Genomic DNA, 57671 nt, shown 5'->3' with positions numbered 1-57671 from the left:
TCTGCAAATAATTCTAAACAACAAATATAAATTGGTGATGGAAGTAATTTATATGTAAATAAATAATATACAATGTCTACATATTTAGTAGAATATTTTTAAGTTTACAGCGTTTAAATTTTAAAACACTGACAATATATGACTATCAACTATCTGGCTTTTGCAATTCCTGCTTTCTTTATATTTGTATACATAGAATTCAAAATAGCCAAATATAAAAATAGGAGTGGGATTTTTAAATATGAAAGTTCCATTGCAAATTTTAGCGTTGGTATTGCAGAACGGTTGCTTAATCTCTTTATAGCAGCGAGTTTTTACCAGGTGTATCGCTGGGTATATAACGAATATGCATTGTTAGATATCAGCAATAAGTGGTATGTGTGGATTTTGCTTTTACTGACCACAGATTTTGTATGGTACTGGTATCACAGATTAGGGCACGAAATCAATTTTTTATGGGCGGCACATATCGTACACCATCAAAGTGAAGAGTTCAACCTGACTGCCGCTGCAAGAATTACCACTATTCAAGCCATTTTCAGGAACGTTTTCTGGTGTGTGCTGCCGTTGATTGGGTTTCATCCCAATATGATTATTACCATTTTGCTGGTACACGGAGCTTATTCTTTTTTTACGCATACTCAGTTGATTGGTAAGCTGGGCTGGCTCGAAAATATATTTATTACGCCATCATTGCACGGGGTGCATCACGCATCGAACGAGCAGTACCTTGATAAGAACTATGGTGATGTTTTTGTATTTTGGGACAAATTATTCGGGACATTTCAACAGGAAGAAGAAAAACCAAGTTACGGATTGACGCATCCGATTAAGAGTTACAGTTTTTTATGGCAGCATTTTCACTATTACCTTGAAATTGCTGAAGCATATCGCAGAGGGAAAGGATTTAAAGAAAAATGGAATGCAGTTTTCGGCAGTCCTGCATTAATGGATCAGAATATTCGGCCGATATTAGAGCGTCGTTTTGCTCAAAACAAACAAAACAAGTCTGGCAAAATCAGATTCAAGATTTATTTAAATGTACAGCTTATCGGGGTGGTGGCTTTGCTTACCCTACTAACCGCGTCATTTGGTTCGATAGGGCCGGCAGATCGGATTGCGGCACTTCTGTTTGCCTTACTTACCCTGATAAATATTGGTGCGTTGCTGGAGCAACGAAAATGGATTTACTACCTTGAATTTATCCGTATCGTACTAATATCTGCCTATGTATTCAATTTATATCATGCTATTTCGCTGACGATTTTTCCCGTAGCTATGCTTATTTTATTAGAACGCTGGTATTCAATCAGTAAAATGTACACGCGGTACGTATTTCAAACCTAACAAAATTAATACTTCCATAACCTAAACGCCAAATAGATTTAACATTGGCATAATATTACGGGGTTACATTTGCGTACAAATGAGGGAGTATATTCAAAAGAGTGATGAAGACCTGATGTCTTTATTAAAATGCGATGATGCGGGTGCTCTGGAGACGCTTTTTGAGCGGTACTATAGTCAGCTATGCAAGTTTACTTCTATTTATTTAAATGATTACAGTAAGGCCGAAGAGCTTATTGCGGATTTGTTTATCAAACTCTGGGATAAACGTGCGAGGATCGATGTTAAATCATTGAAGAACTATCTCTTCGTTTCAGCGAGAAATACTGCACTGAATGAAATTAATCGGGTTAAACTAGACACCTCCCGCCTTGATGATCACGAAGAAAGCTTGCTTATTTCCGATGAACGGCTGAACCCTTTCGAATTGATGAGCAGCCGTGAGTCATACAAAGAAATTATCGACCTTATTCATCAATTACCGGAGCGCCAGAAAGAGGTGCTGCTAATGAGCCGCCTTGAAATGTTCGAAAAGAGTACCATATCCGAAGTATTGGGTATCACCATAAGGACTGTTGAAACATTACTTTATCAAGCGGTTAAAAATCTAAGGACACTTATTTCCCGTCCTAACCAAAGTTCTACTCTTTAATTTCCAGGCACGACCAGCCTTTGAAAAAACAGTTAACGTTTTCTTAATAATATCTTAACCGCTTTCGCTACGTAGCAGTAGGCATAATCCTGTCTTAGTGTTAGAACAACGCTATCACATGGATAAACATTATTACAAATTAATTGAAGACTTTACCCAAAAGAATATCAGCAGCGAAGATCTTGCTGATTTAATGTTGTGGGTAGATCAAAGCAGGGAGAACCAGCAAACTTTCAGGGAGGTGGTTAAAATTTATGAGGCTGCAGATAGCTTTTTTGATGCTCCACTAAAACAACAGCAAAGCTGGGCTAAAATTCAGCAGAGAACTAATCATCAGGAGCCTGAAGAATTTTCATCAGTTAAAACGCGATCGTTTAATCGATGGATGTTGATAGCGGCAGCTATTATTGTGATTTTTTCTGTTTGTATCACCTATTTTCAGTTGCAAAACCAAAAGACAAAGACAGCAACTGTATTTCACGAAATCTATAATCCAAAGGGACAAAAGCGCCTTGTAACCATGCCGGATGGTTCGAATATCTACCTAAATGGTGAGAGTAGAATAAAATATGCGGAAAACTATGATAAAGGAAAGAGAATTGTCTATCTGGAAGGCGAGGCATTTTTTGATGTACAGCACAGGCCTGGGCAGCCCTTTGTAGTTTACAGCGGAAAAGTAGCCACTTCGGTACTGGGAACATCTTTCAATGTTAATGCGTACAAAGATGCAGATAAAGTAAAGATTACTGTGAAGACGGGAAAAGTAGGTGTGGTTTTCAGTCAGGGAAAAACGAAACATGTAACCTACCTCTTGCCGAATGAGCAATTGAGCGTATTAAATAACGGAGTCTCGATCAGGAAAGCAAATGTGGATGCTGATGAAATTGATTCATGGCGCATATATAAAATAGTTTTCTATGATCAGCCATTATCGGAAATTATGCGGGTAATTGAGCGTGAATATGATGTAGACATCACTTTTAAAAACCAAGCCTTAAAGAATATCAAAGTTACAACAAAGTTCGATAAATGTTCGGTAATACAACTGATGGATATGATTGCACAGTTATCAAATTCAAAATACAGCATCTATGGAAAAAAGATAACTATTTATTAAAACCCTAAAAAACCAAACATGAATTAAACCTTACCAGAGCAAAAGACCCGAAATGCTGGACACATTTCAGGCCTTTAAAGAGTTAAACTCCATTTAAAACGACAAAGTAAAACTTAGTAAAAATATGAAAATTAATACGAGGTGGCTAAAAATTATCCATCAGTACTCATCAAAACTCACCATTATACTTGCTATAGTATTGCTGCAAGTTCAACTGGCAAATGCGCAGACGGACAAAAAAATTCTGTTTGAAGCAGATGGAATTACATTAAAGAAGGCTTTTGAAGAAATAGAGAAGTTAAGTGGCCGTAGTATAAGCTACAACAATACGCAGCTAAATGATCAAAGAAAGGTTTATGTTGCCCGGAGGGAACGCTCGGTAGGAGAGGTTTTCGGTCTTCTTTTAAAAAATACGCCTTTCGATTATAAGGTTAACGCAAGCGGGAGTATACTCATTATCGCCAGGAGTGCAACTTCAGGAATTATCAGTGGGAAGGTATTGGATGAAAATAAGCAACCTATACCGGCCGCAACTGTTAAGGTTGTTGAATTGAACAAGCTTACTCAAACCAATAACGATGGTAATTTCAGTATTACTGTTCCTTCAGGAACCTATACTATTGAAGCCAGTTATATTTCCTATGAGAAAAGTAAAATTCAGAACGTAACTATTTCTACAAGTGCAACGCTAAAGTTGAATATTCAGCTCAAACAATCAGACAATTCACTGGATGATGTAGTGGTAACCGCGTTAGGTATTAAGCGTTCTGAGAGAGCTTTAGGATATGCCGTTACGACCTTAGATAGTTCAGCTTTTACAAATGCTGTAGCTACAAACTGGACCGATGCCTTATCGGGTAAAGTTGCCGGGTTAAATCTTGTACGCAATAGTGGACTAGCTGCTTCGAATAAAATTATTCTTCGTGGGGAAAACAACCTAACAGGCGACAATGAGGCATTAATTGTGATTGATGGTGTTGTGGCCAGTAGCAGTGCTAAGCGTACAGCCGGAACAGGTGGGGGCGTGTATGGAACCTCAGGCGATATTCTTCCAACCGATTTTGGCAGCGCGCTTAATGATTTAAGTCCAGATGACATTGAGAATGTTACGGTATTAAAAGGCCCCGCGGCCTCCGCACTTTATGGACAGCGTGGCGCTAACGGTGCGATCGTAATTACCACAAAGTCAGCGGGCAGCAGTAAAAAGAAGTTCAGCATTAATTTCACCTCCAACACTGCCTTCGAGGAAATCAACCGGGGGCCGGATATTCAGCAGGAATATGGTGCAGGAGTAAGCGGAGCGAGTTATTATTCTTTTGGTGCAAGCGCGGATGGAGCAAGTAATAGTGCTACAAGTTCAACTTACGGGCCTAAGTTTGATGGCTCCAGTATGTTTTTTCAATACGACCCTACTACGCAGAAAGGTGGTACAACCCGTACGCCTTGGGTTGCCTATCCCAATGCACTGGATGCATTCTTTAAAACAGGAATTGAGACCACGAATTCTGTAAGTCTGGATGGTAATGCAGGAAAAGTTGGCTTGCGTTTCACAGCCAACCATGGTAATAACGACTGGATCATCCCCAATACTAATCTGGAACGTACTTCACTTTCGCTATCAGCAAACAGCAATGTATCAAAGAAACTAAACATTGTGATGAAGGCGAGCTACAATAACAGGCATAGTGATAACCTTCCTGCTACAGGCTATGGTAATCAATCATTGATGTACTGGTTTATGTTTGCTCATCCAAACATGAATCTTGATTGGTTTAAAGACTATTGGGTAGCCGGCCAGGAACAAAGAAAGTTTGTAGATTTAACCTCAAGTTTTCCTGAGGGTCCATATGCCATTTCAGAACAATATTTGAACGGACAGAGGAGAAACGGGCTTTTAGGGAATATCCAGGCAACTTACAAGTTTACCAATGAGCTAACTTTATTGGTACGATCTTCAATTGATTTCAATCACGATATCCGGGAAACCCGCCGGCCATGGGATGCTGCCGGCGCTAAATTTGCGCAGGGTTCTTATCGGGTTCAGGACATTAACTCTTACGAAATCAATGCCGACTTCCTATTAAGGTATAACAAAGATATCACCAAAGATTTCAAGCTATCTACGACAGTTGGTGGAAGCCAATTGAGAAACAGGTATTACAAATCTGAACTTCGGGCAGATGGCCTGGTAGTTCCGGGTATATATAGTCTTGATAATAATCAAAACCCGCTGATCTCTGTACCAGACACTGCGAGGTACAATATTAACAGTTTATATGGTACGGTTTCTTTATCGCTCAAAAACTACTTGTTTTTGGATTTAACTGGCAGACAGGATTGGAACAGTACTCTCGCTTCACCTCTCCGTACTGACAATGTTGGGTTCTTCTATCCGTCGGCGAGTTTATCATTTATTGCTTCAGATTTCTGGAAGCTTCCATCTCAAATCAGCTACCTGAAATTACGCGGATCAATTGCTCAAGTAGGTAGTGGCGGAACAACACCTTACCGTACTGCCTATAATTATACACTAGCTGCAAACGGAATTTATCCTGGTGGAGCGATGACAAATCCAACCATACTTCCAAACATTAACTTAAAGCCTCTATCCACTACAACAATAGAGGTAGGTGCAGAGCTAAAATTATTTAAGAACAGATTAAATTTTGATTTCGCGGCTTATACAGGAAACACCAAAAATCAGATATTAAGTCGTTCAATTGATCGTGCTACCGGTTACTCTATCGCAATATTCAATGCCGGCCGTGTAGATAATAAAGGTATCGAGTTATCATTGAATGCAATACCAATACAAACGAGGTCATTTAAATGGACTGTTAACGGAACATTCTCAGCAAATAGAAACACCATCAAGGAATTGGCCGATAGTTCAGTTATTCTTCGCACAGGTGCACTTGGAGGCACCCAGATCGTGGCGAATGTTGGTGGAAGTTTAGGTGATATTTATGGTTTTGGTTTAAAACGTTCTCCAGACGGACAAATCATTTTTGATAACACAGGTAAGGCTATCGTAGATCAAACACAGGTAAAATACCTCGGAAATACGATGCCTAAATTCAGATTCAGCTTTGGAACAGGCGTAACGATTAAGAGGTTTAGTGCAAATGTTCTATTTGATGCACAACTTGGTGCCGTTGCGCACTCTTTAACATTCGCACGTATGGCTGGTTTAGGTAAACTAAAAATAACATTACCAGGAAGGTATGGTGGCTTAATAGGTGAGGGTGTAATGTTAAATGCGGACGGCGTAACTTATAGTCCGAATACTACCGTTGCAACTGATGTTGGCGCATTTTACGAAGCGATGTACGGATCTCAGAATGCTGAAGGAAGTACCTTCAGAACTGATTTTCTAAAATTCAGGGAAGCTAATTTGAATTATTCCCTCTCAAAAAGACTTGTTACCAGCCTAGGATTAAGTCGTGTAACCATTGGTGTATATGGACGTAATCTCTTCACGTGGTCGCCATGGCCTGCGTTTGATCCAGAATTCGGCACCATATCGGGAAGCGATATCGTTCAGGGCTTTGAGGTTGGACAGTTACCATCCACAAGAACTTTTGGGGCACGTTTGGTTGTAGGCATTAACTAATAATAATATGAAAAAGACTAACAATATTATACAGCATGCTTTCTTACTGATCATTGGGATAACATTCTTTTCCTGTAAGAAAGACTTTGATAAGATCAATACAGATCCGATTGGTGTACCTAGCGTGACTGCAGATAAGCTGCTTGCACCAACGTTAACCAATGTATTGAGTGCAAACTTAATCCGTAACAGAAGCATTAACAATGAATTAATGCAGGTTTCAGTTTCAACAGTCGATGAAGTGCTGGAAGGCAGGATTTATCGGTACGATATCAGAAGGGCATTATCTGACGCGATGTGGAATTCCTGGTATTCGGAACTGACTAATATCAAAGATATAAATACCATCGCGAGTGATCCGACTTCGATCAATACCTCCTATCAGGGGATCTCCAGAATTGCGGAAGCGTGGACAATGCAACTGCTGACTGATACCTATGGAGATGTTCCGTATACAGAAGCTAATCAAGGTAAGTTCGGATTGCTTGAGCCTGCTTTCGATAAACAAAAGGACATTTATGCATCACTATTAACTAAGCTTGAAGAGGCCAACACACTACTTACTGTGAATCAAGCTATTGTAGCTGAGAGTGATCCGGTTTTCAATGGGGATATTTCCAAATGGCGTAGGTTCGGAAATTCAATGTATCTGCGGTTGTTACTACGCATTTCAGGAAAAGCAGAAGCCAGTGTACAGGCAATAGCTAAGATCAAGGAGATTGTGGATACAAATCCGGCAAAATATCCTATAATGGAAAATAACACGCACACAGCGAAAATACTATGGAATGGTACAAACAGCAGCACTGCGCTTTATTCCTCGCCGTTCATGGTAAGTGTAAGGCCAGCAGATTTTAGAACGCCGGCAATTGTTGATTTTTTTATTAACAACCTCACTACATGGGCTGATCCGCGAATAAATCCTGCTTACGGAAGAAATAACATAAACAGATGGGGTATTGCCGCAGGAGCTGCTGGATATGTGGGTATACCAAGTGCCTATCCAATCGGTAGCGGAGCACCAACGAAACAAGCGTACTTCTATTCTGATGCACAGTCGGGAAGCCCGCTCTCACTTCAAACCGACCCTTATACTGGTGTAATTATGACTGTATCTGAAGTAGATTTTATACTGGCTGAGGCTGCTGCAAGAGGATGGATCAATGGAACCGGGGATACTTATTACTACAAAGGTATTGCAGATGGCATTAATTACTGGATCCCAAGCTTATATGCCGCTGGTGACAATGCTGCTGTGCGTGATTATGCGTTAAAAGGAGACTTCAACTGGAATAATGCGTTACCTCTGGATAATAAGGCGGTGGGGTCTAATAGCAAACTAGAACTGATCCACCTGCAAAAATATTACTCTCTATTTCTGGTAGACTTTCAACAGTGGTTTGAATATAGAAGAACAGGACATCCTTTACTTCCAAAGGGTGCAAGTTTACTAAACGGAGGAAAAATGCCAGTTCGTTTATATTATCCAATTCTGGCTCAATCAACTAACCCAACTAACTACAAAAATGTTCTGGCAGCTCAGGGTCCTGATGATGTAAACACATTGATGTGGTGGCAAAAACCTTAAACACAATTTATAATGAAAAATAAATTTAAATATTTTCTTGCATTAGCATTAGTTATTGCTTTTTACACCAGTTGTAAACGGGAAAGTGATTATCCTTATAAATTTTCGGAGAGTGGTTTCATTTCGAACTTTGACCTCAGACGGTATTATAAAGGATCAGATCTACCCCTCAATGCAGATGCCATCGGAGGTGCAACATCTATTAGGGGAGTAGTGGTATCAGATTTCAGATCTGGTAATTCGGTAACTGGATTAATCGCATTACAGAATAGCCGGATTAATGGTACAGCAGATTCTCTGCGGGGAATTTCGTTTAATCTTGGAGCAGCTGCGTCTAATTTCATTCCAGGAGATTCAGTCCATATTAAACTGGAAGGGGGAGTATTGAAACGGGTAGACGGAATTTTACAAATCACGGGATTGCCACTTTCTGCTATAGCCAAAGTGGCATCTAACCGAATTATAAAATTACAGGCTGCCAGTACCAGCGCTATTTTAGCTAACCCAGACCGATATGAGAGTACATTAGTAGCCATTAATAATGCAGTTTATGACCCCGAGCCCGCTAGTGATGTGGTATATTCTGGCGACAAAATAGTTAACGACGGTTTTGGGGTAGCCACTCTAAGAACAAGTTCGGGCGCAAGCTTTGCTAACACTGCTATTCAACCATCAGGTAACTTTACAGGAATAGTTTACGTTACTGGGAATGGAAATTCAAAAAGAATAGAGTACCGCATGAGAAGTATTAATGATTTCTTTTACGTAGCCATGCCTAAGTTATCTCCGGCTATTATTTCCGGTTTCCACGTCGATCCGAATGGTGCAGATGGTAATTATGAATATATTCAATTCTTAGCCACAAAAGATATCGACTTCTCAGCAACCCCATTCTCGGTCTACACCAATAACAATGCAGGAGCCATACCTTTCCCAACACTAGGATGGAATACGGGTGCATTAAGAACCTATAAATTCAACCTCACTTCGGGTACGGTGAAAAAAGGGGAGTTTTTCTACGTTGGTGGGGCCGGACAACGAATAAACGGTTCAGCATCAACGGTGATACCTTCATCAAAATGGATAGCGAGTGTAAATTACACCACCGTGCCTGGTGCAAATGGTATCGGCGATGTGACCGGGAATTTATTAGCGAATAGCGGTAACGTTGCAGGGATCGCTATCTTTGAGGGAATAAATATTACCCCAAACTCTGTTCCTTTAGATGTAATTTTTTATGGCGGTCCAAATGGCAGTTATTATACAGCCGGCCCACCAGAATATGGCTTCCGCATTACCATAACAGATAAGTTTAGCACTTATGCCGGCACAGCTGCGCAAGAATATTATGGAAAAGGTACAAACGGAAATGATAAACGTTTTGCAGGTTTTCCTACCGCAGTAAGCTTTGCTAAGCTTGGCGGTGTCTATAGGGGTTCGAAGGGCGGCTGGGAATCTGCAAGAACAATGATCAGTGTTGTATTGACCAATACGTCCGTGCTCAGCGCAATTGAAACCGGCGGAGTGACAACCTTAATTGATAAATAAAATTAAAAGAGGCAGTCCATTTTAAGACTGCCTCCTTCCTCTGAATTTTTATTTCAGATGATTAAATATTGATAAAAAATGAACAGAAGATCCTTCATCCAAAAATCAACTTTATTAACTTCTACTATATTTATTAGCCTAAAAACCTTTCCTTCCACTTTGTTTGCAGAGGAAGGGGTTGTTTCGGGTGCTGTCACTACCAAAGGCAAAGCCGTAGTTGGAGCAGTTATCTCGGATGGTTATAGCGTTGTACAAACTGATAAAAGGGGTAATTATGAAATCAGACTTCATGAACTTGCTCGTTTCGTTTGGATCAGTACACCATCAGGTTACGAATTTAAAACAGAAAGCAGTATTTCCCGTCATTACTATAAACCAGATACTGCCGGCAAATTAAACTTCGATTTAAAACCATTAAAACAGAAGGATGATAAGCATAACTTTATTATTTGGGCGGATCCTCAGGTAAAGAATAAAAAGGATGTGGCTCAGATGATGGAAACATCGGTTCCAGATACCCAAAGAGTTGTTCGCGAAATGGGTAAAACCCTTGTGCATGGAATTGGTGTCGGTGATTTAGTATGGGATAATTTCGATTTGTTTCCTGATTACGACGAAGCAATAGCAAAAATTGGTATTCCGTTCTTTCAGGCTTTAGGTAACCACGACCAGGATTATCGCCAAGGAGGTGATGATACCTCCGACAGAACTTTCCAGGCTCATTATGGCCCAACCTACTACTCATTTAACAGGGGTAAAGCACATTATGTTGTTTTAGATGATGTTCGATACCTGGGAACAGAAAGAAATTATGATGGATACATTACACCAACACAGCTTGAGTGGCTGGCAAAAGATCTGCAGTTTGTGGCTAAAGATGCCTTAGTGATTATCTGTTTGCACATACCTGTTCACAATTCTGTAAAAAACAATGATGATTTTTACGCAGTGATCAAAGACTTTAAAAACGTTCATATTATGTCGGGGCATACGCACTTCAACACAAATGTGATCAAAAATGGGGTATTTGAACATAATCATGGAACTGTATGCGGAGGCTGGTGGACCGGCCCCATCTGTGAAGACGGTACGCCGCGTGGATATGGCGTTTATGAAGTCGATGGGACAAAATTGAAATGGTACTACAAATCTACAGGTAGAGATAGAAAAGAGCAAATGGATATCTACGTGGATACACTGACCAATCAAAAAAGATTAATTGCAAACGTATGGAATTATGATCCTGAATGGAAAGTAGAATATTTTCTTGATGGAAAATCAATGGGCGCACTTGCGCAGCAAGATGGCTTTGACCCACTCGCTGTTAAACTGTACAAAGGTGATAAATTACCCAATCCAAGGCCGTTTGTAGAGCCTAGGTCGACTGACCATTTATTTATGGCCCATTTTGAACCATCAATTAAAACTGTAAAGGTTGTAGCCACAGATCGTTTCGGTGAGACTTTTGAAGCAGAATACACTGGTTAATTTATGCTGCCTGATAAATGAGATTTTCTAAAATCATAATCTTTCGCGGTTAAAAACAAAAAGCGTATCCATAATGGGTACGCTTTCCGAAAAATTAATTATTACTTATTGTTTTTACCCCTGAACTGGTGGATCAGAAACTACATGAGGTTTTGCTTTTCTTCCTCTTTCTCCAAGTCCTTTTCGCATTTTTCCTCCTTTTTCTTTTGCCTCTGCACGAAATGCATCGAGTTTAGTTTTTTGATCTGCAGTTAACACCGCATCTACTTTAGCTTTTTGAGCATCCATTTCTGCTTTACGTTCTTTCATTTTACCTTTTACATCCCCCTGATCAGCAGATCTCCATGCCTCCATCTTTTTTGCATTATCTAATTCTATTGCATAGATTTTGGTTTTCTGATCTGCGGTTAAACTCAATTGCTTTTCCATGCGCTCAGCAACTCTTTCTGCACGTTGCTCAGCAGTCATTTTCGGCATTGTCCGTCTCATTCTCTTCGTAGTGTCCTGAGCCAGTGCAGCACTTAAACCCATCACAGCAATTGCTATTGTTAAAATCGCCTTTTTCATAGTTTTATTTCTTTTGTGTTTGTTTATATAGATATGGAAATGGCTGAACGGTTTAACTACAGTGTGTTAAAAAGTGTTAATTTTTGTTGAGCTGCGAAATTGATTTTTGCATTTGCGACATCATCTGAGTAAGTGTTTCCATTGTAGGATCTGGGGTTGGCTCAGGCAATGTAGTAGAAATGTAAGCCTTAGCGCGCCAAATTTCAAGGATATCGTCAGCAGCAATGGAATATGTATCATAAACTTTATTATCTGAAACCAGTTTCAAATCCTTATTTTCTTTGAAACGGTTGCCAGCTCTCTTATATACTACGCCCTCGTTTTTACTTATAACTATATATGTTTCTCCGGTTTTAACTTCATTCCAGTTATCCATATACTCACCAATAATTACACTTCCGGGTTGAACCGGCAACATACTATCGCCCATGATTTCGAAAGCACGGAATGTACCCTGACGTAAAGCGGGAATAGGAAGTTGGAACTTTGGCAGGTCGCTGATGTATTGAGGATCAGAGAAACCGTTTAAATACCCTGCACTTGCCTTCACAGGCACGAGTTCAATATTCTCTTTCTCATTCTGATCAACCGATATACTTAATACCCTTAAGTTCGAACCTGAACTCTTCGGCTTAGGTTTCCAGGTGTCTGATATCTTTTCATTGATAAATTCATCGATGGTTAAATCGAAATATTCAGCTATTTTTTTTAGCAATTCATATTTAGGTTCAGCGCGGTCTTCTTCATAGGCGCCGATCAAAGATCTCTTAATCTCCATAATATCAGCGAAATTTTGCTGTGTATGGCCTTTTTTCTTTCTAAGGTATTTCAGGTTGTTGGAAATATTTGACATAAAAAATAAATTTTAAAATAAATTTGGAATTACTAAATTAGTTAGTAATTTTATGCTCATAAAGTTAGTAATTTTATTTTAAATTGCAAGAACACATACTAAATAGTTTAGTTTTAATTTTAGATCCATTATTATGAAAAAGTTTGTTTACATCGTTACCGACAGAAACCGCACTTGTATGCATGTAGGCATGAGTTCGGATTTGATGAAAACCCTGGATTTTTACAAGCAGATGCCTAACTTATTTTTTGATAATGGAAAGCAATTGACTCGTTTGGTTTATTTCGAGGAATTCAAAACTGAAGAACTTGCTTTAGTTCGTTTCAAAACCATCAGCAGATTCACCAGAATGCAAAAAGAGCGTTTAGTAAGGTCATGTAATCCAGACTGGATTGATCTCACTATTGGATTGGATTTTGAGAATATTCTGCTGCAAAGAAATATCACTAATCAGGTTAAGCTTGCTTTCACCAGCATGTCTTAATTATGACGCACATATGTTGAGATTTTTTGTAAAAAAATAGTAAATATATATAAAAGGCGATCTTGATGATCGCCTTTATAATTATGAATTTATCTTCTGATTATGTGATTTACCATCCTGGCGCAAATGTTAATCCGAATACTCCGCCCTTTACGTCTTTACGCTGAAATGGTATTGCATAATAGGGTTCGAGTACGAAATAGCCAAATATATTTACCCTTAACGAAACACCAACGCTCATGGCTGGTACACGTTCAGTAGTATTTTGATAAGTCACCTTTTTCCCATCACTATCAACAGCCGGCTGCCCATTTGCGTCCAACACTGGTTCTGTGGTGTATGTTGGTTCACTTTTGAATTTTACTTTGGTATCGTTGGTCCACGCTAATCCGGCATCGAAAAACAAGTTCAGATCAGAGAAAAGTAACTTAGAGGGGATGGCCGCAAGCTTTTTCGGGCCGGTAAACGGTAACCGTAACTCGAAGTTGAACACAGCAATTTTACTACCTGTTAACTGATTAATATCGAAAGACTCTGATGACTGTGCTGAGGTTGTTTTATATATTGAGTTCGATTCGTAACCGCGGATCAGATAGGGATATCCAACATACATGGGGTACAAACGATCTGCATCTTTGCCAATTCGCAATGTATTATAAGACCTTGCGGCGATAGTAACTGGCTTTAACCGCCAGTATTTTCTTAAGTCTACCGTAGCTCCTGCAAAGTTATAAGTCCCGAAGTATTTCTCTCCGCTAACACGGTACCTGAAGCCATCAAGAGGACCTGTTAGTCCGAAGATGGAGTTATCCCCCACAAATCCAGCATTCACCTGAAACAGAGTAAAAGAATTAAATGGGATTCCATAATCCGCAGAGGCTTCATCATTGGAGATTCTACTTCTGTCTGATCCAAGATAGTATCCAGCGTTATCATAATAATTACTGTATCGATCAATCCGGTAACTATAGTGAGAAAAAGCTCCACCCAACTCGAAACGGTGTATTTTGCTGAAAGGGTATGCCGCGAATAGCTGAAGCTGATCCTCGAACGTACGAATGATATCCGTTCTCTGATTTAATGCCTCGACAGTAGTATTATTTTCGGCTGGCAATTTTTCATAAGCGTAGGAATTAAATCCCGATACGTATGGTATATGTGAGATGGCAGCACCCCAGTTAATTCGGCTTTTCTGGTTGATATACCCTACAAGCCCTCCAGCGTCGTAAATTTCGCCATTAACAGACAAGTTTGCAATGATCTGATTAGTGCCGAGGATGTCACTGAACATCCCAACAATACCTCCTGAAACGCCGGTACCAAAACGGCTTGTTGAAACACCTACACCACTGTTTGCCAAATAATCAAGTCTGAATTTTGGTGTGTATGGCACAGTTCTCATGGAATCGGCGATAATTTTTTCGAAGCGATCGAAATTGTTAAGGTTAGAATTAATGATGTTGACTCCTATATTTTCCATTGGCGGCAAAATGGCCGCATCGAAGTTCTCTTCCTGATTACCAACTCTTTTCGCTTTAAAACTACTTAGTTGGGCATTATACAATGTATAGCGTTGGTAACGATAATAACTGTATACGATGTCATCAGTACGAGAAATAGAAATAGCCGGAGAAAATTCAGTAATCCCACTAATTCCGGTAAAATAATCAGTTAACTGGTCTACCGTGTTATCTGGGAAGTTATACTTATAGAGATTTCTGAAACCGTCTCTGTTTGAAAGGAAATAAATATTCTGGCTGTCGGATGAAAACTGAGCGTTAAGATTATTTGCACCCGGAAAAACGTTGAGATTAGTGACTGATTTAGAAGCTATATCGTAGACTGCAAGATTTATGGGCGATACAGCATTAACGGATTGAGCCTGGATTGCTGCACGATCGGAAGAGAAAACAATTTTCTTTCCATCAGGAGAAAAGCTTGGTGCATAATCCGAGAAAACATCGTTTGTGATTTGTGTTACCTGTTTTGTATCCAGATTATAGGAGAATATGTCGCTTTGTCCTTCAACCATTCCCGAAAATGCAATATCCTTCCCATTGGAAGACCATGTTAAATTTCCGAATTGTGCTACCTGGTTCATTGCTGTTTGAGAAATGGTCGAACCATTGGCCACATCAATGATCATCATTTGGTTTTTCCCGTGACTAAAAATACTAAATGCGAACTGTTTGCTATCGGGCGACCAGGCCCCTGCGGATTCAATAAAATTAAAATCATCGATATGTCCGTTCGATATCTGGCTACTTAATTTCCTTATGATTCTACCGGTTTTTGCATCTGCCAAGAACAAGTCGATACCAAACAAATCCTTTTCCGACATAAAAGCTACATATTTACCGTCGGGACTAAGGGCAGGGGCAACGTTCATATTTCCTGCATTCTTATTATCAATAATTTTAGTTCCGGTTATCTTTATTTGGGAGCTATCTGCTTTCAACAATGGTTTATAATGACCGTCGATCGCATTTTTCCACAATCCTGACAAGGTTTTGTCATCGTATCCGAAGGTATATCTGATGGCGTTTTCATAACCGTACTTGGCTGTGTTTTTAAATAGCGGAACAATTGTGGTATCGCCGTATTGGGATCCGATATAAGTCCAGAATGCCTGGCCATAACGGTATGGAAAATATTTATTAGAGTTGGTTAAATCTTTCAGTGATGGAATATCACGGTTGAGCATGGCATCACGCATCCACATTGAAGTAAAAGCATCCTTTTTTCCTATAGATAGATATTCGGCCATTCCTTCGACCATCCACAGTGGTGTTTGTCCGACATTTTCGAGGCTGATTGAATCTTTTTCAAGGAGTACATGGTATTGAAAGGCGTGTACCAGTTCATGACCCAGCACGTGACGTGTTTGGCTATTCAGTTCCATTACGGGCATGATAACTCTGTTTTTCAATGCTTCCGTAACTCCTCCTGTACCAATTCCTATCTCGCCATTCAGAACTGTAGTTTGCTGAAAATCCGGGTGGTTATTATAAAGGATCAGGGGATTTTTTTTCAGGAATGTATCCCTGAAAACCTCCTGATGCATTTTGTACCAGGTTTCGGCATCCTGGGAAAACCTTTTTAAAAGATTTTCATTTTTGATGTAATAATAAATTTCGAAGTGTGGAGTCTGCAAAACCTTAAAGTCGAGCTTTTTGTACCTCACCTTATTTTGTCCGAAATATTGTGCATTTGCTGTCCCAGAAAGGATAAGTAACAGTAACAGCGTGAGGCAATTTCTAATAAAAGTAGCGCTTATTTTCATATGCTAGTTTTTCTATTGTTATTCAGGAGTTTAAAGAACTGATCATGAATTTTTCAGAAATTAAAAATAATAAATATTTAGCCTTCCGGTAAAAACTTAACAACTTACAGGAAGGTCACTTTCCTGAAAAACCTTCGGATTATTAATTCTCACCGCTCTTCTTCTTATCTCTTTCTTCCTGCCTTTGTTTCCTGCGTAGTTCACGTTCTTCCTTCTTTGTTAGGGGAACAATTGCAGCAGGTTGATTTTGTGCGGGTTCCGTTTTTTTCTCTTCTTTTTTAACCTCAGTTTGATCAGCTGCAGGTTGAGGTTCTGCTGGGGCAGTTTCTGGTACAACAAATTCGGTCGAATCTACAACAACGCTATCCGTTGTAGTTGTATCCCTGACAAATTGTGGGCTTGGACAATTGTAGGAACGTGTAATTTCCACAGTAGCCTTAGGAAAAGCACCATACGTATATCCGCTTGATGGATCCAGGTATACTTTTTCCATAAACTTAGCAAAAATAGGAAGTGCAGTTCTGGAACCTTCACCTTGTTCACCATTTTTAAAATGTGCGGTACGCTCATCACATCCTACCCATACTCCGGTTACCAGGTCTTTAGTTAAGCCCATATACCAGGCATCAACATAATCAGATGATGTACCTGTTTTGCCACCAATCTGATTATTTTTTTTGAACAAGTCAGGCCATTCCCATAACGCTTGCGAAGTTCCCCTTGGTTCTTCCATACCTCCACGGAACATGTAAGTCATTAACCAGGCAATTTCTTCGGTAAGTACCCTTTTGGTCTTAGGTCTAAATTCGTCGATAACATTATTATCCTGATCGGTAATTTTTTCAACTAATATGGGGTCAGTTTTCACTCCTTTATTCATGAAGGTGGCATACGCTTTAACCATTTCATAAACGGTAACGTCATTTGAACCTAAACTCACCGATGGTACTGATTCCAGGTGACTATCAATACCACACTCATGAGCATATTTTACCACATTATCCCATCCAACTTTCTCAGTTACCTGGGCTGTAATGGTATTCACTGATCTTGCCATAGCCCAGCGCAAGCTCATCTCCTGATAGGTAACACTGTAATCAGCGTTTTTTGGTTCCCAATATTTTGTTTCGCCTTTATCCTGATACGCAATTTTCACTGGTTTATCAGTAAATTTGTCACAAGGACTCATGCCTTGCTCAAGCGCAGTTAAATAAGCGAACGGCTTAAAGGTAGAACCCGCCTGACGTTTAGCCTGATTCACGTGATCGTATTTAAAAAATTTATGATCAATACCACCAACCCAAACTTTAATTTTGCCACTGGCAGGTTCCATCGTCATCATACCCGTATTCATGATTTTGCCGTAATAGCGAATAGAATCGAGTGTTGAGAACAAGGTGTCGCGGTCGCCCTTGTAAGTAAAAATCTGCATTCGTTTTTTCTTATTGAAATAAGCTAATACAGAATCGGGATTATTTGGAAATTTTTTTTGAAGCATTGTATAAACCGACAGGTTTTTCATCGCCCGTTCTGGGTAGTTTACTTTCTGTTTCTCAGAGTCGTACCATGGGTCTTCGTTACCCCAAACACTGTAGAATCGGCGTTGAAGAATCCGCATCTGATCCGATACAGCCTCTTCAGCGTATTTCTGCAGTTTAGAATCAATAGTTGTGTAAATCTTTAAACCATCTTCATATAAATCATAACCGTTATCCGTACACCATTTTTCTAAATATTTTGCAACTGCACTCCGTAGATAAGAATCGCCATCGCTGCCATCCTGCATTTTACCTTCTTTAAGCTTAATGGGTTCTTTCGTTAACATCCCGAGACTATCTTTACTTAAAAGGTTATATTTACCCATTTGAGCAAGGACAACGTTTCTTCTTTCTAAGGCTTTCTCCGGATTTTTAGTCGGATTATAAAGCGTTGTGCCTTTCAACATTCCAACAAGTAAAGCAGCATCTGTAGTTGATAGTTCTTTTGCTTCTTTATCAAAATAAATTCTGCTGGCTGTTTTGATACCATATGCATTATTGCCAAATGAAACCGTATTGAGGTACATGGTAATGATGTCATTCTTTGAGTAGTTAGATTCCAGCTTCACAGCTGTCATCCACTCTTTTAACTTCACTATAAGCGTTCTAACAACCGGAATCTTAACCAGGAATCCCTGCGACTTATTATATCTGGTACGGTAAAGGTTTTTAGCAAGCTGCTGTGTAATTGTACTTGCACCGCCATCTTTTCCAAGCCCAATAACAGCACGTGCAACCGCTTGCACATCGATACCCCAGTGTTTGTAAAAACGGACATCCTCTGTAGCTACTAATGCATTAACAACGCTGTGAGAAATCTCATTGTAATTTACAGGAGTTCTGTTTTCTTTAAAGTACCTTCCTATCAGCTTTCCGTCCGCGGTGTAAAGCTCAGATCCCACACGGAGTGTAGGTGCTTTGATATCTTTGACACTCGGAGAGTAACCAAATAACCACAAAAAGTTAAGTTGGAGCGCCGAGAAGAAAATGATTATAAAAAATAAGGTGATTAATGAATATCGTAAGTACTTGTTTTTTATCTCTTTAAACATAATGCGTAAGATGATATTTGGGTAAATGCTGAAAAGGTTAAATATAAAAAACTATACATGCAAATCAGCGTATTTAATATACTATTTTTTGTTCTATATTTATTGACAACAGGACCTAATACAACCATTATAACTGTTCCCTTTGTATGAAAAACGAATTTAAAGACTTAATCGTAAATGGCGGAAAAAAATTCCTGCTGAAGAATGTTAAAACTGATTTTACGGGCGGATACACCAAAGAAAAGGCTAAAGATGCTTTGGTGAAGTCGAAAATTGAAATTAATCACTTGCAGGAAAAGCTATACGCTTCAGGAACACGTTCTTTGTTAATTATTTTTCAGGCTATGGATGCAGCCGGTAAAGACAGCGCTATTGAACATGTTATGAGTGGCTTAAATCCGCAGGGATGCCAGGTTTTTAGTTTTAAAACACCCACATCAGAAGAATACAAGCACGATTTTTTGTGGCGACATTACAGAGCTTTACCTGAAAGCGGCAGGATTGGCATTCATAACCGGTCTCATTATGAAAATGTGCTGGTATGCAAAGTTCATCCTGAATATATTCTAAGCGAAAACATTCCTAATATCGATGATATAAAAAAAGTGAATAAGGCATTCTGGAAAAAGCGCTACGAAAGCATCAGAAACTTTGAAGAACATTTGACTGCCAATGGGACAGTTATTCTAAAGTTTTTTCTAAATGTAAGTAAAGAGGAACAGAAGCAAAGGTTTCTGGAAAGAATCGAAGACCCTTCAAAAAACTGGAAGTTTTCATCGGGAGACATAAAGGAGCGTGCATTATGGAATGATTATATGAATGCATATGAAGATGCTATTAATGAAACCAGTACCAAAGATGCCCCCTGGCACATTATTCCGGCAGATAAAAAGTGGTTTGCCCGACTAGCTATCAGCGAAATCATAGAAGATAGAATGAAACAGTTAAAAATACAATACCCCATACTGGATGAAGCAGAACAGGCCAAGCTGAGCGAAACAAAGCTGGCGTTATTGGGAGAATAAAAAAATGCAGGTCTATAAGCCGGGTTCTGTTTCTTAATTTCTTAAGATTTCTATCATTTATCCACTGTAAACGTTGCCGTTTACCTCTAACGACCTACCCACTAACATCGGACGGGCAGCCCTACATGCGTTAGCCTATTTGGTCTTTCAACTCCCGGGGTTTACAAACCACCGCAGTCACCTGCGATGCTCGTGCGCTCTTACCACACGTTTTCACCCTTATCCCGACTAAAGCCAGGACGGTATATTTTCTGTTGCACTAATCCGTGATTCAGGTTTTCATTCCTCAATCCCTTTCCGTTAGAAAGCGGGATGCCCTGCGTTGCCCGGACTTTCCTCTCTTCCGGTTTTACCCGAAACAGCGATAGAACAACCTGCATTTTCGTGCAAATATGACTTTTTTAAATCAAAAAGCTAATAGAAATGCAAAGTTTTTGAATCTATCTACAACTTTGCAACTGGACAGATACTTCTTTGTAAGGTACAAAGCCTTGGTTGTTACCAAAAGAGTTCGTGATGAACACCATTACCTGAGCAACATCAATATCGGCTAATTCCGGAAAAGCTGGCATTTTTTCTTTATATGTTTTACCGCTAATTAAAAGACTTTCATTTGCCCCGTCTCTAATGATACAAGCTAAACGGCTTTTGTTGGTTTTCAGAAAAATGGAATCCGTTAACGGAGGTGCGAGTTCACCCAATCCTTCACCATTTTTACCGTGACAATTCTGACACCTGGCGATATAGATATCTTTGCCATTAGACATATAGTTTTGCAGATCAATTGTTTCCTGATTCTGGCAGGAAATAACAATCGCGAGAATAGAAAGTAGAGAAAGAGAATTGATGATATACTTACGCATGTAATTTGTGGTTTGTATTGCAACGGAAACATCAGAGACAGCGGAAAAATAAACACTTTAATCTAAGTACAATCTGTGTCTCCGTTACAAAATATATTATTTTTTATATTCCGCCAAAAGTAGTGGAATATCTTTCTTTAACTGTTCAACCTGATCTTCTTTGGTGCCATCGTAAGCACCGCGGATGCGCCTGTCTTTGTCGATTAAAACCAGATAACCCTGATGTATGTAACCGTCCTTTGCTGTACTGTCTTCTCCAACAGCAACGAGATAGTTTTTTTCTGCAAGTGTATAAACACTGTCTTTACTTCCGTAAAGGAACTGCCATTTAGGACCATCTACGCCTAATTTCCGGGCATATTTTTTAAGGGCTGATGGCTTATCATATTTAAAATCGATGGTATGTGAGATAAACATCACATCGGGATTACTTTTGAAGTCATTGTAAACCGTCATTAAATTGCGGTGCATAGTAGGGCAGATGGTTGTGCAAGACGTAAAGAAAAAATCAGCAACATAAACTTTACCATCTGTTACTGTATTGGTAGTCACAACACTATCCTGATTTAGAAACGACCAATTGGGAATGGTTTGATAAACCGTATCAATCTTTTCAGCCCCCGAAGCATCTCTAACAGTTTCAGCATGGCGTTCTCCGTAAAAGGGTAATTTCTTATCTTGCTGACAAGATGAAAATATGACAGCAGCTGATAAGCAAACTGATATTGAAAAAACAATTTTATTCATGATATTTTATTAAAGTGTAAATATACAACCTCTGTGATGGAGGACGGAATTTAAAGCGTATAAATTTAGTGCTTATGATGTTCCATTTTCGCTGATGGCGACACATGATGAGCCTTAAGCACTGAATCTGATTCTCTGATAATCCTGATATATTCATCTTCTACAGCTCTTATTTTCAGCATCTCAGATTTGTAGTACGCCAGGGCTTCTTGTTCACTTTTACCCTTGAAGTCATCCTTAAAAAAATGCATCCAGTCCATCATATTTTCATCAGCTGCATTTAAACGTGTAATCAGCAATGTAATTCGATTAGCATCTGATAAGGAATTAAGTTGATCTGATTTCAATACCGAATCCAGCTTAATCCGGTTTTTCACAACTTTCTCTCCGTCCATCATCAATTTATCGTGAATGTTAAGTACTTCTTTTTTAATTGCATTTGAATCAGGGTCAGTATTACATCCGCTATGAATTAGCGCACTAATGGCGATTGCCAGTATTAATATTCTCTTCATTATTATAGATTTTAAAAATTATAAGTCATTCCAACATAAACCTTTCCTGCACTCATTGGATGGTCTGTTTCTGCTTCCCAAATATTTTTCTGTATTCCTGCATTGAGGGCAACATTTTTATAATAGATATCTGCACCAACACCACCCATTAAATTATTCATCACATGCTCACCTGTTTTTACGCCATTATATTTCTCTCCCCCTGAATATTCGTAAAAAAACTGGGCCGATGGCATTGCCTGTATATCTTCCCCAATTCTTTGCGTATAAAATACATTCAGAAAACTGGTAGTACTGTTGGCTATACCTTCATTACGGCTATTTGTTCCGTTTACTTTATATGAAGTATTAAGGCTTGCGCCAAATTTGCCTATGCCAACCATATAATTCAGGTAAACAAATCCATCAGTGCTACCTGTACCGCCCTGCATAAGTGATGAATAACGGATACCCTCGTTATTTTTCAGATCGTTTTTTCCTGTTGGAAGTTTAATTCCTGCACCTGCAACTAGTTGTTGCTTAAAGTTACTCTCCAGCTTTTGTAACAGATGGTACCCTGCATAGATGTTTACGTCACCCACTCCGGAAATAGACGAGGTATAGCCATTATACCGCTCGCTATTTGAAACATAAGGTAAAATGGCGTTTATTTCAAGTCTGTTATTGATAAAATACTTGCCTCTAACTTCAAGTGAGCGATATAATTCGTAATCGGAAGGATTACCAGCATGATTAGTGATGGGGTTATTCTGGCTACGTGCAGGAATAAAGAAATTTCCACCATTCGGGAACAACGAATGAGATTGTCCATCGTAACCATTAAATGAGCGATACCGATATAACAAACTAATACTGTTCCTATTATAGTATGGCGTAATACCCATAAAACAACCGCAAATATCGCAGGCGAAAATATTGGTGCTAAAAAAAAGGAATGCGATAGCTAATAGCTTACGATTCGCTATAAAAAGTGTTTTTGATAAATTCATTGTCTGTTAATGTTTTTAGAAATGCTTTGATTTGTTCTTTTTCAGCGGCACTTAAAGCGATACCACCTTTAAGCTTTTCATCTAAATTCTTAGCTTGTTTAACGCCGGAGTTATAATGCTCTAATACTTCGTCCAGACTGTAAAAGCGTCCATCGTGCATGTAAGGGAAAGTGTATTCAATATTCCGCAAAGTCGGAACACGAAATGTCCCTAAATCAGCACTTAAGCCTGTAATATTTGCCCGACCTTCATCATTACTGACCAGGTCAAGTCCGTTACTCCGGTAAGAGAAGTCGGTAAACAAAGGCTCAGTGTGGCAGGAGGAGCACTTTTCTTTAAAAAGATTATAACCAGCCAACTCAGTAGCTGTAAATGCAGCTCCTTCATTACGTATTACCTTATCATACTTTGAATTCCCCGATACTAACACAGCTGTAAATTGGGTAATTGACTTCAGCAGTAATTGCGAATTGATTTCTGCAGTGCCAAAAGCCTTTCTGAATAACTCAGGATATGGAGCAGTATTTTTCAAAAAAGCAATTATCGTTGCAATATCGGTACCCATCTCACAAGTATCGGTGATGGCGTTGAGAGGTGAAGTTTCGATATTCTTAACACCTCCATCCCAAAAAAAAGCTTTCTGCCAGACCAGGTTAAAGAGTGGAGGCGCATTTCGTTTGCCCTGGCAGTTGTTTACGCCGTGACTAACCTTGTGGTCGAGATTGGCAAATGCGGCAAATTGCTGATGGCAGCTACCACAGGAAACACTTTTATCAGCAGATAGCCTGGCATCGTAAAACAACTTTTTACCTAAAGTAAAACCAGCATTAGTGAGTTTATTGTCTTCGAAATTGTATGCGGGGGCAGGAAAATTAGATGGAATGGTAAACTTGACCAGTGTTTCTCCGGCAATTGCATCATCATCATTTTTGCTGCAAGCATACATTAATGCAATGCTTAGAATAAGCATTGCAAAAACGATTGATTTCTTTGGCATACTAGTTATGAATATGATCCAGGCGAAACAATCCTTTAGCGTAATTGTCTGCTACAACAACTGAGTTCGCACCACCCATTGTGAAGTTTAAGGTTGCAAAACTGATATCCGTTACCCCTTTAAACAAAGACGCCGCGTTAACGATGAAGTGCATGTTAGGTTTTGCGTCAGTCCTTACCCTTAATGGGTTAGCCGCATTTATTTCGGCTGCGAACTTTCTAATGGTATTATTTGGGTCTAGAACGCCTCCGATATGGAACGTTAAGGCTTTCCCGGTTGCGGTAGAAAGGGGCGACATACCTTCCAGTTTAACGAATATGTAACCGCTGTTCCATGTCCAGAACATCCCGTTGATGGGATCTAAAGCACCTGTTTGGGCACCAGCAAAGTTGCGTGCATAATCTACGCCAATAGTATATTCTATCCTGGTATAATCACCTGTTGGTACATCAGTAAGGGTAATAATTTTTGATGTGCTTTTTGATTCGTCAATCAGGAAATAGCTTTCTGGTATTAAATAGCTTGAGCCATCTGCTTTAGTTAATTTGATATTACTGACATAATATTTAAAAGTGGAGATACTAAAATCTTCACCTTTGGCATTTTTGTATGTCGTGGTGTTTAAGGACAGCGCAGCGCCATTAACCTGATGTTCAAACTCAATGGTAAAACTCGACTTGGTGTCGGCTGTGACGGCATCATCATTTTTTTTGCATGATGAGAGCATAACAATAGGGCATAGCAATGCCAGGAGGTATTGTGATAATTTCATTATTTCGAAAATTGGATAAGTAAAAAGTAAGCCTGTACAACGTCAAAACTTATGGTTTGAAAGAATTAACGGCACAAATCGTTTTTCCTCAGCTTCGAGTAACTACAATATGCTTTAATAGCATCATATTTAACGAGCTAAAATGTTCGACAGCAAAACCGTCGCTTGAAAAATTACTTAAACCGTTTTCGGAGGATGAAAGACAGATGCAGAAAGGTCTTTTACTGGTTTTTCCAGGTAACCCGTTTCTGTTTTAATGATAAAATATGGGAGTTGATGGTTGATTGCTACAGATTGAAATTTCGGTTCAGCCTCTGCAACACGTTTAAGACTTTCCTGGGCTTGTTTATTTTTCGACTCTAAATCTTTTAGCTTTTTAGCGAGGAAACACTGCCCGTCGCAATGCAATTCAGGATGTTCTTTATTAATACAAAATACACTGGTAATGTATGCTTTATTCATTTTGTAACTTGAGTATACTACCAATTGCATTGCTCCGTTTGAAACTGAGCAAATGATCAATAAATATATCAGGAGCTTTTTGAACATTGTATTTGCTGCAAAAGTATTAAAGAAATTGATTGCTGCAAAGAAAAAACCCAGAATGCCCCATATTCTTAGATTTTAAATCATAGAAAATAATTTTCATTCCCTGATTCAATTGACTAGGTATTGTAAATTATCCATCATAAAAAAACCGGATGCAGGCGTTCTGCATCCGGTTAGCATGTTCTTGATATGCAAATCTTCGGCTTAACTATGCCTGCAAATCTGCCATTACTGTTTTTATTTTTTCACCGAGTTCATCATTAACTTTCGCGAAATCTCCTCTATCGGCTAAAGGGGCATTAACGCTACAGTAAAATTTGATTTTGGGTTCGGTACCACTCGGACGTGCCGACACAATGCTACCATCTTCTGTAATAAACTGCAAAACATCAGAGGTTGGATAATCCAGTTTAGTTACTTTGCCAGTAGCTAAATCCGTTTCCTGACCTAATTCATAATCCTTTAGTACCGAAACTTTTGAGCCACCTAAAGTTGCTGGCGGATTCTCGCGGAATTTCACCATCATGGCTTTAATTTCTTCTGCGCCAGATTTACCCTTTTTGGTAAGTGATACCAGATCTTCTTTGTAAATGCCATATTCTACATACATATCTAATAAAGCATTGTACAAACTTGCGCCTTTATCTTTATAATAAGCAGTCATTTCCGAAATAAAAGCAGCAGAAACAACAGCATCTTTATCGCGCACTAAATCCCCGATGAGATAACCATAACTTTCTTCGCCACCTCCAATAAAATACTTTTTACCTTCAAGCTCAGTCATTAATTGTCCGATATATTTAAATCCTGTTAAGGTATTGTAATAGGTAACGTTCTTTTTCTTCGCAATTTCTTCGATCAGGTTTGAGGTTACTATTGTTTTAACAATAAACTGATTACCATCTAGTTTGCCACTTTCCTGCCATGCAGATAACAGATAGTTAATTAATAAACTTCCTGTCTGGTTGCCATTTAGCAGAACCCACTCACCAGCATTATCCTTTACGGCGATACCCACACGGTCAGCGTCCGGGTCGGTAGCTAGCACCAAATCAGCATCAATTTCTTTCGCTTTATTCATTGCCAGGGTTAAAGCATCTTTTTCCTCGGGGTTAGGATAAACCACTGTTGGAAAATTACCATCAGGTTTACTTTGTTCTTCAACAACAGTAACGTTGGTGAAGCCAAACTGCTCCAGTGCTTTAGGAACCAATGTGATACCAGTACCATGGATAGGAGAGTACACAATTTTAAGATCATGCTGTCTTTTTATTGCTTCAGAAGAAATTGAAAGGGCAGTAATACCATCCAGATAGAGTTTATCCACCTCCTGGCCAATCAGTTCCACATTTGCATCAACGCGGTCGAATTTAACGTCATCGATACTTTTAATTTTATTTACTTCGTCAATTACTAATTTATCGTCTGGAGAAGTAAACTGACCACCATCGGCACCATAGGCTTTATAACCGTTATATTCTTTTGGGTTGTGTGAGGCAGTTAACATCACCCCACTTTTACAACCGAAATGGCGAACAGCAAAAGATAATTCAGGTGTAGGTCTTAATTCTTCGAAAAAATAAACATGGATTCCATTTGCAGAGAATACATCGGCTGTAATTTTAGCAAAGTAATCAGAATTATTACGGCTATCATGTGCAATGGCAACACTGATTTTTTCATTAGGGTATTTATTGTTCAGGTAATTTGCCAATCCCTGGGTTGCTGTTCCGATGGTATATTTGTTAATCCGGTTAGAGCCTGCACCCATAATACCGCGTAAACCGCCGGTTCCAAACTCCAGGCTTCTGTAAAAAGCGTCTGTAAGTTCGGTAGTTGCATCTTTATCTACTAATTCCTGGATTTCTGACTTCGTTTTCTCATCGTAATTTCCACTTAGCCATTGATTAATGGTGGCCTGTGTTGATTGGTCAATTGATTGCATTGAGCTTTATGTTTTAAATTTAATACCTGGTGTTGAACAATATTTATGCTTTGAAGTTTGGCAGCATGAAAATAATTTCAGTCTGTCCAAATTTTATTTTGTTGAGGATGTTGCTTTTAAGTTGCTTTTGTTTATTTTCACGCCCCGATACAATAATAAAGAAAATCCAGTATTAAAGTGATGCTATTGTAACTTTTTCAAAATAGTTATGAAAATTTTCTCAACGGAGTATCATTGTGGGTAATAACCAAAAAATAATCAGATGATGTGACCTGATTTTTCAGTAACTGAGAAATCGTAATAGCTCATCACCATTAAAAAACAATAAGCAAGAAATGAAAATTTTAAAATTTGGGGGTACTTCTGTAGGTAGTCCTGAGCGCATGACGAAATTATTGGATATTATTAATCCAAATGAAGAACAGATTGTGGTATTGTCAGCCGTGTCTGGCACCACAAATAGTTTAGTAGAAATTGCAAATTATTTTTTAGCTGGAGATAAGAAGAAGGGTAGTGTTGCGGTTGAAAATCTATATACAAAATATAAAGATTTTGTTGTCGAATTATTACCATCGGCAGAATTTCAGGAACAAGGTAATGAAGTTATTGATTATCATTTCGGATTTTTAGCCGGATTGGCAAACGACATTTTCACACCTATTGAAGAAAAGGTTGTTCTGGCACAAGGTGAGTTACTATCAACCACATTATATCACATTTATTTGAAATCCATAGGCGTGCAATCGGTCTTGTTACCCGCGCTTGATTTTATGAAAACTGATGAGGATAATGAACCCGATATTCCATTCACCACAAAACACTTAACTCCGATGTTGGAGCAATATCAAGACAATAAGCTTTTCATTACGCAAGGTTTCATTTGCCGCAATAGCTTTGGTGAAGTGGATAACTTACGTCGTGGAGGTAGTGATTATACCGCATCGTTACTAGGTGCTGCAATTTTAGCCGAAGAAGTTCAAATATGGACTGACATTGACGGTATGCACAATAATGATCCAAGAATAGTAAAAGGTACCAAACCTATCGCGCAACTTTCGTTTGATGAGGCTGCTGAATTGGCTTATTTCGGTGCAAAGATTTTACACCCGCAGTCAGTTTTCCCTGCACAAAAATATAAAATCCCTGTCCGTTTATTAAATACGATGGAGCCAACCGCTGCTGGTACTTTAATTACACACGACAGTGAAAGAGGTAAAATCAAGTCTATTGCAGCAAAAGATGGCATTACAGCTATCCGGATTCAATCCAGCAGAATGTTGTTAGCCTATGGATTCCTGCGTCGTGTATTCGAGGTATTTGAGCGTTATAAAACACCTATCGACATGATTACCACCTCAGAAGTGGCTGTTTCTTTAACAATTGATGAAACGGGAAATCTGTCGAAAATTATTGAGGAATTAGAAAGTTTTGGAACTGTTGAGGTTGATATTAATCATAGCATCGTTTGCGTTGTAGGTGATTTCGGATCAGAGAAACATGGCTTTGCGAGCAGGGTTTTAGAGGGATTAAAGCACATTCCAATCCGAATGATCTCGTATGGCGGAAGTAATTATAATGTGTCCCTTTTGATTTTAAGCGAATACAAGACTGAAGCTTTGCGAAGCCTACACAACCGTTTATTCGAATAGTAAATAAAATGCACCAATTATTACCATTAAGCCAATCAGGAAATGAAAAGCCAGGAAGCCAGATGGTAATAACTGGTTTTTATATTTCTTGTAGGAATTTAATAATCCAAGGGAAATAATCAGTATAATAAATAGGGCTGCTACTATTTTCATTTTTTAATAAATAAAAGGAATAATACAATCAGGATCAAAACGATCAGAAACCGGATTTTTCCATTGAATTGTTTTTGTGTAATTCTTCCATTCTTTAAGTCGAGGTAGTTACCAACGTAGACCAGCCCAAAAAATAGAATTAAAAATATAATAAGGAATTTGAACATGTTTGCCGATAAAGATATATCAAAGTTTAACAATATAGAAACGCCATTTTACTATTACGATACAGATTTGCTTCAGCAAACTTTAAGCACTTGTGCTGAAGCTGCTGCTCCTTATCATTTCCATATCCACTATGCTTTAAAAGCAAACTTTAATGCCGTTTTGCTTGAACAGATCAAAACCATCGGTTTTGGTGCAGATTGCGTAAGTGCCGGAGAAGTGAGGAGGGCTGTAGAGGTTGGTTTCGACAATAAAAAAATAGTTTTCGCTGGCGTTGGAAAATCTGACAAAGAGATAAATGAAGCGTTGGATCTGGATATATTTTGCTTCAACGTAGAATCTATTCAGGAACTGGAGGTTTTAAACGAACTTGCAGTAGCTAAAGGTAAAATAGCTCAGGTAGCTATCCGTATCAATCCGAATGTTGATGCACATACACACCACAACATTACTACTGGTTTAGATGAAAATAAATTTGGCATTAACTCCTGGGACTTACCCGAGTGTGCTGATACCCTGAAAGAATCATCAAACCTTAAGTTTATTGGAATTCATTTTCATATAGGTTCTCAGATCACTAACCTTGATGTATACAAAAACCTTTGTGTTAGGGTAAATGAATTTTGTACCTGGTTTGAGGATAAAGGCTTTACCGTTCAGGTTTTAAACGTAGGCGGAGGTTTAGGTATCGACTACTACAATCCTGATCATCAGATTCCTGACTTTAAATCTTACTTTAAAATATTTAAAGAATTTTTGGAAATTAAACCTAACCAGGAAGTTCATTTTGAATTGGGTAGAGCATTAGTTGGCCAATCAGCATCATTAATTACCAGAGCGTTATATATCAAGAATGGTAAAAAGAAGAACTTTGTGGTTTTAGATGCGGGCATGACGGAATTAATGCGACCGGCATTATATCAGGCCTACCATAAGATTCAGAATCTGTCACAAATCTCAGGTCCAGAATCTCAGGCTTTGATTAAATATGATATTGTAGGTCCAATTTGCGAAAGTACAGACTGCTTCGGCAAAGAAGTTGAGCAGCCGGAATCATTCAGGGGAGATATTTTCGCTATTCGCAGTGCCGGCGCTTACGGCGAGGTTATGGCATCAAAATACAATCTAAGAGACGCAATTAGATCAGTTTACAGTAATGAGATTTAATTACTGCTACAAATAAAAAAGCCTGACTATTAAAGAATAGTCAGGCTTTTTTATGGGCTCAGTTTTCGCTAAATAAATCTATTACCAAAGCGTGATTTCACTTCAGCGACAAATTGTTTAACTTTTTGCTCTTCATTTCTTGGACAAACCATCAGCATATTGTTATTTTCTACAACAATATAATCGTGTAATCCATTTAAAATAACCAGTTTATCTTTCGGTACATTTACCATACAATTAGATGAATCAAACATGATCACTTGCTCTGAAGGTATTACTGCATTGCCGACATAATCTTTATCTGCCATCTCATATATAGATGCCCAGGTTCCTAAATCAGACCAGCCAAAGTCAGCGGGAAGTACATAAACATTATCGGCTTTTTCCATTATACCGAAGTCGATAGAAATGTTAGTACACTGCAGATAGGCGTTATTGATAAACTCTTTCTCACTGCCGGTATTTAATTCAGATTTTCCGACATTGAATATCTCGTACATATCCGGAAGATGTTTTTCAAAAGCTTTAAGTATTGACCTTGATGACCAAATAAAAATTCCTGCGTTCCATAGAAAATCGCCACTCTGGATAAACGACTTTGCCAAATCAAGATTTGGCTTCTCGGTAAAGGTTTTAACTTTATGTAAATCGGTATCTGTATTCAACACATACTCGGTATGCTGAATATAGCCATATCCCGTGTCAGGTCTGTTCGGCTTTATACCTAGCGTAATCAGGCAATCGTTTTTCGATGCGGCATTCAGTGACTGCTGTATTGAATCAATAAACCCATCAATGTTGGCAATAGTATGGTCGGATGGTGCAACAACAATTGTTGCATTCGGATTTAACTCATGTATTTTAAGACTACCGTAGGCAATACAGGGAGCAGTATTACGCATAAGCGGTTCCGCCAGTATTTGATTGTTACTTAGTTCTGGCAGTTGCTCTTTTATTAAACCTGAATAAATCTCATTGGTAACAATAAAAATATTTTCTGGCGGGCAGATTTTCAAAAACCTTTCATAGGTACTTTGAATTAATGTTTTTCCTACCCCGAAGAAATCAATAAACTGTTTTGGATATTCGGTTCTGCTCACTGGCCAAAAACGGCTTCCAACGCCGCCGGCCATGATAAGTGCGTAATAATCTTTATTCATTTTAGGTTTTAAAATTACACTATACCTTCGTTTAGCAGGTCGTGTAAATGGATGATGCCAAAGTAAGTATTTTGTTTGAGAACTAGCAATTGGGTAATATTATTTTGTTTAATGATATCGAGTGCATCAACTGCAAGTGCATCATACTGCACACTTTTAGGTGATTTCCCCATAATATCACCTGCAGTTAAATTGGCTATTGAACCATTATTTTCCAGCATACGCCTAATATCCCCATCGGTAACTACTCCAATTACCTGCCGGCTTTCATCTACAACAGCAACAGCACCCAAACGGTTTTTACTAATTTCGATCAATACATCTTTTACTGGTGCTGACGCGGAGATTGATGGTTTTTCATTCAGAGCAGCCAAATCTTTGGCTCTCAGATAAAGTTTTTTACCTAAAGAGCCCCCGGGATGGTATTTTGCAAAATCGGCTTCATTAAATTCACGGCATTCAAGCAAACAAATGGCGAGTGCATCACCCATTGCCAACTGAGCAGTTGTGCTTGTTGTAGGGGCAAGATTATGTGGGCAAGCCTCTTTTTCGAATGAAGTATTTAATACGATATCAGATTGTTCAGCAAGAAAGGATTTAACCTCGCCAACCATTCCGATCAGTTTATTTTCCGCTGCTTTAAGTAGCGGAATCAAAACTTTGATTTCTGGTGTGTTACCGCTTTTAGAAAGACAGATAATTACATCGTTACGCTGTATCATACCCAAATCACCATGTATGGCATCGGCAGCATGCATAAAAATTGCTGGCGTACCGGTAGAATTAAAAGTGGCGACAATTTTTTGTGCGATAATGGCACTTTTTCCAATGCCGGTTATAATGACTCTTCCATCGCACGATAAAATGGTGCGTACTGCATTTTCAAAATCATCATTTAGATTTTTGGCGACATTCAAAATTGCTGCTGCCTCTAGCTCCAAAGTGCCTATAGCTGACTGTATTATTGATTTTTTACTTTTCAAAGAGAAAAAAAATGTTTTGTGATACTTGAATTTCTTGTAAAATTATGTTATTTTGGATAGAAAAATAGCATCGCATATTTTATTACACAAAATGGACGTGAAAAAGTCGTTATTTGATAACCTGCAAAATTTCTTTGGGTTTGATAATTTCAAAGGTGATCAAGAGTCGATCATTACAAATATTTTAGAGGGCAACAACACGTTTGTGATTATGCCAACGGGCGGAGGGAAGTCTATTTGCTATCAACTACCTGCTTTAATGAGTGACGGAACTGCAATAGTGATTTCACCATTAATTGCGCTGATGAAGAATCAGGTAGATCAGTTAAGGGCCTTTGGTGGTAGTGACAGCATTGCTCATTTTCTTAATTCGTCTTTAAACAAATCCGAAATTACTCAAGTTAAGTCTGATCTTTTAAGCGGTCAAACCAAATTACTTTATGTAGCGCCTGAGTCTCTTGCGAAACAGGAAAATATAGAATTTCTCAATCTGATTAAAATCTCATTTGTTGCAGTCGATGAGGCACACTGTATTTCAGAGTGGGGACACGATTTCAGGCCGGAATACCGGAAAATAAAACAGGTGATTGGAGGATTAGGAAACAATATTCCGATAATCGCTTTAACAGCTACCGCAACACCAAAGGTGCAGCAGGACATCATGAAAAATCTTGGAATGAGTGAGGCTACCTTATTTAAGTCGTCATTTAACAGACCGAATTTATTCTATGAGATCCGCCCCAAGCGAGACATCACAAAAGAAATTATAAAATATATTAAATCTAATCCTGGCAAATCTGGCATTATTTATTGCCTAAGTCGCAAAAAAGTTGAGGAAGTTGCCGAGGCATTAAATCTCAACGGAATTAGTGCCTTGCCTTATCATGCAGGTTTGGAGCCTAAAGTAAGAGCAGAAACCCAGGACAGGTTTTTAATGGAAGATGCTGAGGTTATTGTCGCTACCATTGCTTTTGGAATGGGAATTGATAAACCTGATGTTCGTTTTGTGATCCACCATGATGTTCCGAAGAGTATGGAAGGCTATTACCAGGAGACAGGCAGGGCCGGCCGTGATGGTGGGGAAGGAGTATGTATTGCTTTTTATTCTCAAAAAGATGTAGATAAACTTGCCAAATTCATGAAAGATAAGCCGGTTTCAGAACGCGAAATCGGGACTCAGATCCTTAAAGAAGTAATCGATTATGCTGAGTCAGGTGTGTGCCGCCGTAAGCAAATCCTTCATTATTTCGGTGAAAACTTTAATGAAACAGGCTGTAACTGCATGTGCGATAATTGCAAGAAACCGAAAAAGCAATTTGAAGCCGAAGAACAGCTATCTGTACTGCTGAAGTTTATTGAGACTACAGGAGAGAAATTTGATGATGCACATCTGCTGAATGTATTTTTAGGTTTGGAAACTGCGCAGACTATCGCCTACGAGCATAGCAAAGTTCCGGAATTTGGAATTGGCAAAGGTGAGGGTGAATTATTATGGAAATCGGTTATCCGTCAAGCCGTTTTAAACAACTATCTGTATAAAGACATTGATAATTACGGACTCTTAAAGTTAACCAAACAGGGGAGAGATTTTATAGTTAATCCTTATAGTTTGAAGTTTATCCTGAATGAACCTATCGGTGACGGAGTAGAGGAAGATGAAGATGATGCTAAACAGGGTACCGGAGCATTGGATACTCATTTGCTCCAGTTACTTAAAGACCTGAGAAAGAAAATTGCAAAGCAGAAAAGTGTTCCGCCATTTGTTGTTTTTCAGGATCCGTCGTTAGAAGAAATGTGTACGCATTATCCCATCACCATGGAGGAGTTACGCCAGATTTCTGGAGTGGGCTCTGGTAAAGCAATGAAGTTTGGCGGACCGTTTATTGAGCTGATAAAAAAATATGTTGAAGATAATGACGTTGAGCGACCTATAGACCTGATCATTAAAACTCAGGCAAATAAATCGCAAATGAAAGTATCTATCATTCAAAATATTGACCGGCAGATTGGTTTAGAAGATATTGCTGATTCAAAAGGCATTACTTACGAAGAGATCCTAAAGGAGGTTGAGTCAATTGTAAATTCAGGTACAAAGCTTAATCTCAATTATTTTATCGATGAAGTAATTGACGATGACAGACAAGACGAGGTATTCGATTATTTCCGGGCTGCCGAAAGCGACTCTATCGATGATGCCTTAAATGAACTTGGCGAAACTGATTACACCCGTGAAGAAATTCAATTGATGAGAATTAAATTCATGTCGGAATTAGGAAACTAACATTAGATTTAAGAGGATAGATATTAGATTTTAGACTGCCAAAGTTTAATATCTGATATCTCATTTTTCAAATCTCAAATTGCAACTATGCTTAACTATTTAGATAAAATAAAAAATACAGAATCAGGAAATTTCTTTTTGATGGCTGGCCCATGTGCCATTGAGGGTGAAGAAATCGCCATGCGCATTGCAGAGAAAATCATAACAATTACTGATAAGCTTCAAATTCCATATATTTTTAAAGGCTCGTACCGCAAGGCAAACCGAAGTAAAGGGAGTTCTTTTACAGGTATTGGAGATGAGAAAGCGTTACGTATTTTAGAGCGTATTGGGCGGGAGTTTGACGTACCAACCGTAACAGACATTCATGAAAGTGACGAGGCCGCTATGGCGGCAGCTTACGTAGATGTATTGCAGATTCCGGCTTTCCTTTGTCGCCAAACTGATTTATTAATCGCAGCAGCGCAAACAGGAAAAGTTGTCAATGTAAAAAAAGGTCAGTTTCTATCAGCCGGATCGATGAAATTTGCAGTGGAGAAAATTAAAGAGGCGGGAAACAATAAAGTTATTTTAACTGACCGGGGGAATACCTTCGGCTACCAGGACCTGATCGTTGATTATCGTGGTTTACCGGAGATGCAAGGTTTTGGTGTTCCTGTGGTAATGGATTGTACACATTCCTTGCAACAGCCTAATCAAAGTAGCGGTGTTACAGGCGGTAAACCAGAACTGATATCTACCATTGCTAAAGCTGCAATTGCAGTTGGTGCAGATGGCTTATTCATCGAAACACACCCGGATCCCGCTAACGCAAAATCTGATGGCGCTAATATGTTACATTTGGAGTTGCTGGAAGCAACATTGAGCAAACTAATTCGCATCAGACAAGCGATAATATAAAGTATCTATCTCAAAAGTATCTCCCGGAGTCAACCTTGTAACATCACTGCATTTGACCAGAGAAATACTTTTGAGATCTATACCGTGTTCCTATATTTTTGTAATTACAAATGATGTTCTGCGGTTATTCTTTCTTCCTATCTCAGTCTTATTATCTGCAACCGGCTTGCTGGCGCCAAATCCTTTAAAAGTAAGTCTCCTCAGGTCAATGCCATTTTTCAGCAAATAATCGTAAACAGCATTTGCCCTGTTTAGCGAAAGCTTTTCGTTGAGTTTTGCGTCGCCGATATTGTCGGTATGTCCCTGGATTTCGATATTTACAGTTGTATTCTGATTCAAGAAGTCGATTAATAAGTTAAGTTCTCTTATTGAAGCGGGGAGCAGGTTGTACTTATTAGTGTCAAAGAAAATATTCCTCAACGTAACATTTCCGCCTTGCTTAATTTTTTCGATGTAAACCTCAATCTGGTAAGGTTTATTGATGTCGCCGGCCTTAAGCTCAAAGTTCTCCGAATAAAACAAGTATCCTTCAGCATTCACGTTAAAAAGATAATCACTTCCAATTGGCATTACAGCTAAAAACTCACCGGTTTCAGGATCAGTATAATCATCAAAAACAGTTTTATTCGTTTTTAGATCTACTACCTGAACATTGCTTTCTATCGTCTTTTTGCTGTCCTTATCGCGAACAATACCTTTGACATAAGAGACCTTCGAAGGTTTCGCTGCCTCAGGAATGCCAAAACTATAAATATCCTGAGCTCCAAAACCATCTTTCAGGTTAGAGGAAAACATTCCTAAATTGCCGTCGGCACTTACAATCAAACCGCTCTCATCATCAAATGAATTTAACGGAAATCCCAGATTAACTGGGGTTGTAAACTTACCGCTATCATCCATTCTACTGTAATAGATGTCTTTATTCCCAAATCCAGGCCAGCCATCAGAAGAGAAGTACAGCGTTTTACCATCGGCATGGAGAAAAGGGGTATTTTCGTCATAAGAGGTGTTGATGTCGGTGCCGAGGTTTATGGCGGGGCCCCACTTTGCATCATCCGTAATGGTGCTTTTCCAGATATCGTATCCACCAGAACCACCTGGACGATTACTGATAAAATACAGTGTTCTGCCATCAGGACTGATTGCAGGTTGCGATTCCCAGTATTCAGAATTAACTGGCTTACCAACATTATACGGTTCCCCCCAGTCGTTACCTTCACGATGGGAAACATATATGTCACACCTGCCTAAACCATCGGGGCGATTGCATCCTGTAAAAAAAAGATATTTTCCATCAGGCGATATGGTTTGAGCACCTTCATTATACCTTGCAGTATTTATTTTCGGCGACAAACGCGTAGCCATTGTCCAGGAATTATTTTTAAATTGGGAAGTCCAGAAATCTTCATTACCATTTACCTGTCTCGTGAAAACCAGAGTTTCTCCATCAGCCGTTAGCGCTGGAAAATATTCGGCGTCAGTTGTATTTACACCACTTCCCAGATTAGTTGGGGTGTATTTGAAAGGCTTCTTTATTGCCAAAACTGAAAAGTCACAATCCATCAGGTATTTCGTAGCTTTCTTCGCACGGTCTGAAGATGCATCCAAATTCAGGAACTCAGTAAAATGCTGCCTGGCCTTTGCATATTCCTGAGTGGCAAACTCCATCTCCGCGGTACCAAAAAGTATTTCAGGAGATACATTTTTACTTAAAGCAAGCACTTTTTGAAACGCTTGCTTAGCATCGCTGTATTTTCGTTGCGCTTTGTAAACTCCTGCAAGCAACGCATAGGCATCCTGAAAATGGGGATCTGCTTCAATAGCATTTTTCAGTACCTGCTCTGCAGATGCGTAATCCTGTTTCTGGATAAAAGGATTTGCCCTCTCGAAAAAGTTTAATGCTTTTTTATTAGAAGAATTCTGGGCATTTGTAAAAATACTCAGAAATGTAAGCGATAGAAGACACCAGTATTTCATTACATTAACATTTGGATATCAAAGCTAATGTAAACTATTTACGGAATATTTAAAAATTTGTGCGTTTGTAAAGAAATTTCCCATTTCGGATTAGCCATCACGTAATCAATAATCAGTGGGGTAATCTGCTTTGATTTTGACCATTCAGGCTGCAAATATAGTTTGCATGTCGGGGATACCATTGCAGCGTATTCTTCCGCCCATTTAAAATCACTTTTGTTAAAAACAATGACTTTTAGTTCGTGGGCAAACGGCGTAATATCAGGGCGAGGTGCTTTAAATTTCTTTGGGGATAAACAAATCCAATCCCAATTCCCCGAAAGCGGATAAGCACCAGAAGTTTCAATAAAGGTTAATATGCCGCGTTCTTTAAGGCTGTTTGTTAAATAATCCAGATTGTAAATTAAGGGTTCGCCACCAGTGATGACAACAGCTTTACCAGGAAAGCGGTCTGCGTTTTCAACAATTACATCTGCAGGAGTAAGAGGGTGCATTTCGGCATCCCAGCTTTCTTTCACATCGCACCAGTGGCAGCCTACATCGCATCCACCTAAGCGAATAAAATATGCTGCTTTGCCCGTATTAAATCCTTCGCCTTGTATGGTATAAAACTCTTCCATTAAAGGAAGTAATGTGCCGTCTTCTGGTATGTCTTGTTTCATTTTTGAGGATGCAAATATCTTAAAAAAATATGGTGAAGCGGTTTCTCATTCGAAAATTAATGCAAAGATGAAATAACACTGATATTTAATTGATATTTTAGCTTGATGAAGTGGTTCAAAGCATTAAACAAAGTACAGCTTCCAGGCTCAGGCACAATAAAAATGTCGGATGTGAACGGCAAGCAGTTGTGTATAATAAATGATCACGGGAAGTTTACCGCTACACAATCTTATTGTCCTCATGCCGGTGGGCATTTTTCAGGAGGATGGTGCAAAAGCGGTCACCTTGTCTGTCCTGTACATCGTTACGAATACAATTTAACCACCGGAAGAGGAGCAGAGGGACAGGGAGACTATATTGATATCTACCCTACAGAATTACGCGAAGACGGCTTATATGTAGGCTTTGAAGAAAACTGGTGGACTAAATTATGGGGCTAAAAAAAACGGCCCAATATATTGAACCGTTTTTGATTGCCGAAGTATAAAAGCTTAAGCCCCGGTATTTGCTTTAAGCATAAATATCTTTTCTGGCCGATGCCAATGTATTTTTTAGCAAACCCACAATTGTCATTAAACCCACTCCACCGGGAACGGGGGTTATGAAAGACGATATTGGTGCAACATGTTCGAAATCCACATCACCATATAGTTTAAATCCTGATTTGGTTTCTGTCGAAGTTTCGCGGTTGATACCAACATCTATGATAATCGCTCCAGGTTTCACCATATCTGCTGTGATAAAATTCTTTTTACCAATCGCAGCAATAATGATATCAGCCTGCAACACCTGTTCTTTTAAATCTTTTGTACGCGAGTGTGTCAATGTTACCGTACAATTTCCAGGATTAGCGTTGCGAGCCATCAGAATACTCATCGGGCTACCCACAATATTACTTCTACCCACTACAACACAATGCATTCCTGTAGTGTCAATGTTGTATTCTTCAAGCATCAACATAATGCCATAAGGGGTAGCCGGAATAAAGCATGGTAGATTGCGCATCATTCTACCCAGATTCACCGGGTGGAAACCATCAACATCTTTCCGGTGGTCGATCTTTTCAGTCACCTTTTCCGGATCGATATGCTTAGGCAGAGGCAATTGGACGATTAATCCATCAACCTCATCATCCTGGTTAATTTCTTCAATTTTTGCCAATAATTCCGCTTCAGATACTGAATCATCATATCTGTGAAGTGAAGACCGGAAGCCAACCTTTTCACAGTTTTTCATTTTGCTGGCCACATAGGTTTCACTGCCACCGTCATTACCTACTAAGATGGCAACCAGGTGGGGCTTCCTGCCACTTTCATTTAAAAATTCTGCAGCTTCTTTTGCGATTTGAACCTTAACCTTTTCGGATACGTATTTACCGTCTAATAATTTCATTCTTATAAAATGTGAGATGCCAGATATTGGTTTGAGATTGTACCTCAGGCATCTCAAATCTAATATCTGCTATCTGATTTAATCTAATTTCAACACCGCCATAAACGCTGATTGGGGAATTTCTACGTTTCCAACCTGACGCATGCGTTTTTTACCTTTTTTCTGTTTCTCCAGTAATTTACGTTTACGGGAAATATCACCACCATAACATTTAGCTGTTACGTCTTTACGTAAAGCACTAAGCGTTTCACGGGCGATAACTTTAGCTCCAATAGATGCCTGAATTTTAATCTCGAATTGCTGACGAGGGATTAATTCTCTCAATTTTTCGCAGATTTTCTTTCCGAAATCGTAAGCATTACTTCTGTGGATTAATGATGATAAAGCATCAACCGGTTCATCATTGATTAACATGTCCAACCGAACCAATTCTGATTTTCGGTATCCAATCTGATGATAATCGAAAGAGGCATAGCCCTTCGAAATTGTTTTCAATTTATCATAGAAATCGAAAACAATTTCGCCCATTGGCATTTCAAAAACCAATTCAACCCTATCAGATGTTAAGTATGATTGATTTACAATTGTTCCCCTTTTCTGAATACAAAGTGACATCACAGGCCCAACAAAATCAGCTTTGGTAATAATGTTAGCTTTGATAAATGGCTCTTCAACCGAATCCAATTTACTTGGATCAGGCAAATCTGAAGGATTATTTACGAAAATTTCATCACCTTTAGTAGTATGGGCAACATAAGATACGTTGGGAACGGTGGTGATTACCGTCATGTCGAATTCACGTTCCAAACGTTCCTGAATAATTTCCATGTGCAACATTCCAAGGAATCCGCAACGGAAACCAAAGCCCAGAGCAGCAGAACTTTCAGGTTCGAAAACTATTGATGCATCATTTAGCTGTAACTTGTGCATCGCTTCACGAAGCTCTTCAAACTCATCAGTATCAACAGGATAAATGCCCGCGAAAACCATGGGTTTAACCTCTTCAAAGCCCTGGATTGCATCTAACGAAGGCCTTGCAGTAGTCGTGATCGTATCACCAACTTTTACTTCCCTGGCTTCTTTAATGCCGGAAATAATGTAACCTACATCCCCGGTTTTGACCACATTCCGTGGTGCCATATCCAGTTTTAAAATACCAACCTCATCAGCCAGATACTCTTTACCGGTATTGATAAATTTTACTTTGTCGCCTTTTTTGATCTCACCGTTAACCACCTTATAATAAGCGATAATTCCTCTGAATGAGTTAAAAACGGAGTCAAAAATCAATGCTTGTAACGGCGCTTCAGGATCGCCAACCGGAGCAGGAACGCGGTCAACAATAGCTTGAATTATATCAGGAATCCCCATACCTGTTTTACCAGATGCAGGAATAATGTCTTCTCGTTTACAACCAATCAAATCAATAATCTGATCCTTCACCTCTTCAGGCATTGCGCCAGGTAAGTCCATTTTATTAAGTATGGGTATAATCTCAAGATCGTGCTCAAGGGCCAGGTATAAGTTGGATATAGTTTGCGCCTGAATGCCCTGCGATGCATCAACAATAAGTAATGCCCCTTCACAGGCTGCAATTGAACGTGATACCTCATATGAGAAATCCACGTGTCCGGGAGTATCAATTAAGTTAAAGTTATATTCAATATCTCCAACCTTATAATTCATTTGTATAGCATGACTTTTAATCGTAATGCCTCGCTCACGCTCCAAATCCATGTTGTCCAGCAACTGCGCCTGCGCTTCACGCTGCGAAATTGTTGCTGTATATTCTAATAACCTATCTGCCAGGGTACTTTTACCGTGGTCGATATGTGCAATAATGCAAAAATTACGTATATGCTTCATCTTTGCGCAAAGATATGCTTTTTAATGGAATTTGTGCGGCTGAAAATAACGGTGAAATCACCAGTCATTTCCTACTCAGGCGTCTTCTCCATTCCAAACATCATCATCTGCATGTTCAATACTATCATGGCTGGGCGCGCTATTCCCTAAGTCTTCATGGTGGTAATTTCGCTCCGGATTTTCTGGAAGTAAATCATCATGGTTAGGCAAGGCTTTTCTCAGGTGTTCAGGCTTTCTAACTTCTGGCAAATCATCATGAATTACTGATGGCTTCAGAATTCTTTTTTCGGGATATTGATTGTCTTCCATAGGATACGGTTTAACAAAATTCAAGCCATAAATGCTGACAGATCAATATTATGGAAGTGCAGACAAATAAAATTTGATTTATATAAATATAAATTTAGATTTGTCTAAAAATATATTTAGATAAGCTTCCGTCATGAAATACTACTACCTGATACTATTTGCTTTTGTTTGCACCTTGAATGTTAAAGCCCAGGATATTCGCCTGAGCGGGACAGTTACATCTATGGGTCTGCCTATTGGGAATATTAACATCCAATTACCAGCTCTGAAAAAACTTGTGAAATCTGACAATAAAGGTCATTATTATTTTGAAGACTTACCAAAAGGCGAATGGTCGATTGTATTCAGCGGCATTGGTTATCAAAACAGAAAACTGAAACTTGACTTGAACCAGGACACTGTGGTGTTAGATTTAGAAATGATCAATCTCAGTTCGGAACTTGATGAAGTTGTGGTAACTGGCGTTAATCGGGCGACGCAACTTAGAAAAAATCCGGTTCCAATTGCAGTTTTAAATAAATCAGCGATGAATCAGAATATGAATACCAATCTGATTGATGCTATTGTAAAAGGCATTCCCGGCGTTTCTGCAGTAACAACCGGCCCAAATGTCTCCAAACCATTTATCAGGGGGCTGGGCTATAATCGTGTTTTAACACTTTATGATGGCTTAAGGCAAGAGGGGCAGCAATGGGGCGATGAGCATGGAATAGAAGTAGATGAATATGGTATCGCCAGGGTGGAGGTAATAAAAGGGCCTGCTAGTTTAACTTACGGTTCTGACGCGCTGGCAGGCGTAATTAATATGATTCCTGATGTTGCAAATACAGAAAGTGCCAGCCTTGACGGTGATTTCACGTCAAACTACCAATCCAATAATGGAATGTACGGTGCCTCGTTCGGATTAAATTATAATACTGACCACTGGAAATTTTCTGCCCGGGCAACTTCAAAAGCGGCACATAATTATTACAATAAAATTGACAGGTATGTTTATGGTACAGCATTTAAAGAATATAATCTATCAGGAAGTGCCGTCCTGGATCAATCAGGATTTTATTCGAAAACAGCAGTAACATTCTATAACAACTTAATGGAAATTCCTGACGGAAGCAGAGACTCGATAACACGCAGATTTACCGTGCAAACACTTGACGAGGGTGATGACATTAAAAGCAGACCAGTTGTTGGGGATGAGTCGCTTAAAAAATATAGCATTAATCCTCTTCATCAGCATATTCAACATTTCCGCTTATACAACTCAAGCCGGCTGAAATTTCTTAACAGCGATTTGCAGTGGCTAATTGGCGGCCAGCAGAGTGTAAGAAAAGAATTCAACCATCCGACTGCTCCTGATCAGGCTGGTTTATATGTGGTACTTAATACTTTAAATTATGATGTAAAATATAATTTGCCAGACTTCTCGGGTTTCGAGAGTACAATTGGTATAAATGGCATGTACCAAACCAACAGGAGTAAATCGGCTACTGATTTTCCAATTCCAGATTATAATCTTTTTGACATCGGGGCATTCTATTTTATAAAAAAAACATTCGATAAACTTGACATATCAGGCGGAGTGAGGGTAGATCGTAGAAACACTTATTGGAATAATTTTTACGTAGGTACGGATCCTGATACCAGATTTGGTAAACAGGTTACATCGCAATCAGCAAACAGCAACTTACAATTTCCCTCGTTCGACAAAAGTTACTACGGAATGTCAGGAAGCCTGGGTTTCACTTACAACATTTCAAAAAGGGTTGTCATCAAAGCAAATATAGCCCGCGGATATCGTGCGCCCAACATCACAGAAATCGGGTCTAATGGTCTGGATCCGGGAGCTCATATCGTTTACTTGGGCAACAGAAACTTTAAGCCGGAGTTTAACCTTCAGCAAGACCTGGGCACGATCGCCTATTTCAAAGATCTGGATATTAGCCTTGAAGTTTTTAATAACCATATCCAGAACTATATCTATCAATCACGATTAACTGATGAAAACGGTAATCCGGTAGTAATTGTACCCGGCAACCTGACTTATCAATATCAACAATCAAAAGCCAGGTTGTATGGTACAGAATTTTCAGTAAATCTCCATCCATCTTCACTAAAATGGCTCAGTCTGAATAACAGCATAGCCTACGTAACAGGAATAAATCAAAACAGTGAATTATTGCGACTGCATGGGAGGGATGCCAGGTATTTACCATTTATCCCACCGCTTCAAATTAGATCTGAATTAAAACTGACTGCTCAAAAACAATCTGGATTACTGGATAAGCCTTTTATCAAAATGGACGTGGCCATTACTTCCGCTCAGCATAAGTTCTATGCGCTCGACAATACAGAAACCTTCACAAGTGGCTATACGTTGTTTAATGCTGGCATTGGCTCAGCAATCAAGGACAAGTCTGGTAAACGAATTGCTGAGATATTTTTTCAGGCCGAAAACATTTTCAATATTGCTTATCAATCCCATTTAAACAGGTTGAAGTATTTTGAGTACTACCAGTCCTCGCCAAATGGCCGGTCAGGGATTTATAATATGGGTAGAAACTTTAGCTTTAAATTGATTTTGCCGTTTTAAAACCGGTAAGGGTAGTTGATACAGAAATAATCGTTTCTGGATATGGTACAATTATTTAACTTTATGTATATATTTTTTTATTACTATGAATGAATCATTGAGTGAACAGCGTTTAAATATCTTACGTCAGTCTCTAGGTCAAATGATTACAAATTCGCCTTCCAACTTTATGAACTGGCTTGCACCGGTATTGGTTAAAGCCGAAAACGGAGTTTTGGCATGTAGATACACTGTTCGACAAGAAATGACAAACCCATACCAGATTCTGCACGGTGGTGTTACAGCAGGGATAATAGATGATTTAATTGGAGCTACTGTTTATACTATGGGTCTAAATGATCGCTATACAACAGTTAGTAACTATATCGACTATTTTGCACCAGCAGCAGAAGGGGATGAAATCATTGCGGAAACAGTAATCGTAAAAAAAGGAAGGACCATATTAAATCTCCAATGTGAGATACATTTGCCTTCGAAAAAGCGTTTAATAGCAAGAGGCTACTCGAACATGTTAAACATAGGTTAAGCTTCCTGAATTTATTTAAGAATTATTTATTGATTCCTTTAAATTAACAAAACATTCTCATTAATACATTGTTGTACCTTAACCAAAAATATAATGAGCCATGTTAGAAAATTATTCAACCCTGCAATTTATTGTTAGAGGCAAGATCTTCAAGGGATTTTGCATGCGCATTCAAGATGACTTTCATGAAACCTATGCCGTTGTTTTAGATGGTTACCATTCATTCTGTATCTGGCTTGATACGAGATCGGAAAAATGGTGTGCATCCAAAAATGTGGCTATTGAGCCTGATGCTATCGATGAAATTATCAATAGGTTATCTTTGCCAGCCTGAGTACCTAAAAATTCAACCCATTTAATACAACGCCCGTAAAAAAATCCCAGCTTTTAAAGAAGCCGGGATTTTTTTGTGTTCAGGCAAGCTTATTAACCAAAAAACAGGTAGCATATGCCTATAGCAGTACAAACACCAACCAGATCTGCAAGTAACATCGATCCAATGGCATACCTAGTATTTTTGATTTTTACTGACCCGAAATAAACGGCTACCACATAAAAAGTAGTATCAGATGCTCCTTGAAATATTCCGGATAGCCTGCTAGCAAAGGAATCCGCCCCATAGGTTTCCATTGTACTCACCATCATGCCCCTTGCAGCGCCACCACTCAAGGGCCTGATTAAAGCCGTTGGCAGCCCTTCTACAAAACGGGTATCAGTGCCTAAATAAACAAATACGCTCTTTATGGCATTAATTACCACATCAAAAGTACCACTGGTTCGTAGTAAACTTATGGCTACCAGCATCCCTACCAGATAGGGGATAATGTTGATTGCAGTATTGAAACCATCCTTCGCACCATCTATAAATGCATCAAATACATCGATCTTTTTATATAAGGCACCAATTACGATGACGAGAAATATAAATAGGATTAAACCATTACTCAGCAAACCGGAAAATGACTGGATTCCAACAGCATCCAGCGAACGGATGTAGAGTACCAGACTTGCTATGATCAGCGAGAGTCCGAGTATCCAACCGATCACAACAGGTTGAAAAATATTAATTCTTTGTTTGAAGGATACAATGAGCATGGCAGCCATGGTACCCACAAAAGTTACAATCAGACAAGGAATGAATACATCTGTTGGATTGGAAGCATTTTGAGATGCGCGGATGGCAATTACGCTTACGGGAATTAAACTCAATCCGGCTGCATGTAAACACAAAAACATGATCTGCGCATTGGAAGCCATATCCTTTTTAGGATTGAGCTCCTGAAGGCTCTCCATAGCCTTCAACCCAAATGGTGTAGCCGCATTGTCAAGCCCCAATAAATTGGCAGAAAAATTCATAATCATGTGCCCCATTGATGGATGCCCCTTAGGTATATCAGGAAATAGCTTTGAAAAGAACGGACCTACAATTCGTGATAATAAACGAATTCCACCGGCCTTCTCTGCAATACTCATTAATCCCATAAACAATGCTAAAATACCGATGAGTTTCAGGCAAAGTTCAACCGCAACCCAAGAGGTTTGAATCACCCCATCCAGCTTCAATGGATTAGCAGCATCATCAGCCTTACCAATTACCATCCAGTTAAAAATATCAGTTTGCCCGAAGAAAAAGCATTTGATACTTGCTACAACAATAGCTACAATAATAAATCCCGACCAGATCCTGCTTAATGCCATTTAATTTGTTTCGTTTTTATGATTGGTGAAAATAGGTTTTTTAGTTTAATTTCTCTGCATAAATCAAATAGTCAGTTCTTGAAAAGCCTCTCGCCAGTTGTTCCTAAATAAAAAGCGTCCATAATGCGGATATGTAAACCAGCACTATGGACGCTTAACGCTACGTAAAAACCTCGTGATTAATTAAGGCTTATCATCAGTTAATTCAAAACCCCAGGTCTTTCCTTTTTCAGTTGCCGGAATACCATTGGTCATCCAGGCAGGTGCTTTGGCTCCCTTAAGGTAGTAATCAAAAAACTGTTGCTCGCGAATCTGAATATCTTTTCGGTTCTGGCGCTGTACAAGATTATGTGCTTCACCATTATAATTTAACATCCAAACCGGTTTACCTAAACGGCGTAAACCCGTAAACATTTCAATGCCCTGATACCATGGCACAGCACCATCGGCATCGTTTGCCATCACAACCACTGGCGTACTCACCTTTGGAAACATAAACAAGGGAGAGTTCTCAATATAAAGCTCAGGTTTCTCCCAAAGGGTAGCACCGATACGACTTTGTGTTTTTTCATACTGGAACTGCCGGTTCATACCGGTTTCCCAACGAATACCACCATAAGCAGATGTCATATTTGCTACTGGTGCACCAGCCCAGGCGGCCGCATACATGTTGTTTTGCGTAATTAAATACGCAACCTGATAACCTCCCCAGCTCTGACCTTGAATACCAATCTTAGTTCCGTCTACCCAATTATTTTTCTTTAAGCTTTCTACCCCTGAGTTGATATACTCTACTGCCGATTGGCCTGGATGTCCTGCTTCGTAACTGATATCTGGCGCAAAAACAAGATAGCCGTTACTAACAAAAAAAGAAATGTTGAGGCGGGACGGGGTTGGGGCAGGTGCCTGATAACTATATAAGCCATCAGACAACTTCTCGTAAAAATAAGCAATCATCGGATATTTCTTATTTGGGTCGAAATTCTCAGGTTTGTACAAAATGCCTTCCGCCTTATAACCTTTTGGAGTGACCCATTTCACCAATTCTGCAGTGCCCCAATTGTAATTCTTTTGTTGTGGATTTGTATTAGTCAATTTGGTCTCGGTTTTAAAATCGTTGGTTACATATACATTAGGCGATTCAACGTAATTACCCCTATCGTAAATATAAACATCAGCGTCTTTAGCCTTTAGCAAATTAGAGTATTTTGTTTTTCCCATCACTACCAGGTCAGGCGCTTTAACAGAGCCAACGGTAGTTTTATAAAAGCCGTTTTCTTTAGTAGCGTTATTGAAACCATTCAGCCAAACCAGTTCATTCGCTTTCACAAATTTGGTATCTGCATTACGTTCGAAACGGTTTTCCTGCTGAACTCTTTCGTAACGAAATGTGATATTGTTTGCTCTTCCAAAACCGGCAGTAATGTTTTTAGCCGGGCTTTTCCCATCTGGTGAAAAAGACCATATATCATACCTGTCATTCAACAAAACAGCTTTATCGCCTTCTGTCCATGTTGCAATGCCATAAGATCCCGGGAGGTCAGGCACGTCATTATCTTCATCAACAAATTTAACATTCAAACTTTCCGTAAGGGCAACGATTCTGCCATTTGCTACGTTGTAAGTATACCAGTTTGCGGCTTTCCGGTCGAAGTATAAAATGTAATTGCCACCAGGAGATGCCATAGCATTACCATTCAGACCTGAAATAATCTTTTTCCGTTGTCCGGTTTTGGTGTCTACCAGATAATAATCTTTTGATGTAGAACCACTCCATTGAGATTCAATACGATGTCCGTAATCTGTTGAAGCCAATACCAGGTTAGCATCACCTTCTGCTATCAAGCTGGCATCTGGAAGTGTAACATCCGTCAAGGGCACCACTTTAGGATCACTGCTGAACACATCGATTACTGAAAGATAACTTTTTTTACTGTCGCGCTCTGCATTCTTTAGCTGCATGGGCTGAAGATAATCATCTTTGTAGTTCCACACATCAACCTTTGCCACCTCGAAATCAACTATCGTAGTATCTTTCGGCTTTTTTACAGGAGCAATTCCAAAGAAAAGTTTCTTTCCATCCTTACTGAAATTCACTCTGCCATCTCCACTTACCGACCACTTTGAAGGTAACCCCGGCATATCAAAATCAACCAGAATCTGTGCCGTATCTAAACTTAAAGAGTTGTAGTAAATATTATAGTTTTTAATCTCCTGCTTCTCAGGATCCTGTTCACCAACAAAAGCTAAATGTTCGCTATCCTCATCAAAAGTGAAACTTCTAAAGGTTCCTTTGCCTTTAATTAAAGTTTTTAAAGTACCTTTTTCTGTATTCAATAGAAATACACCCTGAGGTGCCAGTTTATCTTTTTTAGAACCGCTACATGAAAATACAAGCTGTTTACCATCTTTACTGAAAGCATAATCAGTAACAAACTTGTAAGTTTTATCTATTCCAGTAGTCAGATTCTTAACGATAAGATCTGTTCCTTCTTCTGATTTTCCTTTTGCAGCCGGCTCCTCGTCTGCAAAATCAGATATACCATCTTTTTTATCCGCTGGTTTTACATTTTTCTTTGCTGTATCTGGTTTATCCGTCAGATAAGCCAGTACGCCAGCGCCTTCCTCCGGAAATTTAAAAGATTTTACTCTCGGAAACTTTGAAACCAATCCCGAATTCAGGTTAACAAGCCCTAATGAATCTTTTGGCATTTCATCTGGCTTTCTTTTTTTTATCCTCGCCTGACGCAGGTCATTATTAAAAGGACGGATATTAAAAGCAGCAAATTTAGAATCATTACTAAATTGCGCATTCATTCCCCTTGCGATATTAATCTTCGCATTAGTCTTCAGGTTGCTGATGTACAATTGTGCATCGCCTTCCTGTTGTATAACGCCATACATGGCCCACTGACCATTGTTTGATAATTGCTTGCTTCCTACCGATTCCCAGGTATCATAAACGCTATGATCCAGTGGTTTTTTTTGTGCGTAGGCAAAAGTGACAATGAAAAGCAGAATAACTGTTAGTCTTTTTTGCATTTTGGAATGTAAATTAATTTGTTGGTGAAGTTCTAATCGTCTAAAATTGGAATTTTTTGGCTTATTTAAAAACTTGTATGCCAAATATTACAATAAACCGCCAGGGCAAGCTATTCGAGGGGATATAAAGCAAAGAAGCCACGACTGTTAAACAATCGTGGCTTCTATTTAATTTTAATAGTGCAATTATTTTTTCGTTTGCTGCTGCTGACGCATATAATCATCTAAACGCTGTTGGAATTTAGATTTTTTCTTTTTTTCATCAGCTGGTCTCGCTTTATTTTGTTGAATTAAAGCATGAATCTTATCGTCATCAACCATTTTACGAATTAAAATCTGCTGACCGAATGTCATTAAGTTCGCCAGGAAATAGTAGTAGTTCAATCCTGATGGGTAACTATTTAAAACACCAAGAAAAATAACCGGCATAATGTAACCGATATACTTCATCTGACCGGTAGCACCAGATGTCTGGTTGTTGAAATAGGTCATGATTAATGTCGAAATCGTCATCAGTACGCACATCAAACTTAAGTGATCACCGATAAAAGGTAGCTTCACACCAAACTTGATGAATTCGTCGTAAGTTGATAGATCTTTCATCCACAAGAAACTTTCTCCGCGCAACTCAAACAGGTTAGGGAAAAAGAAGAAGAAAGCCATTACGAGTGGCAACTGTAATACCATAGGCAAACAACCACCAAGCGGATTTACACCAGCTTTTTTATATAATTTCAAATATTCCTGCTGAACAAGGGTTTGATTATCTTCACCTACCTTAGCTTTAATTTCATCCATTTCCGGCTTCAAAACTCTCATTTTGGCCATAGACAGGTAAGATTTGTAAGTTAACGGAGACAATGCAACCTTTAACAAAATCGTTAATACCAAAATGATTAAACCGAAGTTCCAGCCGAAATTGTTAAGGAAATTAAAAACAGGCAATACGATAAAACGATTGATGTATTTTAATGGCCAGTAACCAAGATCAACCTGTTTTTCCAAATCATAACCCTGATCCTTTAACGCAGAAAATTTATTGGTTCCAAAGTAAAATTCCATGTCATAGCTCTGGTTTGCAGCGTGTGCATAGGCCAATTCCATGTTAGCATCATAAAACTTCACCTGTCCGGGAGCAGTCGGGATTTTAACTTCCAGACTTCCCTTATCAAAACCTTGTTTAGAAATTAAAGATGCCGAGAAAAAATGCTGTTTAAAGGAAAACCACTGTATTTTACCTTTGGTAAGTTCTTCTTTCTCATCCTTAGAAACACTCAGGTGGTCTACATCTCCATCAACATACTTGTAATATGGTGCTGAATATCTGTGTTCACTCTCGATCGACTTTTCTTGCTGTAATAATACCGTAGACCAGTTTAAATTAACCGCATTACCTGCTATCACTTGCTGAAGGCCAACCAGATTGATTTTGAAATCGACCTTGTTACTCAAGCCTTTCAAACTATAAACATATTCAACATACGCATTGGCACCGTAATCGGCACGCATTTTAACAGTATTACCAGCTTTAACTGGTTTAAAATACAAATCATTTGTATTGATTACTTTACCTGCTGCATTTAAAGTCAACCCAAATTTATTGGCTTCACCATCAAACAAGATTAAGGGTTTACCCGCAAATGTTTTCTGACCTTTAACTTCAACAGATGAAATTCTACCGCCCTTGTTGCTGAGGTTAATCAATAAATTTTCGTTTTCGAGTACGGTGTTGGTACTTGTACCGGCTAAAGCAGTGCCAAACGGACCTTTTAGTGCCAGAGAGTCAACTGTTGGAACCGTAGCGATAGTTTTAGCGGCAGTAGTATCTTTAACAACTGGTGCTATACCAGCCTTTTTTAAAGAGTCTTGGTGCTCAATTTCGCGGGCTTTTTTCATTTCGGCCTCGCTTGGCCTAAAAAAGTAGAATGATCCTGCCAATATGATCATGATCAGGAACATTCCTGTAAAGGTATTTCTATCCATTATATTTATTTGTACTGCTTTTAATTTGTTTTCTTTTTCGCATACTCCATTGCAGCGGCGACAAATTTAACAAAAAGTGGGTGAGGATTAGCAACTGTTGATTTTAATTCTGGGTGAAACTGCCCGCCAACAAAAAACGGGTGATTTTTAAGTTCAACTATTTCAACCAGGTTGGTTTGCGGATTAATTCCTGAAGCAACCATTCCTGCTTCTTCGTATTGTTTGAGATAAGCATTATTGAATTCATAACGGTGACGGTGACGCTCATTAATATGTTGTTTACCATATATCGCAAACGCCTTTGATCCCTTTTTAATGTCGCAAGGGTAAGAACCTAAACGCATGGTACCGCCCATATTCACAATACTCTTTTGTTCCTCCATCATATTGATAACAGGGTTTGCAGCCTCAGGATCAATCTCGGTAGTATGTGCGCCTTTTAAGCCCAGCACATTACGTCCGTATTCAATCACCGCACATTGCATTCCTAAACAGATACCAAAGAAGGGAACATTATTCTCTCTTACGTATTTGATGGTATCAATTTTACCTTCAATTCCACGGCTTCCGAAACCAGGGGCAACTAATACGCCCTGTAAATGTCCAAGCTTTTCTTTCACATTATCCGGAAAAATACTTTCAGAGTGAATGTATTCCACTTTTACTTTACATTCATTCTTAGAACCTGCATGAACAAAAGATTCGATGATTGATTTATAAGCATCAGGTAATTCCACATATTTACCAACCAAGCCGATTTTAACTTCGGCAGTTGGATTTTTTAAGCGACCAAGAAAATCTTTCCAGCTTTCCATGTCCGGATCGTTTTTAGTTGGCAGCTTTAATTTTGCTAAAACAGTTTTATCTAATTGTTCTTTTAACATTAACAATGGCACATCATAAATAGTGGATGCATCCATCGATTCGACTACCGCATTAATGTTAACATTACAAAATAATGCTATTTTTTTTCTAAGGTCTGGGCCAAGATGGTGTTCTGTTCTGCAAACCAGAATATCTGGTTGAATTCCATATTCAAGTAAAGCTTTTACTGAGTGTTGTGTAGGCTTCGTTTTTAATTCGCCAGCGGCCGCCAGGTATGGTACTAATGTGAGGTGAATAACAATTGCATTTGAACTTCCTTCCTCCCATTTGAACTGCCTAACCGCTTCAATAAAAGGTAAGGATTCAATATCGCCAACAGTACCGCCAAGCTCCGTAATCACAATATCGTAATCTCCGCTTTCACCTAAAATGCGCATGTTACGTTTAATCTCATCTGTAATATGAGGAACCACCTGCACTGTTTTACCCAGATATTCGCCTTTACGTTCTTTTTGAATTACGTTTTGATAAATACGGCCTGTTGTAATATTATTGGCTTGTGATGTTGGAACGTTTAGGAAACGCTCATAATGACCAAGATCTAAATCTGTTTCTGCACCATCTTCCGTAACAAAACATTCGCCGTGTTCATATGGATTTAATGTTCCGGGATCGATATTAATGTACGGATCGAATTTTTGAATGGTTACACGGTAGCCCCGTGCCTGTAAAAGTTTAGCTAAAGATGCGGATATGATGCCCTTACCTAAAGAGGAAGTAACACCGCCCGTAACAAAAATATACTTAGTCATGATTTTGATTTTTTACAGCAAAAGTGTTCTTATTGCTGCTTTTTGTACGGGATACAAAGGTAGGAAAATTAGTTGTTTCCGCTCTGGTAAAATGAAGATTATTAAAAAATGATAATGCAATGTGATTCAGGATAATAACATTTCTGATAACCCAAAATCGTAAAATCAGGAGTTATTTAGTTCAATTCAAACGGGGCATCAACGCATTTTAAAGGCTAAACCTGGCCTTTCGGTTCATTTTCTGGCTCTAAGCAGATGACTCCGTTTTCTTAAACAAAATACCCCAGTAAAGCTTGTTAACAAAAACAGATAAAACACCTGGCTATCCAGAGGGCACTGATAAACTTTAGAATTATTGAAGTAAACGCGTACACCTAACTGGAATGCATTGTCAATGTACTCTGCCTGGCAACTCCCGCCCTGAGGAACAGAACGTGCGACAACATCGCTGGTTAATACAAATAAGTCTGTTCCCGATGTACAAGATGCAGGGCTGGTATATTGAAAATAATAGGGCTCATCGAATTTCTCAGGGTTACTCGTTCCGATGTTAATTTGGTGTGTATAGATCCGTCCCATATATCTACATCCATAAACTACATCAGAAAATGCATCACCAGAACGAAAAAACAGAAACAGGATGATTAAAGCCCACTGAGTTTTCATAACGCTAAATGTTTGGATCAGAATAGGGGGCGCTGATTATGCGTAATACACCGAACCCCAGAATTGCAGAAATAAAAAGCCATAGCCATGAATTGGTATCAAGCGGACAACTGACAACGTTCAAGGTCATTTCGACTCCGCAGAAACCGTTGGCATAGCAGGTTCGATTAGTAGACCTCGGTATCACGGGATTGTAACACGCATCTGGATCGACACGTATACCGTTGGTGTATTGTACTATTTTCCCATCTGCGTTAACAGTAGTGGTAGAGGTGTTACACACACCACCTGATTTACTTGGATTATATGTTGGGTTATTATTAACATAGCTACGCGTAGTGGTAGCTGTGAGGTAAAAATTGCTTCCGGTACTGCAACAAATACCATTATCGCTAACGATAACACAACCAGTCTGCGCAAAAGACTGCACAATAAAAATGGAAGAAACAAATAGTAATAAAAATATCCTTTTCATAAAAAATTATAAAAAGGGATGGTTTTACAACAATAGGGGAGTTCAGTCCGAAGACTAAGACGATTTGATTAGCGTAAAAGTAGGCTTTTCAATTAATAACAGGAAATTTTAAAATCAAATTTTTCAACAGCAATTATAATAGATTTTTACTTTCTTTTCCTTTTCACTCCAGGCAATGTAAATATTATTCTCTTTACCTAACCGGTATTTAAAGCCATTCAATCCTGATTTCTTCAAATCTTCATAAAGCGCCTTATCAGGAACATAGTTGTCCGGTTTATCTTCAGGCATCACAGCAGGCTCAAGAAAATTATCTTCCGAAAAAAAATCATCCGCAATCGTTTTTAAGAATATAACCTGATCTTTTTCTTTAGTTAAATCTACATTCGGATCCGTACTGCCTAACAAATCAGTTCCTTTCAGTTTTGCATTATATAACTCCTGACCAGAAGCATTTTTGATCGTAAAATTCAATACCATGTCCTCTGGTTTTCTCCCGGTTAGCTCAATTTTAAAGGTATCGGGTACATTCAGATTCGAAAATGATTTGGTAACGATTTGGTTTACGTTTTTAAACTCAACAGATGGATCTTTCTTATCTGACGGGGATTGACAGGCAGATAAAAGAAAAACAGAAGCAACAATAAAGAATACCAGATTTCTCATAGCCGAAAATACAAATTTTAAGGATTTAAATGGACGATATTCAAAAAGAATAACCAACTAACAACCACAACTAAAAGTCGACATACCCCTTGTGATCCTGTTGCCAGAGGGAGATTATTTATAACTATTCGAGTTTTAAAGCTTCCAGTAACTTGTTTAGTTTTACTAAATCTTCAGGCGTATCAATAGCAACCGTTTCCAGATCAGTAATCTTCGTCTGTATATAAAAACCGTTTTCAATCCAGCGCAATTGCTCCAAACTTTCAGCAATTTCCAAAGAGGATGGAGGAAGTTTGGTGATTGCCTTTAATGCCTCAGCACGATAGCCATAAATACCTATATGCTTGTAGAACTGATGTTTTTCTGCCCAAACGCCTGGCTCTCCGCTTCTGATGAAAGGTATGGGACTACGGCTAAAATACATCGCCCGGCCATGAACATCGATCACTACTTTCGGACTATTTGGGTTATAAATACTTTCCTGACTTTGGATCGGTTTTACTAAGGTTGCCAGTTCTACCTTACTATCTGTAAAACTACTCGCCAGTAAATCAATTTGAGCCGGTTCAATAAACGGCTCATCACCCTGTATGTTAATTACAATATCAAAATCAGGAAGTTTCTCTATCACTTCTGCACATCGATCTGTTCCGCTCTGGTGGTGTGAGGCGGTAAAAACAAAGTCACCACCAAACCGTTTAACTTCTTCAGCAATCCGTTTGTCATCAGTAGCAATGACTACCTTTGCCAAGCTACTTGCCTTACCTGCTTGTTCATAAACACGCTGAATCATGCTTTTCCCGGCAATATCAACCAATGGCTTTCCCGGAAAACGGGTGGAGGCATAACGCGCAGGAATAATTCCAATGATCTTTAATTCATTATCACCCGATTGTTGCTGATTATTGCTCATATACCGTAATTAATTCTGGTTAAAACAATCCGTTTATCTCAGCTTCAATAGACTGGATTACTGTTCCCAAATCTTCCGGATTATTGGTAAAATCCAGTTTATCTTTATCAAGAATCAAAAGTTTGCCCAGGTTATAACCTTTTATCCAGGCTTCATATTTTTCGTTTAGTTTCGAAAGGTAATCGATCCGTATGCCCGCTTCATATTCCCGGCCTCGACGTTGAATATTATTAACCAGGGTTGGGACAGAGGCTCTTAGGTAAACCAATAGATCCGGAGGTTTAATAAACGAAGTAATGTTATCAAAAATAGCCCGGTAATTATCATGATCACGTGTGGTCATCAGCGCCATATCATGTAGGTTTTCAGCGAAGATATGCGCATCCTCATAAATTGTCCTATCCTGAATAACATTGCGTTTATTCACTTCAATATCGGTAATTTGCTGAAAGCGACTATTTAGAAAGTAAATCTGAAGATTAAAGCTCCAGCGTTTCATATCGCCATAAAAGTCTTCCAGATAGGGGTTGTTGTCCACAGCTTCGTACAAAGCTTCCCATCCATAATTTTTCGCCAGCAAACCTGTTAAGGTAGTTTTGCCAGCGCCAATGTTTCCTACGATTGCTATGTGCATGTTTTTTGATATGAGATTTGAAGTAAGAGATTAGAAAGGCTTATGGCTTCAAATGGATCACCTAACACCTCAAATCAATTGTTGTTGATTAAAAACTTTTAAATCCGATTAAACTGCGAACTTCCCTTATTGTCTTTTGTGCACTTTCACGTGCTTTTAAAGCACCATGTTTAGCAACCTGCCTTAAGTATAATTCATCTTTCGAAAGCTCTTCTATACGCTCTCTTATTGGCGAATTGAATACAATCATATCTTCGGCGAGTTGCTTTTTCATATCGCCATAACGGATCTGCATTTTATTGTACAAACCGTCGAAATGCTCAATGGTATCCGGTGTAGACACAATTTTCATCAAATCAAACAGATTCTGAATGGCTTCAGGCTTTTCCTGATTTTCTTCCGTAGGGCCGCTATCACTTACTGCCCTTGATACTTTCTTACGGATAATTTCCGGACTGTCAGATAAATAAATACAATTACCGTCGCCGTCCGATTTACTCATTTTTCCTTTTCCCTCTAATCCTGGTACCTTAACCAGGTTTTCTGCATAATTAAATGCAAAAGATTCAGGAAAAAAATCTGATTGATACATTCTGTTAAAACGGTTACCGAAATTACGCGTCATCTCCAGATGCTGCTCCTGA

Annotated in this window: 47 protein-coding genes and 1 other RNA gene (1 of these 48 only partly in view); 17 read left to right on the top strand and 31 right to left on the bottom strand. The window is 38.9% G+C overall.

Features of this window, described 5'->3' with window-relative positions:
* Nucleotides 1–138 precede the first annotated feature (138 nt).
* From AC570I_RS17715 to AC570I_RS17685, 7 genes are all read left to right on the top strand, one after another.
* Complete coding sequence (locus AC570I_RS17715) at nt 139–1347, top strand: sterol desaturase family protein (RefSeq protein ID WP_497406529.1); 1209 nt, start codon at nt 139–141, stop codon at nt 1345–1347.
* Between the two features lie 79 nt (nt 1348–1426).
* Entirely contained in the window at nt 1427–1999 is a 573-nt protein-coding gene (locus tag AC570I_RS17710; RefSeq protein ID WP_497406528.1) for an RNA polymerase sigma factor, read from the top strand.
* Nucleotides 2000–2117: 118 nt separating this feature from the next.
* Nucleotides 2118–3116, top strand: a complete 999-nt coding sequence (locus AC570I_RS17705; protein WP_497406527.1) for a FecR family protein — start codon at nt 2118–2120, stop codon at nt 3114–3116.
* Between the two features lie 124 nt (nt 3117–3240).
* Nucleotides 3241–6729 carry a SusC/RagA family TonB-linked outer membrane protein gene (locus AC570I_RS17700; RefSeq protein WP_497406526.1) on the top strand — a complete coding sequence of 1163 codons (3489 nt, stop codon included), beginning with the start codon at nt 3241–3243 and terminating at the stop codon, nt 6727–6729.
* Between the two features lie 7 nt (nt 6730–6736).
* Nucleotides 6737–8317, top strand: a complete 1581-nt coding sequence (locus tag AC570I_RS17695) for a SusD/RagB family nutrient-binding outer membrane lipoprotein (RefSeq protein ID WP_497406525.1) — start codon at nt 6737–6739, stop codon at nt 8315–8317.
* Nucleotides 8318–8329: 12 nt separating this feature from the next.
* Nucleotides 8330–9865 carry a DUF5689 domain-containing protein gene (locus AC570I_RS17690; RefSeq protein ID WP_497406524.1) on the top strand — a complete coding sequence of 512 codons (1536 nt, stop codon included), beginning with the start codon at nt 8330–8332 and terminating at the stop codon, nt 9863–9865.
* Nucleotides 9866–9943: 78 nt separating this feature from the next.
* Nucleotides 9944–11353 carry a calcineurin-like phosphoesterase C-terminal domain-containing protein gene (locus tag AC570I_RS17685; protein WP_497406523.1) on the top strand — a complete coding sequence of 470 codons (1410 nt, stop codon included), beginning with the start codon at nt 9944–9946 and terminating at the stop codon, nt 11351–11353.
* A 114-nt stretch (nt 11354–11467) separates the two neighbouring features.
* On the opposite strand, the gene AC570I_RS17680 is transcribed toward AC570I_RS17685, so the two are convergent.
* Nucleotides 11468–11920, bottom strand: a complete 453-nt coding sequence (locus AC570I_RS17680; RefSeq protein WP_497406522.1) for a DUF4890 domain-containing protein — start codon at nt 11918–11920, stop codon at nt 11468–11470.
* Between the two features lie 76 nt (nt 11921–11996).
* Nucleotides 11997–12773 (bottom strand): XRE family transcriptional regulator, encoded by a 777-nt coding sequence (locus AC570I_RS17675; RefSeq protein WP_497406521.1) that lies wholly within the window; start codon nt 12771–12773, stop codon nt 11997–11999.
* A gap of 133 nt (nt 12774–12906) precedes the next feature.
* On the opposite strand from AC570I_RS17675, the gene AC570I_RS17670 reads away from it, so the two are divergent.
* Nucleotides 12907–13257, top strand: coding sequence for a GIY-YIG nuclease family protein (locus AC570I_RS17670; protein WP_047797806.1), 351 nt, complete (start codon nt 12907–12909; stop codon nt 13255–13257).
* A gap of 109 nt (nt 13258–13366) precedes the next feature.
* Here the strand turns inward: AC570I_RS17670 and AC570I_RS17665 are convergent, their stop codons facing one another.
* The gene (locus tag AC570I_RS17665) at nt 13367–16540 is read right to left on the bottom strand and encodes a TolB family protein (protein WP_497406520.1); all 3174 of its coding nucleotides are present in this window, start codon (nt 16538–16540) and stop codon (nt 13367–13369) included.
* Nucleotides 16541–16682: 142 nt separating this feature from the next.
* A complete protein-coding gene (locus AC570I_RS17660) occupies nt 16683–19130 on the bottom strand; it encodes a transglycosylase domain-containing protein (protein ID WP_497406519.1) in 2448 nt (815 codons plus the stop codon).
* Between the two features lie 146 nt (nt 19131–19276).
* Here AC570I_RS17660 and AC570I_RS17655 point away from each other — a divergent pair, with 146 nt between their 5' ends.
* Nucleotides 19277–20155, top strand: a complete 879-nt coding sequence (locus AC570I_RS17655; protein WP_497406518.1) for a polyphosphate kinase 2 family protein — start codon at nt 19277–19279, stop codon at nt 20153–20155.
* On the opposite strand, the gene rnpB is transcribed toward AC570I_RS17655, so the two are convergent.
* The 9 genes from rnpB to AC570I_RS17610 all read right to left on the bottom strand — a co-directional run bounded on the left by rnpB (nt 20155) and on the right by AC570I_RS17610 (nt 27532).
* Nucleotides 20155–20536, bottom strand: an RNA gene (gene rnpB / locus AC570I_RS17650) — RNase P RNA component class A. The two genes, AC570I_RS17655 and rnpB, sit on opposite strands and share 1 nt — an antisense overlap.
* 59 nt (nt 20537–20595) lie before the next feature.
* Nucleotides 20596–21018, bottom strand: coding sequence for a c-type cytochrome (locus AC570I_RS17645; protein ID WP_497406517.1), 423 nt, complete (start codon nt 21016–21018; stop codon nt 20596–20598).
* Nucleotides 21019–21114: 96 nt separating this feature from the next.
* Nucleotides 21115–21765, bottom strand: coding sequence for an SCO family protein (locus AC570I_RS17640; RefSeq protein ID WP_047797800.1), 651 nt, complete (start codon nt 21763–21765; stop codon nt 21115–21117).
* 65 nt (nt 21766–21830) lie between these two features.
* Nucleotides 21831–22280: a hypothetical protein gene (locus AC570I_RS17635; protein WP_497406516.1), complete on the bottom strand. Its 450-nt coding sequence runs from the start codon at nt 22278–22280 to the stop codon at nt 21831–21833.
* A gap of 11 nt (nt 22281–22291) precedes the next feature.
* On the bottom strand, nt 22292–23269 hold the full coding sequence (locus AC570I_RS17630; RefSeq protein ID WP_497406515.1) for a transporter: 978 nt from the start codon (nt 23267–23269) through the stop codon (nt 22292–22294).
* On the bottom strand, nt 23232–24266 hold the full coding sequence (locus tag AC570I_RS17625; protein ID WP_497406514.1) for a cytochrome-c peroxidase: 1035 nt from the start codon (nt 24264–24266) through the stop codon (nt 23232–23234). Before AC570I_RS17625 ends, AC570I_RS17630 begins: the two co-directional genes overlap by 38 nt.
* Before the next feature lies 1 nt (nt 24267).
* Nucleotides 24268–25038: an MbnP family protein gene (locus AC570I_RS17620; RefSeq protein WP_497406513.1), complete on the bottom strand. Its 771-nt coding sequence runs from the start codon at nt 25036–25038 to the stop codon at nt 24268–24270.
* 177 nt (nt 25039–25215) lie between these two features.
* On the bottom strand, nt 25216–25500 hold the full coding sequence (locus tag AC570I_RS17615) for a hypothetical protein (RefSeq protein WP_497406512.1): 285 nt from the start codon (nt 25498–25500) through the stop codon (nt 25216–25218).
* A 295-nt stretch (nt 25501–25795) separates the two neighbouring features.
* Nucleotides 25796–27532, bottom strand: coding sequence for a phospho-sugar mutase (locus AC570I_RS17610; protein WP_497406511.1), 1737 nt, complete (start codon nt 27530–27532; stop codon nt 25796–25798).
* Between the two features lie 335 nt (nt 27533–27867).
* Here AC570I_RS17610 and AC570I_RS17605 point away from each other — a divergent pair, with 335 nt between their 5' ends.
* Complete coding sequence (locus tag AC570I_RS17605) at nt 27868–29181, top strand: aspartate kinase (RefSeq protein WP_497406510.1); 1314 nt, start codon at nt 27868–27870, stop codon at nt 29179–29181.
* On the opposite strand, the gene AC570I_RS17600 is transcribed toward AC570I_RS17605, so the two are convergent.
* Complete coding sequence (locus AC570I_RS17600) at nt 29170–29334, bottom strand: hypothetical protein (RefSeq protein ID WP_497406509.1); 165 nt, start codon at nt 29332–29334, stop codon at nt 29170–29172. The genes AC570I_RS17605 and AC570I_RS17600 overlap by 12 nt on opposite strands.
* Nucleotides 29335–29499: 165 nt before the next feature.
* Between AC570I_RS17600 and lysA the strand changes: the two genes are divergently transcribed.
* On the top strand, nt 29500–30666 hold the full coding sequence (gene lysA / locus AC570I_RS17595) for a diaminopimelate decarboxylase (protein WP_497406508.1): 1167 nt from the start codon (nt 29500–29502) through the stop codon (nt 30664–30666).
* A gap of 68 nt (nt 30667–30734) precedes the next feature.
* Here lysA and AC570I_RS17590 read toward each other — a convergent pair whose 3' ends face one another.
* Both AC570I_RS17590 and AC570I_RS17585 read right to left on the bottom strand, forming a co-directional pair.
* Nucleotides 30735–31826 carry a mannose-1-phosphate guanylyltransferase gene (locus AC570I_RS17590; RefSeq protein WP_047797792.1) on the bottom strand — a complete coding sequence of 364 codons (1092 nt, stop codon included), beginning with the start codon at nt 31824–31826 and terminating at the stop codon, nt 30735–30737.
* 14 nt (nt 31827–31840) lie between these two features.
* Nucleotides 31841–32809 (bottom strand): KpsF/GutQ family sugar-phosphate isomerase, encoded by a 969-nt coding sequence (locus tag AC570I_RS17585; protein WP_497406507.1) that lies wholly within the window; start codon nt 32807–32809, stop codon nt 31841–31843.
* A 91-nt stretch (nt 32810–32900) separates the two neighbouring features.
* Here AC570I_RS17585 and recQ point away from each other — a divergent pair, with 91 nt between their 5' ends.
* Together recQ and kdsA are read left to right on the top strand one after the other, a co-directional pair.
* Nucleotides 32901–35090, top strand: a complete 2190-nt coding sequence (recQ, locus tag AC570I_RS17580) for a DNA helicase RecQ (RefSeq protein ID WP_047797790.1) — start codon at nt 32901–32903, stop codon at nt 35088–35090.
* An 87-nt stretch (nt 35091–35177) separates the two neighbouring features.
* The gene (gene kdsA, locus AC570I_RS17575; protein WP_497406506.1) at nt 35178–35990 is read left to right on the top strand and encodes a 3-deoxy-8-phosphooctulonate synthase; all 813 of its coding nucleotides are present in this window, start codon (nt 35178–35180) and stop codon (nt 35988–35990) included.
* A gap of 90 nt (nt 35991–36080) precedes the next feature.
* Here the strand turns inward: kdsA and AC570I_RS17570 are convergent, their stop codons facing one another.
* On the bottom strand, nt 36081–37967 hold the full coding sequence (locus AC570I_RS17570; RefSeq protein WP_497406505.1) for an OmpA family protein: 1887 nt from the start codon (nt 37965–37967) through the stop codon (nt 36081–36083).
* Nucleotides 37968–38005: 38 nt separating this feature from the next.
* Nucleotides 38006–38629 (bottom strand): 7-carboxy-7-deazaguanine synthase QueE, encoded by a 624-nt coding sequence (locus AC570I_RS17565; protein ID WP_497406504.1) that lies wholly within the window; start codon nt 38627–38629, stop codon nt 38006–38008.
* Nucleotides 38630–38734: 105 nt separating this feature from the next.
* Here AC570I_RS17565 and AC570I_RS17560 point away from each other — a divergent pair, with 105 nt between their 5' ends.
* Complete coding sequence (locus tag AC570I_RS17560; RefSeq protein ID WP_497406503.1) at nt 38735–39070, top strand: Rieske (2Fe-2S) protein; 336 nt, start codon at nt 38735–38737, stop codon at nt 39068–39070.
* A gap of 70 nt (nt 39071–39140) precedes the next feature.
* On the opposite strand, the gene AC570I_RS17555 is transcribed toward AC570I_RS17560, so the two are convergent.
* The 3 genes from AC570I_RS17555 to AC570I_RS17545 all read right to left on the bottom strand — a co-directional run bounded on the left by AC570I_RS17555 (nt 39141) and on the right by AC570I_RS17545 (nt 42197).
* The gene (locus tag AC570I_RS17555) at nt 39141–40022 is read right to left on the bottom strand and encodes a bifunctional 5,10-methylenetetrahydrofolate dehydrogenase/5,10-methenyltetrahydrofolate cyclohydrolase (RefSeq protein ID WP_497406502.1); all 882 of its coding nucleotides are present in this window, start codon (nt 40020–40022) and stop codon (nt 39141–39143) included.
* Nucleotides 40023–40100: 78 nt separating this feature from the next.
* A complete protein-coding gene (gene lepA, locus AC570I_RS17550) occupies nt 40101–41888 on the bottom strand; it encodes a translation elongation factor 4 (RefSeq protein ID WP_497406501.1) in 1788 nt (595 codons plus the stop codon).
* Between the two features lie 75 nt (nt 41889–41963).
* The gene (locus AC570I_RS17545; protein WP_497406500.1) at nt 41964–42197 is read right to left on the bottom strand and encodes a hypothetical protein; all 234 of its coding nucleotides are present in this window, start codon (nt 42195–42197) and stop codon (nt 41964–41966) included.
* 133 nt (nt 42198–42330) lie between these two features.
* On the opposite strand from AC570I_RS17545, the gene AC570I_RS17540 reads away from it, so the two are divergent.
* The 3 genes from AC570I_RS17540 (at nt 42331) to AC570I_RS17530 (ending at nt 45647) form a co-directional block, all read left to right on the top strand.
* The gene (locus AC570I_RS17540; RefSeq protein WP_497406499.1) at nt 42331–44787 is read left to right on the top strand and encodes a TonB-dependent receptor; all 2457 of its coding nucleotides are present in this window, start codon (nt 42331–42333) and stop codon (nt 44785–44787) included.
* 85 nt (nt 44788–44872) lie between these two features.
* Nucleotides 44873–45313: a PaaI family thioesterase gene (locus AC570I_RS17535; protein ID WP_497406498.1), complete on the top strand. Its 441-nt coding sequence runs from the start codon at nt 44873–44875 to the stop codon at nt 45311–45313.
* 100 nt (nt 45314–45413) lie between these two features.
* Nucleotides 45414–45647: a hypothetical protein gene (locus AC570I_RS17530; protein WP_047797781.1), complete on the top strand. Its 234-nt coding sequence runs from the start codon at nt 45414–45416 to the stop codon at nt 45645–45647.
* A gap of 92 nt (nt 45648–45739) precedes the next feature.
* Here the strand turns inward: AC570I_RS17530 and AC570I_RS17525 are convergent, their stop codons facing one another.
* The 10 genes from AC570I_RS17525 to trpS all read right to left on the bottom strand — a co-directional run.
* Entirely contained in the window at nt 45740–47011 is a 1272-nt protein-coding gene (locus tag AC570I_RS17525; protein ID WP_047797780.1) for a nucleoside recognition domain-containing protein, read from the bottom strand.
* A 183-nt stretch (nt 47012–47194) separates the two neighbouring features.
* Entirely contained in the window at nt 47195–50053 is a 2859-nt protein-coding gene (locus AC570I_RS17520; RefSeq protein ID WP_497406497.1) for a S9 family peptidase, read from the bottom strand.
* A gap of 186 nt (nt 50054–50239) precedes the next feature.
* Nucleotides 50240–52036, bottom strand: coding sequence for a membrane protein insertase YidC (gene yidC / locus AC570I_RS17515; protein WP_497406496.1), 1797 nt, complete (start codon nt 52034–52036; stop codon nt 50240–50242).
* Nucleotides 52037–52056: 20 nt separating this feature from the next.
* Entirely contained in the window at nt 52057–53673 is a 1617-nt protein-coding gene (pyrG, locus tag AC570I_RS17510; protein ID WP_047797777.1) for a CTP synthase, read from the bottom strand.
* A 234-nt stretch (nt 53674–53907) separates the two neighbouring features.
* On the bottom strand, nt 53908–54339 hold the full coding sequence (locus tag AC570I_RS17505) for a hypothetical protein (protein ID WP_047797776.1): 432 nt from the start codon (nt 54337–54339) through the stop codon (nt 53908–53910).
* Between the two features lie 4 nt (nt 54340–54343).
* Nucleotides 54344–54814: a hypothetical protein gene (locus tag AC570I_RS17500; protein ID WP_156166634.1), complete on the bottom strand. Its 471-nt coding sequence runs from the start codon at nt 54812–54814 to the stop codon at nt 54344–54346.
* 123 nt (nt 54815–54937) lie between these two features.
* Complete coding sequence (locus AC570I_RS17495) at nt 54938–55480, bottom strand: hypothetical protein (protein WP_497406495.1); 543 nt, start codon at nt 55478–55480, stop codon at nt 54938–54940.
* A 124-nt stretch (nt 55481–55604) separates the two neighbouring features.
* On the bottom strand, nt 55605–56393 hold the full coding sequence (kdsB, locus tag AC570I_RS17490) for a 3-deoxy-manno-octulosonate cytidylyltransferase (protein ID WP_497406494.1): 789 nt from the start codon (nt 56391–56393) through the stop codon (nt 55605–55607).
* A gap of 19 nt (nt 56394–56412) precedes the next feature.
* Nucleotides 56413–57027 (bottom strand): deoxynucleoside kinase, encoded by a 615-nt coding sequence (locus tag AC570I_RS17485; RefSeq protein ID WP_047797773.1) that lies wholly within the window; start codon nt 57025–57027, stop codon nt 56413–56415.
* 88 nt (nt 57028–57115) lie between these two features.
* On the bottom strand, nt 57116–57671 hold the 3' portion of the coding sequence (gene trpS / locus AC570I_RS17480) for a tryptophan--tRNA ligase (RefSeq protein WP_047797772.1). Its footprint extends 443 nt past the window's final position; only the last 556 of its 999 coding nucleotides appear in the window; its start codon lies off the right edge, out of view; it ends in the stop codon at nt 57116–57118.

This window comes from Pedobacter sp. A2324, from assembly GCF_059693705.1.
Note: the sequence above shows the minus strand (reverse complement) of the source record. Positions and strands in the feature narration are given on the sequence as shown.

Excerpts from the sequence above, each read along its gene's own strand:
- AC570I_RS17525 (WP_047797780.1), bottom strand. The coding sequence starts at position 47,011 with ATGGCATTAAGCAGGATCTGGTCGGGATTTATTATTGTAGCTATTGTT.
- AC570I_RS17610 (WP_497406511.1), bottom strand. The coding sequence starts at position 27,532 with ATGCAATCAATTGACCAATCAACACAGGCCACCATTAATCAATGGCTA.
- lepA (WP_497406501.1), bottom strand. The coding sequence starts at position 41,888 with ATGAAGCATATACGTAATTTTTGCATTATTGCACATATCGACCACGGT.
- AC570I_RS17535 (WP_497406498.1), top strand. The coding sequence starts at position 44,873 with ATGAATGAATCATTGAGTGAACAGCGTTTAAATATCTTACGTCAGTCT.
- AC570I_RS17640 (WP_047797800.1), bottom strand. The coding sequence starts at position 21,765 with ATGAATAAAATTGTTTTTTCAATATCAGTTTGCTTATCAGCTGCTGTC.
- AC570I_RS17565 (WP_497406504.1), bottom strand. The coding sequence starts at position 38,629 with ATGAAACAAGACATACCAGAAGACGGCACATTACTTCCTTTAATGGAA.
- kdsB (WP_497406494.1), bottom strand. The coding sequence starts at position 56,393 with ATGAGCAATAATCAGCAACAATCGGGTGATAATGAATTAAAGATCATT.
- AC570I_RS17710 (WP_497406528.1), top strand. The coding sequence starts at position 1,427 with ATGAGGGAGTATATTCAAAAGAGTGATGAAGACCTGATGTCTTTATTA.
- AC570I_RS17705 (WP_497406527.1), top strand. The coding sequence starts at position 2,118 with ATGGATAAACATTATTACAAATTAATTGAAGACTTTACCCAAAAGAAT.
- AC570I_RS17485 (WP_047797773.1), bottom strand. The coding sequence starts at position 57,027 with ATGCACATAGCAATCGTAGGAAACATTGGCGCTGGCAAAACTACCTTA.
- AC570I_RS17520 (WP_497406497.1), bottom strand. The coding sequence starts at position 50,053 with ATGCAAAAAAGACTAACAGTTATTCTGCTTTTCATTGTCACTTTTGCC.
- pyrG (WP_047797777.1), bottom strand. The coding sequence starts at position 53,673 with ATGACTAAGTATATTTTTGTTACGGGCGGTGTTACTTCCTCTTTAGGT.
- AC570I_RS17495 (WP_497406495.1), bottom strand. The coding sequence starts at position 55,480 with ATGAGAAATCTGGTATTCTTTATTGTTGCTTCTGTTTTTCTTTTATCT.
- AC570I_RS17700 (WP_497406526.1), top strand. The coding sequence starts at position 3,241 with ATGAAAATTAATACGAGGTGGCTAAAAATTATCCATCAGTACTCATCA.
- AC570I_RS17630 (WP_497406515.1), bottom strand. The coding sequence starts at position 23,269 with ATGAATTTATCAAAAACACTTTTTATAGCGAATCGTAAGCTATTAGCT.
- AC570I_RS17540 (WP_497406499.1), top strand. The coding sequence starts at position 42,331 with ATGAAATACTACTACCTGATACTATTTGCTTTTGTTTGCACCTTGAAT.
- AC570I_RS17670 (WP_047797806.1), top strand. The coding sequence starts at position 12,907 with ATGAAAAAGTTTGTTTACATCGTTACCGACAGAAACCGCACTTGTATG.
- AC570I_RS17685 (WP_497406523.1), top strand. The coding sequence starts at position 9,944 with ATGAACAGAAGATCCTTCATCCAAAAATCAACTTTATTAACTTCTACT.
- AC570I_RS17675 (WP_497406521.1), bottom strand. The coding sequence starts at position 12,773 with ATGTCAAATATTTCCAACAACCTGAAATACCTTAGAAAGAAAAAAGGC.
- AC570I_RS17600 (WP_497406509.1), bottom strand. The coding sequence starts at position 29,334 with ATGAAAATAGTAGCAGCCCTATTTATTATACTGATTATTTCCCTTGGA.
- AC570I_RS17530 (WP_047797781.1), top strand. The coding sequence starts at position 45,414 with ATGTTAGAAAATTATTCAACCCTGCAATTTATTGTTAGAGGCAAGATC.
- AC570I_RS17660 (WP_497406519.1), bottom strand. The coding sequence starts at position 19,130 with ATGTTTAAAGAGATAAAAAACAAGTACTTACGATATTCATTAATCACC.
- kdsA (WP_497406506.1), top strand. The coding sequence starts at position 35,178 with ATGCTTAACTATTTAGATAAAATAAAAAATACAGAATCAGGAAATTTC.
- AC570I_RS17590 (WP_047797792.1), bottom strand. The coding sequence starts at position 31,826 with ATGAATAAAGATTATTACGCACTTATCATGGCCGGCGGCGTTGGAAGC.
- AC570I_RS17690 (WP_497406524.1), top strand. The coding sequence starts at position 8,330 with ATGAAAAATAAATTTAAATATTTTCTTGCATTAGCATTAGTTATTGCT.
- AC570I_RS17680 (WP_497406522.1), bottom strand. The coding sequence starts at position 11,920 with ATGAAAAAGGCGATTTTAACAATAGCAATTGCTGTGATGGGTTTAAGT.
- AC570I_RS17505 (WP_047797776.1), bottom strand. The coding sequence starts at position 54,339 with ATGAAAACTCAGTGGGCTTTAATCATCCTGTTTCTGTTTTTTCGTTCT.
- AC570I_RS17560 (WP_497406503.1), top strand. The coding sequence starts at position 38,735 with ATGAAGTGGTTCAAAGCATTAAACAAAGTACAGCTTCCAGGCTCAGGC.
- AC570I_RS17645 (WP_497406517.1), bottom strand. The coding sequence starts at position 21,018 with ATGCGTAAGTATATCATCAATTCTCTTTCTCTACTTTCTATTCTCGCG.
- AC570I_RS17605 (WP_497406510.1), top strand. The coding sequence starts at position 27,868 with ATGAAAATTTTAAAATTTGGGGGTACTTCTGTAGGTAGTCCTGAGCGC.
- yidC (WP_497406496.1), bottom strand. The coding sequence starts at position 52,036 with ATGGATAGAAATACCTTTACAGGAATGTTCCTGATCATGATCATATTG.
- AC570I_RS17655 (WP_497406518.1), top strand. The coding sequence starts at position 19,277 with ATGAAAAACGAATTTAAAGACTTAATCGTAAATGGCGGAAAAAAATTC.
- AC570I_RS17500 (WP_156166634.1), bottom strand. The coding sequence starts at position 54,814 with ATGAAAAGGATATTTTTATTACTATTTGTTTCTTCCATTTTTATTGTG.
- lysA (WP_497406508.1), top strand. The coding sequence starts at position 29,500 with ATGTTTGCCGATAAAGATATATCAAAGTTTAACAATATAGAAACGCCA.
- AC570I_RS17555 (WP_497406502.1), bottom strand. The coding sequence starts at position 40,022 with ATGAAATTATTAGACGGTAAATACGTATCCGAAAAGGTTAAGGTTCAA.
- AC570I_RS17625 (WP_497406514.1), bottom strand. The coding sequence starts at position 24,266 with ATGCCAAAGAAATCAATCGTTTTTGCAATGCTTATTCTAAGCATTGCA.
- recQ (WP_047797790.1), top strand. The coding sequence starts at position 32,901 with ATGGACGTGAAAAAGTCGTTATTTGATAACCTGCAAAATTTCTTTGGG.
- AC570I_RS17620 (WP_497406513.1), bottom strand. The coding sequence starts at position 25,038 with ATGAAATTATCACAATACCTCCTGGCATTGCTATGCCCTATTGTTATG.
- AC570I_RS17665 (WP_497406520.1), bottom strand. The coding sequence starts at position 16,540 with ATGAAAATAAGCGCTACTTTTATTAGAAATTGCCTCACGCTGTTACTG.
- AC570I_RS17615 (WP_497406512.1), bottom strand. The coding sequence starts at position 25,500 with ATGAATAAAGCATACATTACCAGTGTATTTTGTATTAATAAAGAACAT.
- AC570I_RS17695 (WP_497406525.1), top strand. The coding sequence starts at position 6,737 with ATGAAAAAGACTAACAATATTATACAGCATGCTTTCTTACTGATCATT.
- AC570I_RS17715 (WP_497406529.1), top strand. The coding sequence starts at position 139 with ATGACTATCAACTATCTGGCTTTTGCAATTCCTGCTTTCTTTATATTT.
- AC570I_RS17570 (WP_497406505.1), bottom strand. The coding sequence starts at position 37,967 with ATGAAATACTGGTGTCTTCTATCGCTTACATTTCTGAGTATTTTTACA.
- AC570I_RS17635 (WP_497406516.1), bottom strand. The coding sequence starts at position 22,280 with ATGAAGAGAATATTAATACTGGCAATCGCCATTAGTGCGCTAATTCAT.
- AC570I_RS17545 (WP_497406500.1), bottom strand. The coding sequence starts at position 42,197 with ATGGAAGACAATCAATATCCCGAAAAAAGAATTCTGAAGCCATCAGTA.